Annotated in this window: 53 protein-coding genes (1 of these 53 only partly in view); 32 read left to right on the top strand and 21 right to left on the bottom strand. The window is 73.8% G+C overall.

Translation table 11 applies throughout. The features are described from left to right. The 3 genes from ACFYUZ_RS34160 to ACFYUZ_RS34150 form a co-directional block, all read right to left on the bottom strand. A protein-coding gene (locus tag ACFYUZ_RS34160; RefSeq protein ID WP_389315876.1) for a DUF692 family multinuclear iron-containing protein crosses the window boundary here: on the bottom strand, window positions 1–1,260 show its 5' portion. The gene continues 132 nt to the left of window position 1, outside the view; only the first 1,260 of its 1,392 coding nucleotides appear in the window; it begins with the start codon at window positions 1,258–1,260; the stop codon falls past the left edge of the window. Window positions 1,261–1,484: 224 nt separating this feature from the next. Beyond that, a complete protein-coding gene (locus ACFYUZ_RS34155; protein WP_389315874.1) occupies window positions 1,485–2,615 on the bottom strand; it encodes a hypothetical protein in 1,131 nt (376 codons plus the stop codon). Window positions 2,616–2,708: 93 nt separating this feature from the next. Then, complete coding sequence (locus ACFYUZ_RS34150) at window positions 2,709–3,419, bottom strand: peptidyl-tRNA hydrolase (RefSeq protein WP_389315873.1); 711 nt, start codon at window positions 3,417–3,419, stop codon at window positions 2,709–2,711. A 71-nt stretch (window positions 3,420–3,490) separates the two neighbouring features. On the opposite strand from ACFYUZ_RS34150, the gene ACFYUZ_RS34145 reads away from it, so the two are divergent. From ACFYUZ_RS34145 to ACFYUZ_RS34135, 3 genes are read left to right on the top strand one after another with little or no spacing between them, the layout of a single operon-like run. After that, window positions 3,491–4,168, top strand: coding sequence for an AIM24 family protein (locus ACFYUZ_RS34145; RefSeq protein ID WP_389315871.1), 678 nt, complete (start codon window positions 3,491–3,493; stop codon window positions 4,166–4,168). After that, complete coding sequence (locus ACFYUZ_RS34140; protein ID WP_389315869.1) at window positions 4,165–5,190, top strand: ATP-binding cassette domain-containing protein; 1,026 nt, start codon at window positions 4,165–4,167, stop codon at window positions 5,188–5,190. Before ACFYUZ_RS34145 ends, ACFYUZ_RS34140 begins: the two co-directional genes overlap by 4 nt. Then, window positions 5,187–5,837: an ABC transporter gene (locus ACFYUZ_RS34135; RefSeq protein WP_389315867.1), complete on the top strand. Its 651-nt coding sequence runs from the start codon at window positions 5,187–5,189 to the stop codon at window positions 5,835–5,837. Before ACFYUZ_RS34140 ends, ACFYUZ_RS34135 begins: the two co-directional genes overlap by 4 nt. A 9-nt stretch (window positions 5,838–5,846) precedes the next feature. Here the strand turns inward: ACFYUZ_RS34135 and ACFYUZ_RS34130 are convergent, their stop codons facing one another. The 5 genes from ACFYUZ_RS34130 to zapE form a co-directional block, all read right to left on the bottom strand. Beyond that, a complete protein-coding gene (locus ACFYUZ_RS34130) occupies window positions 5,847–6,731 on the bottom strand; it encodes a polysaccharide deacetylase family protein (RefSeq protein ID WP_389315865.1) in 885 nt (294 codons plus the stop codon). Between the two features lie 99 nt (window positions 6,732–6,830). After that, window positions 6,831–7,718, bottom strand: a complete 888-nt coding sequence (locus ACFYUZ_RS34125) for a PPK2 family polyphosphate kinase (protein WP_389315863.1) — start codon at window positions 7,716–7,718, stop codon at window positions 6,831–6,833. 68 nt (window positions 7,719–7,786) lie between these two features. Next, a complete protein-coding gene (locus tag ACFYUZ_RS34120) occupies window positions 7,787–9,151 on the bottom strand; it encodes an alkaline phosphatase PhoX (RefSeq protein ID WP_389315861.1) in 1,365 nt (454 codons plus the stop codon). Between the two features lie 139 nt (window positions 9,152–9,290). Continuing rightward, window positions 9,291–9,716 (bottom strand): OsmC family protein, encoded by a 426-nt coding sequence (locus ACFYUZ_RS34115; RefSeq protein WP_116158292.1) that lies wholly within the window; start codon window positions 9,714–9,716, stop codon window positions 9,291–9,293. A gap of 34 nt (window positions 9,717–9,750) precedes the next feature. Further along, the gene (gene zapE, locus ACFYUZ_RS34110; protein WP_389315859.1) at window positions 9,751–10,836 is read right to left on the bottom strand and encodes a cell division protein ZapE; all 1,086 of its coding nucleotides are present in this window, start codon (window positions 10,834–10,836) and stop codon (window positions 9,751–9,753) included. Window positions 10,837–10,872: 36 nt separating this feature from the next. Here zapE and ACFYUZ_RS34105 point away from each other — a divergent pair, with 36 nt between their 5' ends. From ACFYUZ_RS34105 to ACFYUZ_RS34070, 8 genes are all read left to right on the top strand, one after another. Beyond that, the gene (locus ACFYUZ_RS34105; protein ID WP_389315858.1) at window positions 10,873–11,664 is read left to right on the top strand and encodes a pyrimidine reductase family protein; all 792 of its coding nucleotides are present in this window, start codon (window positions 10,873–10,875) and stop codon (window positions 11,662–11,664) included. A gap of 105 nt (window positions 11,665–11,769) precedes the next feature. Further along, on the top strand, window positions 11,770–12,240 hold the full coding sequence (locus ACFYUZ_RS34100) for an indole-3-glycerol phosphate synthase (protein WP_389315856.1): 471 nt from the start codon (window positions 11,770–11,772) through the stop codon (window positions 12,238–12,240). A gap of 155 nt (window positions 12,241–12,395) precedes the next feature. After that, window positions 12,396–13,787, top strand: a complete 1,392-nt coding sequence (gene murC / locus ACFYUZ_RS34095) for a UDP-N-acetylmuramate--L-alanine ligase (protein WP_389315854.1) — start codon at window positions 12,396–12,398, stop codon at window positions 13,785–13,787. Between the two features lie 15 nt (window positions 13,788–13,802). Further along, window positions 13,803–14,210: a peptide-methionine (R)-S-oxide reductase MsrB gene (gene msrB / locus ACFYUZ_RS34090; RefSeq protein ID WP_123455983.1), complete on the top strand. Its 408-nt coding sequence runs from the start codon at window positions 13,803–13,805 to the stop codon at window positions 14,208–14,210. 75 nt (window positions 14,211–14,285) lie between these two features. Continuing rightward, window positions 14,286–16,070, top strand: a complete 1,785-nt coding sequence (locus ACFYUZ_RS34085) for a YwqJ-related putative deaminase (protein ID WP_389315852.1) — start codon at window positions 14,286–14,288, stop codon at window positions 16,068–16,070. Between the two features lie 9 nt (window positions 16,071–16,079). After that, window positions 16,080–16,553 (top strand): SUKH-3 domain-containing protein, encoded by a 474-nt coding sequence (locus ACFYUZ_RS34080; RefSeq protein WP_389315850.1) that lies wholly within the window; start codon window positions 16,080–16,082, stop codon window positions 16,551–16,553. After that, the gene (locus ACFYUZ_RS34075; protein WP_389315849.1) at window positions 16,546–16,941 is read left to right on the top strand and encodes a YwqJ-related putative deaminase; all 396 of its coding nucleotides are present in this window, start codon (window positions 16,546–16,548) and stop codon (window positions 16,939–16,941) included. The genes ACFYUZ_RS34080 and ACFYUZ_RS34075 overlap by 8 nt, the downstream gene beginning before the upstream one ends. Then, a complete protein-coding gene (locus tag ACFYUZ_RS34070; RefSeq protein ID WP_389315847.1) occupies window positions 16,938–17,840 on the top strand; it encodes an SUKH-3 domain-containing protein in 903 nt (300 codons plus the stop codon). The genes ACFYUZ_RS34075 and ACFYUZ_RS34070 overlap by 4 nt, the downstream gene beginning before the upstream one ends. 185 nt (window positions 17,841–18,025) lie before the next feature. On the opposite strand, the gene ACFYUZ_RS34065 is transcribed toward ACFYUZ_RS34070, so the two are convergent. Then, window positions 18,026–18,811: an SDR family NAD(P)-dependent oxidoreductase gene (locus ACFYUZ_RS34065; protein WP_389315845.1), complete on the bottom strand. Its 786-nt coding sequence runs from the start codon at window positions 18,809–18,811 to the stop codon at window positions 18,026–18,028. A gap of 146 nt (window positions 18,812–18,957) precedes the next feature. Here ACFYUZ_RS34065 and ACFYUZ_RS34060 point away from each other — a divergent pair, with 146 nt between their 5' ends. Continuing rightward, complete coding sequence (locus ACFYUZ_RS34060; protein WP_389315843.1) at window positions 18,958–20,328, top strand: hypothetical protein; 1,371 nt, start codon at window positions 18,958–18,960, stop codon at window positions 20,326–20,328. Between the two features lie 62 nt (window positions 20,329–20,390). Further along, window positions 20,391–20,861: a hypothetical protein gene (locus ACFYUZ_RS34055; RefSeq protein WP_389315841.1), complete on the top strand. Its 471-nt coding sequence runs from the start codon at window positions 20,391–20,393 to the stop codon at window positions 20,859–20,861. 184 nt (window positions 20,862–21,045) lie between these two features. Here the strand turns inward: ACFYUZ_RS34055 and fusA are convergent, their stop codons facing one another. Continuing rightward, window positions 21,046–23,055 carry an elongation factor G gene (gene fusA / locus ACFYUZ_RS34050; RefSeq protein WP_389315840.1) on the bottom strand — a complete coding sequence of 670 codons (2,010 nt, stop codon included), beginning with the start codon at window positions 23,053–23,055 and terminating at the stop codon, window positions 21,046–21,048. 272 nt (window positions 23,056–23,327) lie between these two features. Then, window positions 23,328–23,735, bottom strand: a complete 408-nt coding sequence (locus tag ACFYUZ_RS34045; protein WP_389315838.1) for a VOC family protein — start codon at window positions 23,733–23,735, stop codon at window positions 23,328–23,330. A 241-nt stretch (window positions 23,736–23,976) separates the two neighbouring features. Between ACFYUZ_RS34045 and ACFYUZ_RS34040 the strand changes: the two genes are divergently transcribed. Continuing rightward, window positions 23,977–24,612, top strand: coding sequence for a nucleoside/nucleotide kinase family protein (locus tag ACFYUZ_RS34040; RefSeq protein ID WP_389315836.1), 636 nt, complete (start codon window positions 23,977–23,979; stop codon window positions 24,610–24,612). Window positions 24,613–24,684: 72 nt separating this feature from the next. On the opposite strand, the gene ACFYUZ_RS34035 is transcribed toward ACFYUZ_RS34040, so the two are convergent. Then, window positions 24,685–25,410, bottom strand: coding sequence for a hypothetical protein (locus ACFYUZ_RS34035; RefSeq protein ID WP_389315834.1), 726 nt, complete (start codon window positions 25,408–25,410; stop codon window positions 24,685–24,687). Between the two features lie 96 nt (window positions 25,411–25,506). On the opposite strand from ACFYUZ_RS34035, the gene ACFYUZ_RS34030 reads away from it, so the two are divergent. From ACFYUZ_RS34030 to ACFYUZ_RS34015, 4 genes are all read left to right on the top strand, one after another. Next, the gene (locus ACFYUZ_RS34030; RefSeq protein ID WP_389315832.1) at window positions 25,507–26,031 is read left to right on the top strand and encodes a tetratricopeptide repeat protein; all 525 of its coding nucleotides are present in this window, start codon (window positions 25,507–25,509) and stop codon (window positions 26,029–26,031) included. 4 nt (window positions 26,032–26,035) lie between these two features. Beyond that, entirely contained in the window at window positions 26,036–26,917 is an 882-nt protein-coding gene (locus ACFYUZ_RS34025; RefSeq protein ID WP_389315830.1) for a LysR family transcriptional regulator, read from the top strand. A 49-nt stretch (window positions 26,918–26,966) separates the two neighbouring features. Beyond that, window positions 26,967–27,926 (top strand): hypothetical protein, encoded by a 960-nt coding sequence (locus ACFYUZ_RS34020; RefSeq protein WP_389315828.1) that lies wholly within the window; start codon window positions 26,967–26,969, stop codon window positions 27,924–27,926. Between the two features lie 170 nt (window positions 27,927–28,096). After that, window positions 28,097–29,176, top strand: coding sequence for an aminopeptidase P family protein (locus ACFYUZ_RS34015; RefSeq protein ID WP_389316014.1), 1,080 nt, complete (start codon window positions 28,097–28,099; stop codon window positions 29,174–29,176). On the opposite strand, the gene ACFYUZ_RS34010 is transcribed toward ACFYUZ_RS34015, so the two are convergent. The 3 genes from ACFYUZ_RS34010 to ACFYUZ_RS34000 all read right to left on the bottom strand — a co-directional run bounded on the left by ACFYUZ_RS34010 (window position 29,177) and on the right by ACFYUZ_RS34000 (window position 32,917). After that, complete coding sequence (locus ACFYUZ_RS34010; protein ID WP_389315826.1) at window positions 29,177–30,034, bottom strand: alpha/beta fold hydrolase; 858 nt, start codon at window positions 30,032–30,034, stop codon at window positions 29,177–29,179. A gap of 81 nt (window positions 30,035–30,115) precedes the next feature. Beyond that, window positions 30,116–31,867, bottom strand: a complete 1,752-nt coding sequence (gene treZ, locus ACFYUZ_RS34005; RefSeq protein WP_389315824.1) for a malto-oligosyltrehalose trehalohydrolase — start codon at window positions 31,865–31,867, stop codon at window positions 30,116–30,118. 60 nt (window positions 31,868–31,927) lie between these two features. After that, a complete protein-coding gene (locus ACFYUZ_RS34000; RefSeq protein WP_389315822.1) occupies window positions 31,928–32,917 on the bottom strand; it encodes a GNAT family N-acetyltransferase in 990 nt (329 codons plus the stop codon). A 135-nt stretch (window positions 32,918–33,052) separates the two neighbouring features. On the opposite strand from ACFYUZ_RS34000, the gene ACFYUZ_RS33995 reads away from it, so the two are divergent. The 3 genes from ACFYUZ_RS33995 (at window position 33,053) to ACFYUZ_RS33985 (ending at window position 35,514) form a co-directional block, all read left to right on the top strand. After that, window positions 33,053–33,601, top strand: a complete 549-nt coding sequence (locus ACFYUZ_RS33995) for an FHA domain-containing protein (RefSeq protein ID WP_389315821.1) — start codon at window positions 33,053–33,055, stop codon at window positions 33,599–33,601. Window positions 33,602–33,722: 121 nt separating this feature from the next. Next, window positions 33,723–34,916 (top strand): cytochrome P450, encoded by a 1,194-nt coding sequence (locus tag ACFYUZ_RS33990; protein WP_389315819.1) that lies wholly within the window; start codon window positions 33,723–33,725, stop codon window positions 34,914–34,916. 100 nt (window positions 34,917–35,016) lie between these two features. Further along, entirely contained in the window at window positions 35,017–35,514 is a 498-nt protein-coding gene (locus tag ACFYUZ_RS33985) for a hypothetical protein (RefSeq protein ID WP_389315817.1), read from the top strand. On the opposite strand, the gene ACFYUZ_RS33980 is transcribed toward ACFYUZ_RS33985, so the two are convergent. Together ACFYUZ_RS33980 and treY are read right to left on the bottom strand one after the other, a co-directional pair. Beyond that, on the bottom strand, window positions 35,515–35,808 hold the full coding sequence (locus ACFYUZ_RS33980) for a hypothetical protein (protein WP_389315815.1): 294 nt from the start codon (window positions 35,806–35,808) through the stop codon (window positions 35,515–35,517). A 116-nt stretch (window positions 35,809–35,924) separates the two neighbouring features. Then, the gene (gene treY / locus ACFYUZ_RS33975) at window positions 35,925–38,243 is read right to left on the bottom strand and encodes a malto-oligosyltrehalose synthase (RefSeq protein ID WP_389316012.1); all 2,319 of its coding nucleotides are present in this window, start codon (window positions 38,241–38,243) and stop codon (window positions 35,925–35,927) included. A 90-nt stretch (window positions 38,244–38,333) separates the two neighbouring features. Here treY and ACFYUZ_RS33970 point away from each other — a divergent pair, with 90 nt between their 5' ends. Next, entirely contained in the window at window positions 38,334–39,548 is a 1,215-nt protein-coding gene (locus ACFYUZ_RS33970) for an MFS transporter (protein ID WP_389315813.1), read from the top strand. Between the two features lie 15 nt (window positions 39,549–39,563). On the opposite strand, the gene glgX is transcribed toward ACFYUZ_RS33970, so the two are convergent. Beyond that, window positions 39,564–41,684, bottom strand: coding sequence for a glycogen debranching protein GlgX (gene glgX / locus ACFYUZ_RS33965; RefSeq protein ID WP_389315811.1), 2,121 nt, complete (start codon window positions 41,682–41,684; stop codon window positions 39,564–39,566). Between the two features lie 138 nt (window positions 41,685–41,822). Between glgX and ACFYUZ_RS33960 the strand changes: the two genes are divergently transcribed. The 4 genes from ACFYUZ_RS33960 to ACFYUZ_RS33945 all read left to right on the top strand — a co-directional run bounded on the left by ACFYUZ_RS33960 (window position 41,823) and on the right by ACFYUZ_RS33945 (window position 46,305). After that, window positions 41,823–42,680 carry a Tat pathway signal sequence domain protein gene (locus ACFYUZ_RS33960; RefSeq protein ID WP_389315809.1) on the top strand — a complete coding sequence of 286 codons (858 nt, stop codon included), beginning with the start codon at window positions 41,823–41,825 and terminating at the stop codon, window positions 42,678–42,680. 54 nt (window positions 42,681–42,734) lie between these two features. After that, on the top strand, window positions 42,735–44,069 hold the full coding sequence (locus ACFYUZ_RS33955; protein WP_389315808.1) for a copper amine oxidase: 1,335 nt from the start codon (window positions 42,735–42,737) through the stop codon (window positions 44,067–44,069). A gap of 121 nt (window positions 44,070–44,190) precedes the next feature. Further along, window positions 44,191–45,495, top strand: a complete 1,305-nt coding sequence (locus tag ACFYUZ_RS33950) for an SAV2148 family HEPN domain-containing protein (protein WP_389315806.1) — start codon at window positions 44,191–44,193, stop codon at window positions 45,493–45,495. 87 nt (window positions 45,496–45,582) lie between these two features. After that, window positions 45,583–46,305: a 3'-5' exonuclease gene (locus tag ACFYUZ_RS33945; protein WP_389315804.1), complete on the top strand. Its 723-nt coding sequence runs from the start codon at window positions 45,583–45,585 to the stop codon at window positions 46,303–46,305. A 28-nt stretch (window positions 46,306–46,333) separates the two neighbouring features. On the opposite strand, the gene ACFYUZ_RS33940 is transcribed toward ACFYUZ_RS33945, so the two are convergent. From ACFYUZ_RS33940 to ACFYUZ_RS33930, 3 genes are all read right to left on the bottom strand, one after another. Beyond that, entirely contained in the window at window positions 46,334–48,178 is a 1,845-nt protein-coding gene (locus tag ACFYUZ_RS33940; RefSeq protein WP_389315802.1) for an alpha/beta fold hydrolase, read from the bottom strand. A gap of 316 nt (window positions 48,179–48,494) precedes the next feature. Further along, entirely contained in the window at window positions 48,495–49,325 is an 831-nt protein-coding gene (locus tag ACFYUZ_RS33935) for an alpha/beta fold hydrolase (RefSeq protein ID WP_389315800.1), read from the bottom strand. A 45-nt stretch (window positions 49,326–49,370) separates the two neighbouring features. Continuing rightward, window positions 49,371–50,228: a phosphotransferase enzyme family protein gene (locus tag ACFYUZ_RS33930; protein ID WP_389315799.1), complete on the bottom strand. Its 858-nt coding sequence runs from the start codon at window positions 50,226–50,228 to the stop codon at window positions 49,371–49,373. 144 nt (window positions 50,229–50,372) lie between these two features. Between ACFYUZ_RS33930 and ACFYUZ_RS33925 the strand changes: the two genes are divergently transcribed. The 6 genes from ACFYUZ_RS33925 to ACFYUZ_RS33900 all read left to right on the top strand — a co-directional run bounded on the left by ACFYUZ_RS33925 (window position 50,373) and on the right by ACFYUZ_RS33900 (window position 55,565). Beyond that, the gene (locus ACFYUZ_RS33925; RefSeq protein ID WP_389315797.1) at window positions 50,373–51,308 is read left to right on the top strand and encodes a carbohydrate ABC transporter permease; all 936 of its coding nucleotides are present in this window, start codon (window positions 50,373–50,375) and stop codon (window positions 51,306–51,308) included. Then, window positions 51,305–52,147: a carbohydrate ABC transporter permease gene (locus ACFYUZ_RS33920; protein WP_389315795.1), complete on the top strand. Its 843-nt coding sequence runs from the start codon at window positions 51,305–51,307 to the stop codon at window positions 52,145–52,147. Before ACFYUZ_RS33925 ends, ACFYUZ_RS33920 begins: the two co-directional genes overlap by 4 nt. A 38-nt stretch (window positions 52,148–52,185) precedes the next feature. Next, a complete protein-coding gene (locus ACFYUZ_RS33915) occupies window positions 52,186–53,523 on the top strand; it encodes an ABC transporter substrate-binding protein (RefSeq protein ID WP_389315793.1) in 1,338 nt (445 codons plus the stop codon). Window positions 53,524–53,663: 140 nt separating this feature from the next. After that, window positions 53,664–54,224 (top strand): DUF1697 domain-containing protein, encoded by a 561-nt coding sequence (locus ACFYUZ_RS33910; RefSeq protein WP_389315791.1) that lies wholly within the window; start codon window positions 53,664–53,666, stop codon window positions 54,222–54,224. A 73-nt stretch (window positions 54,225–54,297) separates the two neighbouring features. After that, on the top strand, window positions 54,298–54,933 hold the full coding sequence (locus ACFYUZ_RS33905; RefSeq protein WP_389315789.1) for a DsbA family protein: 636 nt from the start codon (window positions 54,298–54,300) through the stop codon (window positions 54,931–54,933). Window positions 54,934–54,992: 59 nt separating this feature from the next. Next, complete coding sequence (locus ACFYUZ_RS33900; RefSeq protein ID WP_389315787.1) at window positions 54,993–55,565, top strand: TIGR03086 family metal-binding protein; 573 nt, start codon at window positions 54,993–54,995, stop codon at window positions 55,563–55,565. Window positions 55,566–55,656 lie beyond the last annotated feature (91 nt).

The following is a 55,656-nucleotide window of genomic DNA, read 5'->3' as shown; positions in this document are numbered from 1 at the left end:
GAGCAGCAGGTGCTCGACGAAGTCGAGCGCGTCCCGGCGGTAGCCGCCGGTCATGGGGCGGGACCGGGCGTACGCGAGGAACGCGGACCGGAAGTCCTTGCCGAGGATCTCCGGCAGCTCCGGCGCGACCTTCGCGACGACCCCGGCCCGCTTGGCCGCGAGGGCGCGGCTCTGGACCCCGATCCGACGGGTGTCGAAGCCTTCGGGGACGGGGGTTCCGGCGACGAGCGCGGAGAGGAGGGAGGCCTGGGTGACGGCGAGGCGCTGGCGCGCGGCCGTTCGCGGTGCGGGGGCCTCCGCCAGGGGTGCGCTGCCGGGCATCGGGCCCCCCGAGACCCGTGCTCCGGCGCCGATCAGGAGGGGGGCTCGCCGGGGTGCGGGTATCCACGGCCGGGCGCCGTGCTGGTGGGCCGTGCCCACCCGTTCCGCCCTTGCGGAACGCCCGCCCACCGTGGTCCGGATGACCTCCAGCTCCCGCGCCAGTTCCTCCGCCGGCGGGAAGTCGTCGTCCCGCTCCAGCAGCACCCCCGGCGGGGCCACCCGCGACGTGAGGTCCGCCAGGACGTCGAGGACGGCGGGCGGCACCGGGTGGGCGTGGGTGTCGTGCCAGACCCCGTCCCGCTCGACCCCGCCCGCCACGTGCACGTACGCGATCGCCTCGACCGGCAGCTCGGACAGGGCCCGTGCCGGGTCCTCGCCCCGGTTGACGTGGTTGGTGTGCAGGTTGGCGACGTCGACGAGGAGCCGTACCCCCGTACGCTCCACCAGCTCCGCCAGGAACTGCCCCTCCGTCATCTCCTCGCCCGGCCAGGCGATCAGGGCCGCGATGTTCTCCAGGGCGAGCGGCACGGGCAGCGCGTCCTGCGCGATCCGCACGTTCTCGCAGAGCACGTCGAGGGCGTCCCGCGTGCGGGGCACGGGCAGCAGGTGGCCCGCTTCGAGCAGCGGGGTCGCGGTGAGCGGCCCCCCGGCCCGTACGAACGCGATGTGCTCCGTGACCAGCGGCGCCCCCAGCGCCACCGCCTTCTCGCCGAGCGCCGCGAGCCGCGCCGGGTCCGGCCGGTCCGCGCCGCCGAGCCCGAGCGAGACGCCGTGCGGCACGACCGTCACGCCGCGCTCGCGCAGCCGGGTCAGGGAGTCGGGCAGATGGTCCGCGCAGATGTTCTCCGCGACGACCTCCACCCAGTCGACTCCGGGCAGCGCCTCCACCGCCTCCGCGATCTCGGGACGCCAGCCGATGCCGATGCCGAGTTCCGTCATGTCCCCCTCCTTCGGTCCTCAGTCCCTGACGTGATGGCCCGGCCGCCTCCGTCCGAACCGCGAGAGGCCCAGGTTCAGAGCTTCATTTGAGCTTCGGGCGCCGCGCCGCGCCGCTCCCGGCGTCGCCGCGGGGGCCGCTCGCCTCGGTGCCGGCCCCGGGCGAGCGGCCCATGGCCTTCACCGGCCCGCACGGACAGTCGCCGGACCCGTTCCCGTCCCGTGAGTCACTTCCCCGGGGCGTCCACCACCCAGACGTGCACGGCGTCGCCGGACTCGGACGCGGTCGCCCAGGCACCGTGCCCGAGCGCGGTCGGCTGCCCGGAAGGCCGACCGGGGTAGCCGATGGGCCGGAGGCCGTGCGTTCCCGTGGTGTCGAGCAGCCAGTGCCGGACCCCGCCCCACTCCTCGTCGCTCTCGGCGGTGGAGACGACGAGGGTCGTCTCGTCCACGAAGCCCCCCGCCCAGTCCCAGTAGACGGGGGCCTCGTCCTCGTCGTCCTCCTCGCCCGACGGGGCGTCCGGGTGCGGGGGCAGCACCGACTCGGCGTCCCATTCCAGGCCGTCCACCGGACGGCCGTCGAAGTCGCGGACGGAGAGCTCGTCCTGGTCGTGGGAGACCGTCATGAGCCGCTCGCCCGAGGGGCTCACGTCCAGCAGGCAGAGGTCGCCCTCCGCGTACGTGACGTCCAGCCGCTCTCCGTCCCAGTGGCCCAGGCGCAGGGGCGCGCCGTCCTGGCCCTCGCCGATGCTGAGGCCCATCCGGCGGGGATCGGTCGGAGGGGAGACGTGGTCGCTGCCGGCCGCCGCGGCCCGGGCGTCCGCCCGCGCGAGCACACGGCCGTCGCCGGCGTCGATCACCAGCCATTCGTCGACGGCGTCCGGACCCAGCTCGCCCTCGGGCAACGGGCCGCGCACATGGGCCCAGACGAGCTTCCCGTCCGCCGAGAAGCCGACCGAACCCCCGTCCGGGTAGCGGTGGTCCCGCTCCTCCGCGTACTCCTCGTACGACTCGTGCATCTCCCGGCACGCGCCGTACCAGCATCCGTGCCGGACCTCCCAGCGCGTCGCACCCGACGGCTCCACGGCGCGCACCGCGTGCACCCCGGCGAAGACGGCCAGGCCCGTGTCCGGCGCCACCTCCCACGTCCCGCGGCGGCGCGGCCACGGAGCGGGGAAGCGGACCTCCGCCCCCGGGACCGCGGCGAAGGCGTCGTCCAGGGGCCGCGCCACGACCTCCTCGTCGCTCCCCTGGACGAGGAGCCTGCGCCCCGGCACCCCCGCGATCTGCGGCGGACCGGCCTCGGGCGAGGACAGGGGGGCGGGGACGGCGGCTCGGAGCCGGGCGTGAACGGACATGCGGATCTCCTCGAAGTGCACGACCCGCCGCACGCTACGGCACGGGTCCGACACCCGGCCGCCCGGTCACCGGCCCGCCGGGGCGGCCGTCGGTCAGGCCCGGGGGAGCCGCAGCTGCGGGGCGAAACGCGTCCCGCCCTCGGACACCACCGTGCACGAACCCGGGGCGATCTCCGTGAAGCCCGCGTCCCGCACCACCGGGAGGCCGCTCGCCGTCAGCTCCGGCCAGTCCTCGGCCGTCGCGGTCCGCACCGCGAGCGGGAAGCCCGCCTCGCGCCAGGCCTTCCGGCCGGCGTCCGGCATCGCCCACCACAGCAGCTGCGCCCCGTGTCCGGCCTGGGCCATCGCCTTGCCGGCCGACATGTCGAGCTCCGGGTTGAGCCACAGCACCACCGCGCCCTCCGGTACGGGACCGGGGTCGGCCGGGTCGTCGAGGTCGGTGCCCGACACCTGGAGCTTCGCGAGGTCCTTGGGCCAGCCGTCGAGCGGGACCGGCGGGAAGACCCGTACCTCCGCCTCCGCGCCGCCGACGGTGATCCCGGGGAGGGCGCCCGCCCGGCGCCACTCCGCGCCGCGGGCCCGGCGCACCACCTTGCGGATCCGGGCGTCCTGCCAGTCGGCGATCGCCTGCGCCCACTCGCCCTCGCCGAGGGAGCGGTCGTCGCTGAGGATCTCCAGGACGGCCCGCGCCGCGGTCTCCAGGGCGTCGGTGCGGCTCGGGGGCGCGTCGCGCTCGATCCGGACGACCAGGGGGAGGACGAACTGGGGCTTCTCGTCGCGGAGATCGGTCTCGTTGCTGCTCACCCGGCAAGTCTGCCATCGAGGTCGGGAGCGATTCTTGTGGGAATCATCGCTTCCGGGCCAGGATGCCCCTCATGAAGAGCGATCTTTTTGCCGGTGAACACCTCGCCGAGGCGGCCACCTTCCCGGGGATGACCCTGCAGAACGCCAAGTCGGTCAAGTACACCGTGAACGGCGAGATGCACGCCCGCCAGGGTTCGATGATCGCCTTCCGCGGCGACCTCCAGTTCGAGCGCAAGGGCCAGGGCATCGGCGGCCTGCTCAAGCGGGCCGTCACCGGCGAGGGCCTGCCGCTGATGGCCGTACGCGGCCAGGGCGAGGCCTGGTTCGCGCACGAGGCGCAGAACTGCTTCATCGTCGAGATCGAGCAGGGCGAGGCCTTCACCGTCAACGGCCGCAACGTGCTCTGCTTCGACTCCACGCTCCACTACGACATCAGGACCGTGAAGGGCGCCGGCATGACCGGCGGCGGCCTCTTCAACTCCGTCTTCTCCGGACACGGCAAGATCGCCCTGATGTGCGAGGGCAATCCGATCGTCATCCCGGTCACCCCGCAGGCCCCGGTGTACGTCGACACCGACGCCGTCGTCGGCTGGAGCGAGCAGCTCCACACCTCCCTGCACCGCTCGCAGTCGCTCGGCTCGATGATCCGCGGCGGTTCGGGCGAGGCGGTGCAGCTCAAGCTGGAGGGGCAGGGCTTCGTCGTCGTCCGGCCGAGCGAGCTCACCCCGCAGAAGAACTCCTCGAATTGAGGCTGGAGCACGTCGGGCGGCGGCACGGCCCGCGCGGGCCGTGGGTGCTGCGGGCGGTCTCGCTCGACCTGCCCGCCGCCGCCCTCGTCCGGGTGGTCGGCACCAACGGCACCGGCAAGTCCACGCTGCTCCGGCTGCTCGCCGGCGTCGACGCGCCCACCGAGGGGCGCGTCACCGGCCGTCCGGCCCGCACCGCGTACGTCCCCGAGCGCTTCCCCGTCGCCCTGCCGTTCACGGCCGTCGACTACCTGGTCCACCTCGGACGCGTCCAGGGCCTCGGCCGGGCGGCGGCGCGGGCCCGGGCGGGGGAGTGGCTGGAGCGCTTCGGGGCCGGCGCGCACGCCGGAACCGGGCTCGCGGAGCTCTCCAAGGGCACCGGCCAGAAGGTCGCCGTCGCCCAGGCCCTCCTGGCCGACCCGGCCCTGCTCGTCCTCGACGAGGCCTGGACCGGACTCGACACCGGCGCCCGTGCCGAACTGGACACCGCCGTCCGCGAGCGTCTCGCGGCGGGCGCGACGGTCGTCTTCGTCGACCACGACCCACGCCGGCTGGAGGGCGAGGCGGCGGTGGTGTACGGAGTGGAGGCGGGCCGGGTGCGGGAGCTGACGGCCACGCTCGCGGGCCCGGCGGCCGGCCGTCCGGCCGCCGGCGGCGGACCCCGGTCGACGGTGCCGGGGTCCGCGTCGGCCGGGCCCGGGCCCGTGGCGGCGGGCGTCGGGCTCCGGGAGGCCCGGCCCGGGCCGACGGCGGGCGGTCCTTCGAGGGGCAGGTCCGGGCCCGCTCCCGCCGTGCCCCCGTCGGTCTCCGCTCCCGCCGCCCCGCGGGCCTCCGTCCGTATCGTCGCCTCCGGCGGACCGCCGCTCCCCGGACGACTGCCCGGTGATCCGGCGGTCGCTCCCGGCGCCGACGGCGACACCACCGTCCTCACCGTCGACGCGGCGCACTCCGACGCGCTCCTGGGCGCGCTGCTCGCCGCGTCCTGGCACATCCACCACCTCGGCACCGAAGGCGTACGGGTATGACGGCGCTCCTGCGCTACCAGTCGGGTCTGCTGCTCCGGTCCCAGCGCTGGCCGGCACCGCTGCTCCTCTACGCGGCCCTCGTCGGCGTCGGCGTCCAGGCCGGCGAGCCGGTGCTCGGGGCGCTCGGGTTCACCGCGGCCGCCCTGCTCCCGGTGGCCGCCTGGACCGTGCGGATCTGCCTCACGCAGGAGCCGCCCGCCGCCCGGAGCGTGGTCGCGGCGGCCGCCGGCCGGGGGCGCGCGCACCTCGCGGCGCTGCTCACCGGGGCCGCCTGGCCGGTGCTCGTCGGCGCGGTCGCCGTGCTCGGGGTGACGGCGGTCGGCGACCGGCGCGGGGTCACCCCGCTCGCCGCCGTCCTCACGGGGCTGCCGGCGGTCCTGGCCTGCGCCCTGACGGGTGCCGCCGTCGGCGCGCTGGCCTCCCGTCCCTTCCTCCGGGCCCCGGGCTGGTCCCTCGCGGCCCTCGTCCTCGGCTCCCTCCTGGCGCTCGTGACCACGGGGTCCCCGGCGAAGCTCGCGATGACCGTCCTGGTCGCCGGGGCCCGCACGACGACCGCCGAGCCGCCCTGGCTCGCCTGCGGCGGCGCGCTGCTCCTGGCGGCGGCGACGGCGGCGCTCGCGTGCCGGGCGACGGCGCGTCTGGAGTGAGGCGCCGGGTCAGCGGCTCATGAGCTCCGAGACCTTGACGAAGCGGTAGCCGCGGGCGCGGAGCTCCGGGACGATCCGCCGGATCGCCCGTTCCGTCACGGGGGCGGCGCTGCGCGTGCAGTGCATGACGACGAGCGAGCCGGGCTTCACGCCGTCGAGGACCTGTTCGGCGACGGCGTCCGCGTCCGTCGCGAAGGCGTCGCCGCTGACGACGTCCCACTGGACGGCGGTGACCCCGGCGGGGGCGAGGGCGCGCAGGGCCGCGTCGTCGTAGCAGCCGCCGGGGAAGCGGAAGTACGGGACGACGTTGACGGCCCCGGCGTCCCGGAAGGCGTCGAAGGCGCGCTGCACGTCGGACGCCATGTCGGGCCGGGGGACGGTGGGCAGGCCGTAGCAGGGGGACGAGAAGGAGTAGTGGCTGTAGGAGTGGTTGGCGATCTCGAAGCGCGGATCGCCGCCGATGGACCTGGCCTGGTCCGGGTACTCCTCCGCCCAGCGGCCGGTCATGAAGACGGTCGCGTCCACCTCGAGCCGGCGCAGGGTGGCGATGAGCTCGGGGTTGTCGAAGTGCTCGCCGCGCGCGGCGCGGGGTCCCTGATCGGCCGTCATGTCGGCGTCGAACGTGAGCGCGACGACCTTCTCGCGGCTCTTCGCGCGGTGCGTGTAGACGGGGGTGAGGCCGCCGGGGCCGGGCGCCATGGTGGGCGGGGCGGCGGGGACGCGGGCGGGCCTGGGGCCGGGGGCGGCCGCGCTGGGCCGGGGCGAGGGGCTGTCGACGACGGCCGCCTTCGCCTTCTCCTTCGGTGCCGGGGTGTCGGCCGTGCCGGTGCCGCAGCCGGCGAGGGCGGCGCCCAGAAGACCGAGCGCCGCCAATTTTCGTGCAGAAGTGTTCACGGTCGGAAGTTAACCGATCAAAGTGATTATCGGGTGGCGGCTCGACCGCCGCCCGCCGGATCGGCTCATCCGCCGGATCGGATCACGCGGCGGATCGGCTCACGTGGCGAGCAGCCGCGCCCGGCACTCCTCCACGTCGAAGTCTCCCGGCGGGTACTGCGGGTCCAGCTCCTCCAGGTGTTCCAGCAGCAGCCTGCTGATCGCCCAGTTGCGGTACCACTTGCGGTCCGCCGGGACCAGGTACCAGGGAGCCTCGTCCGTCGTGCAGCGTTCGAGGACGAGCTCGTACGCCTGCTGGTACGCCGGCCACAGCAACCGCTCCTCGATGTCGCCCGGATCGAACTTCCAGTGCTTGTCGGGGTCGTCCAGGCGCGTGAGGAGCCGGGCGCGCTGCTCCTCGTACGACAGGTGGAGGAAGACCTTGACGACGGTCACCCCGTCGTCGGCGAGGGACTTCTCGAAGCGGTTGATCTGGCCGTAGCGGCGGCCGAGCAGACGGCGGGGGACCAGCTCCCGGACCCTGGCGACGAGGACGTCCTCGTAGTGCGAGCGGTCGAAGATGCCGATCTCGCCCGGCTGGGGGAGCGCCCGCGCGACCCGCCAGAGGAAGGGGTGGTTCCGCTCCTCCCGCGTGGGTGCCTTGAAGGCGTGGATGCGGCAGCCGGAGGGGTTGAAGAGGCCGATGACGTGCTTGACCGTGCCGCCCTTGCCGCTGGTGTCCATGCCCTGGAGGACGAGGAGCAGCCGCCGCCGGTCGCCGGCGGTGCTCGCCGCGTACAGCCGCTCCTGGAGGCCGGCGAGGCGCGGCCCGAGACCGGCGGTGGCGGCCAGCCCCGCCGTCTTGTCGGCGGGGCCGGCCGGGGTCGCCCCCGCGTCGTACGCGGCGAGGTCGATCCGCTCGCCCTCGGGGACGCGCAGGAGGTCGCGCAGCACGGGCTCGGGAGCCGTAGTCTTCCGCTTCTTCCTCCCGCCGTCCTTCTTCGACATCCCTCGCCCCTTCCGCCGCGCCGGTCGTCCCCCTCCGATCGTGCGACGGATCCCGGGCGCCCGCTAGCTCAGCACCACGGGCCCGTCACCGCGAACGTCGTGCCGGGCGTGTAGCAGTTGACGTACATGGTCGAGCCGTCCGGGGAGAAGGTGACGCCCGCGAACTCGCCCCACTCCGGTGCCTCCGGGGTCCCGATGTTCTGGGCGCCCCGGGCGACCGCGTACACCTCGCCCCTCTCGCTCACCCCGAAGACGTGCTGCGCCCCGTCGCCGTCCTCGCAGACCATCAGGCCCCCGGTCGGCGCCAGACAGATGTTGTCCGGGGACTCGCCGGGCAGCCGGACGTCGGTGCCGGGGCCGAAGACCACGACGAGGGTGAGCCGCCGCCTGTGCGGTTCGTACTTCCACACCTGGCCGAAGTGCGTGGCCGCCGAGCCGTCCTTGGCCCGCGCGAAGGAGGACACGAAGTAGACGGCCCGGCCGCCCCAGTAGCAGCCCTCCAGCTTCTGGGCGTGCGTGATGCCCCGGGGGCCGAAGTCCTGGTGCCGGATGGGGGTCCCCGTGGCCAGGGGGTCCGGTACGGGGACCCACTCGATGCCCTCGAAACGGGCTCCGGTCTCCTGGACGAGGGAGAGGTCGGGCACGCCGGGCACCCGCATGGCCTCCAGGGCGCCGCCGGCGCGCAGCGAGCCGGTGCCGCCGAGCGGCTTCTCCGGCAGGAAGCGGTAGAAGAGCCCGAAGGGCCGTTCGAAGGCGTCCTCCGTCTCGTACACGATGCCGCTCGTGGGGTCCACGGCGACGGCCTCGTGCTGGAAGCGGCCCATCGCGGTGAGCGGGACGGCCCCGGTGCGGTGCGGGTCGGCTCCGTCGACCTCGAAGATGAAGCCGTGGTCCTTGGTGTAGCCGTTGGTGCCGGCCCGGTCCTCGGTCTCCTCGCAGGTCAGCCAGGTGTTCCACGGGGTGGGGCCGCCGGCGCAGTTGACGGCGGTCCCGGCGATGGCGACCCGCTCGCCGAGGACGTCGCCCCGGCCGTCGAGTTCGAGGACCGTGCAGCCGCCCTTGCCGGCCGGGTCGTAGGTGAGGCCCGGGACGGTGGGGACGGCGATCTTCCCGGTGACCCGGTTCTCGTGGTTGCGGACGAGGTGCACCCGGCCGCGGCGGCCGGCGAAGGCGCCCATGCCGTCGTGGTTGCTGGGGACCGGGCCCTCGCCGGAACGGAGCGGGTCGCCCTGCCGGGAGAGCACCTTGTAGCGGAAGCCGGCCGGGAGGTCGAGGAGACCGTCCGGGTCCGGTACGAGGGGGCCGTAACCTCCCCGGCGGCCGTTCGCGGCCGTCGCGCTTCCGGCGAAGAGCTCGGAGAGGGCGCCGGTGAAGGCGATTCCGGCGACGGCGGCGCCGGTGCGGGAGAGGATCTGACGTCGTGTTGCGGACATGAGGCGGCAACCCACTTTCTGCTGGCGGACAGACAGGTGGTGTGTGACGTGTGACCCGCATGTGTGTATCACGCACGGTGGTGACAGGAGAACCATGCGGGCCGCAACGGCCTCATGTGGCGGGGTTTCTGACCAGGGGTCAGGCCAGTTCGGCGGTGAGGGTGATCGTCGTGCCCGTGAGCGCCTGGCTGACCGGGCAGTTCTTCTTCGCGTCCTCGGCGAGCGCCTGGAACTCGTCCGCGTCCAGGCCGGAGACCGTGCCGCGCACGGTCAGGTGGATGCCGGTGATGCCCTCGCCCGGCTGGAACGTGACGTCGGCCTTCGTCTCCAGGCGCTCGGGGGCGTGGCCCGCCTTGGCCAGACCGTTGGAGAAGGCCATCGAGAAGCAGGAGGAGTGCGCGGCGGCGATGAGCTCCTCGGGGCTGGTCTTGCCGTTGGGCTCCTCCGACCGGGCCGGCCAGGAGACGTCGTACGAGCCGAGACCGGAGGAGTCGAGGGTGACGACGCCGGAGCCCTTGAGGAGGTCGCCCTGCCAGATGGTGTGGGCGTGACGCACGGTGGCCATGGTGGATCCCTTTCGATCGGGTACGGCCCCCAAGCTACTGCGCGACGAGCCCCTTCGCGTCGCGGGCGAGCGCGGTGAGCCGCGAGATCGCCCGGAAGTACTTCTTGCGGTAGCCGCCGTTCAGCATCTCCTCGCTGAACAGCTTGTCGAAGGGGAGACCGGAGGCGAGCACGGGTATCTCGCGGTCGTAGAGCCGGTCGGCGAGGACGACGAGCCGCAGCGCCGTGGACTGGTCCGGGACCGGCTGGACGTCGGTGAGGCAGACGGCGCTGAGCTCGTCCGTGAGGGCGCCGTACCGGCTCGGGTGAACCCTGGACAGGTGTTCGAGCAGATGCGGGAAGTCGTCGAGGGAGGCGCCCGGCGTCGCGTACGCGGTCTGGGTGACGACCTGGTCGGAGTACGGGGACGGGGCCTCGGGCAGGCCGCGGTGGCGGTAGTCCTCGCCGTCGATCCGCAGCGGCCGGAAGTGGGCGGAGAGGCCCTGGATCTCGCGGAGGAAGTCGGCGGCGGCGAAGCGGCCCTCGCCGAGCTTGCCCGGGAGCGTGTTCGAGGTGGCGGCGAGGGCCACGCCCGACTCGACGAGCTTGGCGAGGAGGCTGGAGACGAGGACGGTGTCGCCCGGGTCGTCGAGCTCGAACTCGTCGATGCAGAGGAGACGGTGTCCGCCGAGCGTCTTCACGGTCTGCTGGAAGCCGAGCGCGCCGACCAGGTTGGTCAGCTCGACGAAGGTGCCGAATGCTTTCAGCGCGGGCTCCGCGGGGGTCGCGTGCCACAGCGAGGCGAGCAGATGGGTCTTGCCGACCCCGTACCCGCCGTCCAGGTAGACCCCGCGGGGGCCGCTCGGGGCGGCCGGCCTCCTCGCGAACCAGCGGCGCTTGCCGGCACCGGAGGCGTGCGCTCCGCCGAGGCCCTCGGCGAAGGCGCTCAGGGCCTTGACGGCGTCCGTCTGGCTCGGCTGGTTCGGGTCGGGCAGGTACGTGTCGAAGCGGACGGAGTCGAAGCGCGGCGGCGGCACCATCTCCGCGACGAGGCGGTCGGCGGGGACGTGGGGCTCTCGGGAGCAGAGCGAGAGCGGGGCCGCTTCGGTGGAAGCCGCTTCGGTGAAGGCACGGGTCGACACAGTTCCCCACTGTAAGCGCCGTGCCAGACTGCGAGGATGCGACAGCTCTTCCCTGTGACGGACATGACAGCCCCGGCCGCCTCCGACCAGGGGTGGTCGCCCGCCTCCGATCGCGAGTGGTCGCTCGACGCCCTCGCCGACGCCTACGCGTATCCGGAGGGCGGCGGCACCTGGCTGCGGGCCAACATGGTCTCCTCGCTCGACGGCGCCGGTCAGCACGACGGGCGCTCCCGGCCGCTCTCCTCCGAGACCGACATGCGGATCTTCGGCATCCTGCGCGGGCTCGCCGACGTGGTCGTGGTGGGCGCCGAGACGGTCCGTCTGGAGGGCTACCGCCCGGCCCGGGCGCGGGAGGCCTTCGCGGACCGCCGGGCCGCCGCGGGACAGGGCCCGGCGCCCGTGATCGCCGTGGTCAGCGCCTCCCTCGACCTGGACTTCTCGCTGCCGCTCTTCACCGAGCCGCTGGTGCCGACCGTGGTCCTCACCGGCTCCGGCGCGCCCGCCGACCGGATCCGGGCCGCCCGCGAGGCGGGCGCCGAGGTGCTCTTCGCGGGCGACGGGGCCCGGGTGGTGCCGGCCCGTGCGGTGGCGGTGCTCGCGGAGCGCGGGCTGCGCCGCCAGCTGACCGAGGGCGGGCCCCGGCTGCTCGGCCAGTTCGTGGGGGCGGACGTCCTGGACGAGCTGTGCCTGACGATCTCGCCGACGATGACGGCGGGCGACGCCCAACGGATCGCCGGCGGTCCCTCGGTGGCCGTTCCGACACGCTTCCAGGTGGCTTCCGTGCTGGAGCAGGACGGCTTCCTCTTCACCCGCTACCGTCGGATCTGACAATCGGCGGAATTTGTCGTTCCGCTTAGCGTCGGCTGGGCACACTTACCTCGCAGACCCCGTGCGGGCACGGGGAAGGATGGTTTCCGCAGAAGGGCTCCGGAGTTGTTCACAAGCGTTCTGATGATCGAGAAGCCCCTCACGTCCGTCGACGTGGAATTCGTCACCACCCTGCACGGCGACGAGGGCATGTCCTTCATCGTTCTCATGCAGCCGCGTGGTGACCAGGCCGATGTACTGCTGCGTGCCATCGACGACGTCGCCATGGGCGAGCTCAAGGACGCCGCCCGCGAGGGCGACGAACCGGAGGGCAGAGAGGCCAGGGGCCCCGCCGAGCAGGCCCTGGAGGTCTCGCTCCAGGCCCTGAGGAAGGCCGGCTGCGAAGCGGTCGGCCAGGTCGTCGAGGACCACCCGCTCGACAAGATGAAGGCGGTGGTCGACGAGTCGGGGGCGGACGAGGTGATCGTCCTCACCGCCCCGCACTACGTGGAGGAGTTCTTCCACCGGGACTGGGCCTCCCGGGCCCGCCACAAGGTCGGCGTCCCCGTCCTGAAGCTCTTCGCCCACAGCGAGTAGCGGACGTCCCGTGTCCGCGCCCCGTGCAGGGGGCGCGGACACGGACCCGCCGACCGCCGGAGCCCCGGACGGGAGCCACTAGGCTGGGAGCTTCCAGACGCCCGTCCGTCGCGTGCGCGACGGACGGCCACGAACCACCCCGGGGAGAGATCCGCATGGCACCCGCCATTCCCGCCGCCATGGAACGGCCGCACTTCATCGGCATCGGCGGTGCCGGAATGTCTGGCATCGCGAAGATCCTCGCCCAGCGCGGCGCCAAGGTCGCCGGCAGCGACGCCAAGGAGTCCGCGACCGCCGAGTCGCTGCGCGCCCTCGGTGCCACCGTGCACATCGGCCACGCCGCCGAGCACCTCGCCGACGACGCCTCCGCCGTCGTCGTCTCCAGCGCCATCCGCGCCGACAACCCCGAGCTGGCCCGCGCCGCCGAGCTCGGCATCCCCGTCGTGCACCGCTCCGACGCGCTCGCCTCCCTCATGGACGGCCTGAGCGCGATCGCCGTCGCCGGCACGCACGGCAAGACGACCACCACCTCCATGCTGGCCGTCGCGCTCACCGAGCTCGGCCTCGACCCCTCGTACGCCATCGGCGGCGACCTCGCGGGCCCCGGCACGAACGCCCGGCACGGCTCCGGCGAGGTCTTCGTCGCCGAGGCCGACGAGAGCGACCGCAGCTTCCAGAAGTACGCCCCCGAGGTCGCGATCGTCCTCAACGTCGAGCTGGACCACCACGCGAACTACGCCTCCATGGACGAGATCTACGAGTCCTTCGAGGCCTTCACCGCCAAGATCCGCCCCGGCGGCACCCTGGTCGTCGGCGAGCACGCGGGCGCCCGCGAGCTCGCCCGCCGCGTCGCGGACCGCGAGGGCCTGGACGTCGTCACGGTCGGCGAGTCCGAGGACTCCGACGCCCGCATCCTGAAGATCGTCCCGAACGGGATGAAGAGCGAGGTGACGGTCCTCCTCGACGGCGTCGAGCACACCTTCACCGTCTCCGTCCCCGGCCGCCACTACGCCCACAACGCCGCCGCGGCCCTCGCCGCCGGCGCGCGCGTCGGCATCGACCCCGCCGAGCTGGCCCAGGCCCTCACCGCCTACACCGGCGTCGGCCGCCGCCTCCAGCTCAAGGGCGAGGCCAAGGGCGTCCAGGTCATCGACTCGTACGCGCACCACCCCACCGAGATGACCGCCGACCTGGAGGCCATGCGCGGCGCCGCCGGGTCCTCCCGCCTCCTCGTCGTCTTCCAGCCGCACCTCTTCTCCCGCACCCAGGAGCTGGGCAGGGAGATGGGCGACGCGCTGGCCCTCGCCGACGCCTCCGTCGTCCTCGACGTCTACCCGGCCCGCGAGGACCCGATCCCGGGCGTCACCAGCGAGCTGATCGTCACGGCGGCCCGCGCCGCCGGCGCCGACGTGACCCCGGTCCACGACAAGGACGCGGTCCCCGAGGTCGTCGCGGGAATGGCCGGCCCCGGCGATCTCGTTCTCACGATGGGCGCGGGCGACGTCACGGACCTGGGACCGCTGATCCTCGCCCGCCTGTCGAACTGAGGGAGTGGACGAACGATGGCGTACGAGGTCGAGAAGCCGGACGAGGAGTGGCAGGCGCAGCTGACCCCGGCGGAGTACCAGGTGCTCCGACTGGCCGGCACGGAGCCCGCCTTCCGCGGTGAGTACACCGACACGAAGACGAAGGGCGTCTACTCCTGCCGCGCCTGCGGGGCGGAGCTCTTCACGTCGAACGAGAAGTTCGAGTCGCACTGCGGCTGGCCGTCCTTCTACGACCCGAAGGACAGCGAGGCCGTCGAGCTCGTCGCGGACACCTCCCACGGCATGATCCGCACCGAGGTCCGCTGCGCCCGCTGCGGCTCCCACCTGGGCCACGTCTTCGAGGGCGAGGGCTACCCGACCCCGACGGACCAGCGGTACTGCATCAACTCGATCTCGCTGCGACTGGAGCCCGAGGAGGGCTGACCCCCGGACGCTTCGTCAGCCGCCCCCGTGGTAGGACTGTTACGCATCGCAAACAGCCGACACGGGGGCACGAACATGGCTGTCACGGTTCCGGACTGGGCCGACACCCTTCTCGATCTGATCGGTGTGGCCTGGCCGAACGTCGACGAGGACGCGTACCGGGAGATGGCGGACGCGCTCAGGGAGTTCGCGGACGACCTGGAGGACGACGGTCAGCTCGCGAACAACCACTTCGAGCGCTTGCTGTCCTCGGGCCAGGGCGAGGCGATCGACGCACTCGACGAGCACTGGCAGAAGGTCAAGGGCAAGCACTTCAAGGACATCGCCGGCGCGGCCCGCACGATCGCGGGCGGTCTCGACCTCGCGGCCGGCGCCGTCGAGGGGATGAAGCTCGCGGCGCTCGTACAGCTCGGCTACCTCGCCTCGGAGGCGGGGATCGCGCTCTCGCTGATCCCGGTGACCGGTGGTCTGTCGGCGCTGATCGGCGCGGGGGCGATGCGGGCCACGCAGGAGGTCGTCAAGCGGCTGATCAAGGAGTGCGTGGAGGAGGCCGTCGGGTACGTCGTCTCCGCGCTGACCGAGCCGGCGGTGGCGGCCCTGGAGGGCATGGCGGCGGACCTGGTCGTGCAGCTGGGCGCGATGGCGATCGGCCTGCAGGACGGCGTGGATCTCGACCAGGCCGAGAAGGCCGGGACGGACGGCTTCAAGGACGGCGTGCAGTCGAGCAAGGACGCCCTGCACCTGGCCTCGGCCGGAGGCGGCAGGGGCGGCGGTTCGAAGGGCAGCGGGCTGAAGAACCTGCACATCGAGCACGCCGAGCACGACCACGCCTCCACCCAGCTGAACACCGTGAGCGTGCGCATCCACGGGAAGACGGCGGGCAAACTCACGAAGGCGAAGACCGCGCACGGCCGCACCCGGGGGCGCGACTCGATCGCCGACGCGATCGACCCGGTCGCCGACAAGGCGATGGAGGCCCTGACCAAGGCGGCGAAGTCGATGGGCGACCACGTCGGCCAGACGCTGCCCAAGGTCGTCAAGCAGATCTCCGCCGACCACAAGAACACCGACGACGACCTCCGCGACCGCTTCGCCCGCCAGCGCAAGGGCGACCACGACGACAGCGGCAAGGGCGGCTCGGGCGGCGGTGGCGGCGGTGGCGGCAATCCCCCCGGCGGAAACGGCAACGGCGGCTCCGGGAACAACCCCGGCGGCAACCGCATCACCCCGGCCCCGCCGTGGCACGGCAGCTCCGCCGGCAACATGCGCCACCACCGCACCGACCCGCTCGACGTCAGCCACCTGACTCCCGAGCAGCAGCGCGAGGCCCTGGTCCAGGAGGCCCGGGATCTCGCTGACAAGGCGCGGAGGGCCAACCCGGACGACCCGAACGATCCCAAGCACAAGATCGACCTGGCCAAGACCCACTTCCCGCCCGGCACGAACCTCCTCGACGGCTCGTGCGCCGGGAGCCTGCTGCACGACGGCGTCGTCACCAGTCACTCCAGCGCCACCAAGGGCGCCGGTCAGAAGACCCCCGACCTGCATCCGGCGATGCAGTCGATCTACGACCAGGTCGAGCAGCGGATCCTGGCGGAGGACAGATACCCTGGCGCGGGTCATGGAAAATGCGCCGAGGCGAATCTCGTCTCGGACCGGCTTCGGCACCTGGATCCCGACGGCACCGGAATCACCTCGGTCGACCAGGTCCGCGACGCCATGAAGGGGTCGCAGGTCTACAGCGTGCAGATCGGCGAACAGATCAAGCCCCATCCCCTCGGCCACGGCGAGTACAAGCCGCCGTGCCGGTCCTGCGAGCTCGCCATGGAGATGGCCGGCGTCACGGCGTACACCGGATAAGGAACAGACATGCCGAAGATGAACACCCCGGAAGACGTCGACGCCTGGTTCCGGGAACACGGTTGGTTCCCGGGACGGGACGTCGCCGACACCGTCCCGGCGATGGTCGACGAGATCACGGGGCAGTACCGGGAGACGGGCTTTCCCGTGGAACCCCTCGACGCCGCGACCGCCTTCCTCGCCGAGCACGGCGGACTGCGCCTCACCATCGACGCCGCACGGGAGGACCACCTCTACTTCACCCCGTACCTCGGCTACGGGTCCGCTCCGGCCGACGTCGCCGAGCTGAGCCGCGGTCTCGGCGTGCGGCTCTTCCCGGTCGGGCTCGACGGTTCGGAGGGCTCACCCGTGCTGATGGACGAACGGGGCCGGTTCTTCTACCTGCACCACACCGGCGCCTACTACATGGGTGCCGACAAGTACGAGGCCATGATCGCGCTCGCCCACGCCCCCATGCAGGACGCGGAGGACTACTTTGTCTGACCTGATCCCCGGTACGGCGGCCTCGCTGCTCATCCACGGCACCATCACCAGCCACACCAATCTCACCGGCGACGGAGAGCCGGAACTCCACCCGGCCGTGCGGGAGTTCTTCGAAGGGCTGCCGCCCGCCCTGCGCGAGCCCTTCATCGGCTACTGCGCCGAGTCCGCCCTCGTCTCCGACGAGCTCTTCGGCTTCGACCGGCAGCGCGGCGACGGGCGCACCACCACCCTCGACGAGGCCGTCCCGCACTTCGCGGGCGCGGCGATCGTCGCCCGCAAGATCCGCCCGCACGGCGACCCCGAGCACGGCACCGAGGCCGAGGTGTGCCGCTCGTGCTCGGCGCTCCTCGACCGGCTGGGGATCGCGATCATCCACGACCAGGCATGAGCGACGTACTGACGGAAGCGGGCCGGCGGCCGGCCCGGGACGCGGGGGACCCCGCCATGCTGGCGGTCCTCGTCGTGGCGACCGTCGGCGCGGAACTCTTCCCCGCCGCCGAACGCGCCGTGCGCGAGTTCCACGGCCTGCACGTCCACCCCGCCGCCGACGGCGGTCGGGAGGTCGCCGCCCTCGGCGCCGTCATAGACCCCCGCGAGGCCCGCTACGACGTCCCGGCCCTGAACCGGCTCGCACGTTCCCTCGGCGCCCGCCTCTTCCCCTTCGGCCGTACGGACACGGACGCGCCGCTCGCGGTCGACGAGCACGGCCGGCTCCTCATGCTCGGCCCCGGCGGCCCCTGGCTCCTCGGCGAGACGGTCCACACCGGTCTGGCGGCACTGACCTCCGGGATCGCGCCGGTACGGCTCCGGCCGCCCCGGTGGCGCCTCCCGCTGCCCGGTCACGGGCACGACCTCGGGGCGGCGGTACGGGCCGCGCTCGTCGCCGTCTACGTCCTGCACAGCACGGGCCTGTTCGGCGCCCGCGCGCTGCACCTGAGGGCGACCACCCTGCGGGGGATCGGCGTCGTGGCCGTGGACGAGGTATTCCCGCTGCGCCCGGGTGCGCTGGAGGACAACGCGGAACCGCTCGCCGCCGCGATGGCGGACCGGTGCGCGGCGGAGGGCGTGCGCCCCGGGGCCTGCGAGCTGACCCTCACCGTGTCCGCGCCGCCCGGCACGGAGGGCCCGGTGGCGACGGTCTCCTGCGCCGTGACGGTGGGCGGCGAGACCGAGGGCCCCGGCCTGATCCTGTCGGCCGCCCTGTCCGCCGCGTCCGGCCCCACGGCGAAGGCCCTGGAGGCCTGTGCCCGGGCCCTCGCCGACTGGGCGGGCAGCCCGGCGTCCTGACCGACGCCCCCGCCCACGCCGCCGAGGAGCCCCTGTGCCCCGTCTCGAAGTTCCCGCGGATGTCGACGCCTGGTTCGGCGAGCACGGCTGGTTTCCCGGTCGGAGCGTCGCCGAGCGGGCCTCCGCGTTCGCGGCGGAGGCCGTCGAGGAGAGCCGGAAGTCCGGGTCCGCCCCGGGCGGCGTCCTCAGTGGACGGAGAAGCCGCCGTCCACGAAGAGCGACTGGCCCGTGACGTAGGCGGAGGAGGCGCTCGCCAGGAAGACGGCCGCGCCCGCGAAGTCCTCCGCCAGGCCGTTGCGTCCGACCATCGTGCGCGCGGCCAGGGCGGCGACCCTCTCCGGGTCGGAGGAGAGCCGCTCGTTGAGCGGGGTCATCACGAAGCCGGGGACCAGGGTGTTGGCGGTGACCCCGTACGGCGACCAGGCCTCGGCCTGCGAGCGGGCCAGCGACTCCAGGGCGCCCTTGGACACCCCGTACGCCCCGCTCTGGACGAACGCGCGGTGCGCCTGCTGCGAGGTGACGTGGATGATCCGGCCGAAGCCCCGCTCCGCCATCCCGGGCCCGAAGCGCCGGCCGAGGAGGAACGGCGCCTCCAGGTTCACGGTCATCGTCGTGTCCCACACCTCCTCGCCCACCTCGTCGAAGGGCGGCCGGAGGTTGATGCCGGCCGAGTTCACCAGGACGTCCGGCTCCCCGAAGACGGCCGCGGCCGCCTCCGCCCCGGCCTTGATGCCGTCCCGGGTGCTCAGGTCGGCGCTCACCCAGGCCGCCCGGCAGCCGTCGGCCGTCAGCTCGTCGACGGTCGCGACGAGCTCGGCCTCCTTGCGCGCCAGGACCACCACGCTCGCCCCCGCACGGGCCAGTGCCCCGGCGACGGCCCTGCCGATGCCGGAACTCCCGCCGGTGACGAGGGCGGTGCGCCCTTCGAGGGAGAAGAGCCCGGAGAGGTATCCGCCGGGGGTGGTGCTCATGCTGACGCTCCTCGGGTCGTGCGGTCCCCGCACGGCCGGTGCGGTGAAGGGCGGGTACAGGCATCCTGGCACACGGCCGGACGGCGTTCTGTGTGATGATCTGCTCTTCGTGAGGGGATCCGTCAGGGATCCCGGGGGAGAGAACCATGGGAAAGACAGACGCCAACGGCGTCGACCTGTCCGGCGTCACCGGCAGGCTCATCCAGACCGTCGACCTGGTCAAGGGCCCGGCGCCGCAGGCGATCGCGACCGACACCCGCAACGGGTACGTCTTCGTGCTCCAGATGGAGAGCGGCGGCCAGGAGGACATCGAGCAGGGCAACATGCGGCTCAACCGCATCGACCGCCTGACCGGCAGGGTCATCGACTCGATGCAGCTGAAGGGCTTCGGGCACGGCATCTCGATGGGCGTGGAGCCGCAGGGCACCGAGACCTACATATGGACCGAGGTCGGTCCCCTGTCCCTCAGCAAGAGGGCCGACGGCACCGTCAAGGCCGCCTTCGGCAAGGCCGTCACGCGGTTCCTCTACGAGGAGAACACGATCCTCGACGGGAACTCCCCGACGCTGCGGAAGTTCACGCCGCCCGGCAGCACCGCGGGCACCGGGCCCTCGATCGACCCGGTGAACAACCTCCTGTGCGTCATGTACCACAAGAGTGGCAAGCGCACGTTCACCCGTTACGACCTCGCCGCGGCCGCCGCCGGCGACTGGGTCCCGGTGGGCACCACCTTCGTCATGCGGGACTGCGACGGCCTCCCCTCGACGTGCGTGGACGAGGAGACGACCCCCGCCGTGCCGTCGCCCTACCCCCTGGAGGCCAAGCTCACCTCCCAGGGCTACACCGTCCTCGGAGACGTCCTCTACTGGTACCAGTGGGCGCCGTACGTCTACGACGACGACCCGACGACGCTCCCCGTCGACGGCTTCCCGGGCGTCACCTTCCTCACCTCGTACTCGTGGACCACCGGCGAGCGGTTCGACCGGCAGGTCGTCACCAGCGCCGGCGGCCTCACCCGGCGCGAGCCCGAGGGCGTCGCCATCGAGGTCGACCCCGCGACCGGGGAGAACCGCCTGCTGCTCGGCTTCAGCAACACCGTCCCGGGGACGACCGGTTCGCGTGACGTCACCATCAGCTGGTACCCGACGAAGCCCGCCGTCGACGGCGTCAAGGTCCTCGCGGACTGGGAGGACCTCGCCCTCGAACCCGGCGTCACGCCCGGCACCCAGCCCCCGCGCGGACGCCTGATCGCCCTCGCCGGCACCACCTACCTCCAGTTGCGCGGCACCCTCACCTGCTCGCCCGGCCTCACCGCGGACAGCAAGATCGCGACCCTGCCGCACCGGCTGCGCCCCACCCGCGTGACGCGCGCGAACGTGCCCCGCAACAACAACACCGGACGCTGCGTGTGCCGCGTCGAGGCGAACATCACCGGTGCGCTCTGGGCCTACGGCCCCACCAGCGACAACGCCGTCACCTGGATCGACCTCGACGGCTTCTCCGTCGCCTGGGGATGAGCCCCCGCCCGACCGCAGCCGCGCACCAGTCCGCCCGCCCCACCCGATCCGGAGGATCGCCCATGACCCAGCGCACGACCAGCCGTCGCTCCCTTCTCGCCGCGGCCCTGGCCGCCCCCACCGTCGCCGTCGGCGCCCCGCTGCTCGCCGCCGCTCCCGCCGCCGCCGTCGACCCGGTGGACGGCTGCCAGACCGTCGTCGACTGGACGCCGATCACCCTGGCGACGGGCGTGCAGAACGACCCCCTCTCCCCGGCCGAGGCGCGCGTGATCCGCCTCGCGGGCACGGAGTTCCTCCAGCTGCGCGGCCTGGTCACCTGCTCGTTCACCGCCGACGGCCCGCTCGGCACGCTGGACCCCTCGATCCGCCCGCCCAAGCTGACCCGCGGCGTCTGCCCCCGCAACAACAGCCAGGGCGTCAACGCCCTGCGCATCGAGGCCAACACGGCCGGCACCGTCAACGTCCTCGGCCCCCAGTCGACCAACAAGGTCACCTGGATCCAGCTCGACAGCTTCTCGTCCGTCATGCGCTGACGCGTCCCGGCCCCCGACCCGCGCCACCGGCCGCGGGCCGGGGCACGGACGCCGTCGGCCCGGCCGGCCGGGGAACCCCTCGGCGAGGGCGGGCGGGGCCCGCTCCTCGTCGAGGCGCTCGCCTCACGGCGGACGGCGCTCGGCCGCGTACCGGTCGGCAGGACCGCACGGGCCGAGCCCGGCCTCAGCCCCGAAGGGCCTCGTAACCCGCCGGCCGGGTGGTGAAGGTGCCCCGGCCCTGGGTGCGGCCCCGGAGGCGGGACGCGTAGCCGAAGAGTTCGGCCAGCGGGACCGTCGCCGAGACCACCGCCGTACCGGAACGGGTCGTGGAGTCCGTGACCCGGCCCCGGCGGGCCGCGAGGTCGCCGAGGACCGAGCCGACCGACTCGGCGGGGACGGTGACCGTCACCTCGGCCACCGGTTCGAGCAGGGTCGTCACGCTCGCGCGGAGCGCCTCGCGCAGGGCGAAGCGGCCCGCCGTGCGGAACGCCGTCTCCGAGGAGTCCTTCGGATGCGTGGCGCCGTCCGTGAGCGTGACCCGGACACCCGTCACCGGGTGGCCGCCGAGGGGACCCTCGACGAGGGCGTCCCGGCAGCCGGCCTCGACCGCGCGGACGTACTCCTGCGGGACGCGGCCGCCCGTGACCGTCGACCGGAACGCGAACTCCTCTCCGTCCTCCGCCGGTTCGACGTCGATGACGACGTGGGCGAACTGGCCCGCCCCGCCGTCCTGTTTGACGTGGCGGTACAGCAGACCGGTGACGCCCTTCGTCACCGTCTCCCGGTACGCGACCTGCGGCCGGCCGACCGTGACCTCGATACCCCGGTCGCGCCGCAGCTTCTCCACCGCGACCTCCAGGTGCAGCTCGCCGAGGCCCGACAGGACCGTCTGGCCCGTCTCCGGGTCGGACCGCACCACGAGCGACGGGTCCTCCTCCGTCATCCGGGCGAGGGCCGTCGCGAGCCGGCCCGTGTCCGTGCCGCGGCGGGCCTCCACGGCGACCGAGACCACCGGGTCGGCGGTCGTCGGCGGTTCGAGGACGACCGGCGCGTCCGGGGCGCACAGCGTCGCCCCGGCGCGGACGGACTTCGGCCCGACGACGGCGACGATGTCACCGGCGCGCGCCGTGTCCACCTCCGTCGCCCGGTCGGCCTGGACGCGCAGGACGCGGGCGATCCGTTCCGTACGCCCGGCGGTGGCGTCGAGCACGGTGTCCCCCTTCCCGATCGTGCCCGCGTAGACGCGGAGGTAGGTCAGGCGGCCGGTGGCCGTCGCGTTCACCTTGAACGCCAGCGCGGTGAACGGCGCCTCCGGGTCCGCCGGAACCTCGCCGCGCACCGGCGGCACGTCCGACGGGGCCGGGAGGTACGCGACGACGGCGTCGAGCAGCGGCTCGATGCCCCGGTTGCGGTACGCCGAGCCGCACAGCACGACCACGGCCTCCCCGGAGAGGGTCAGATCGCGCAGGGCGCCCGTGAGGACGTCCTCGGAGAGCGCGTTCCGCTCGCAGAACTCCTCCAGGGCGCGCGGGTGCAGCTCCGCGACCGTCTCCTCCAGCCGCCGCCTGCGGCGTCGTGCCTCGTCCCGGAGCTCGTCGGGGACCGGCAGGTCGGCGTACGCGTCGGCGCCGTCGGCCCACACGTACGCCCGCATCCGGACCAGGTCCACGACGCCCGTGAAGCCGTCCTCGCGCCCGACGGGCAGCTGGACGGGGAGCGGGACGGTGCCCAGGCGGCTGCGGATCGACTCGACCGCGCCGTCGAGCTCCGCGCCCGCGCGGTCCAGCTTGTTGACGAACGCGAGGCGCGGGACGCCGTGCCGGTCGGCCTGGCGCCACACCGTCTCGCTCTGCGGCTCGACGCCCGCGACGGCGTCGAAGACGGCGACGGCGCCGTCGAGGACGCGCAGCGAGCGCTCGACCTCGTCGGAGAAGTCGACGTGACCCGGTGTGTCGATCAGATTGATCCGGTGGCCCGCCCAGTCGCAGCTGACGGCCGCGGCGAAGATCGTGATGCCCCGGTCCCGCTCCTGCGGGTCGAAGTCGGTGACGGTCGTGCCGTCGTGGACCTCGCCGCGCTTGTGGGTGGCGCCGGTCAGGAAGAGGAACCGCTCGGTGACGGTGGTCTTGCCCGCGTCGACGTGCGCGAGGATGCCGAGGTTGCGGACGCTTCGGGTGGTGGTGTCGGTACGCACGGTGTCGTGCCCTTCGCTGCTGCGTGGAGAAAGGGGCAGCGCGATTCCCGTGGCGGGTACGTCGTCAGTACGTCGGTCGGTACGTCGCGTACGGCACGGGTCGGCGGTGGCGGGCGCGCAGCCGCCACCGGCCGGAGCGAGAGGCGAGGATCACGTCGAAGCGGTGCGTGCGCACGGTCGGCTCTCCTCGGTGGACCCTCGCGGAACGGCACACCGGTCGGTGCGCCGTTCCGCGAGTGTAGGGAGCGCCGCCGCGCGGGCGACACCGGTTTTCACCCGGCGGGCTGGAGGAGGTCCCAGCGGTTGCCGTAGAGGTCCTCGAAGACGGCGACCGAGCCGTACGGCTCGTGGCGGGGCTCCTCCAGGAACTTCACCCCGGCGGCCGACATGCGCTCGTGGTCGCCGGCGAAGTCCTCCGTGTGGAGGAAGAAGCCGACCCGGCCGCCCGTCTGGTTGCCGACCGAGGCCTCCTGCTCCTCGTTCTTCGCGCGGGCGAGCAGCAGCCCGGTGTTGCCGAGGCCGCCGACGCCGGCCGCGCCACGCGGACGGACGACGACCCAGCGGCTCCCGTCGCCGCGGTCGGTGTCCTCGACCAGCTCGAAGCCGAGGGCGTCGGTGTAGAAGGCGATGGCCTCGTCGTATTCACGGACGACGAGGGTGACGAGTGCGATGGACGGCATTTCCCCAACGTAATACGCGGAAGGGTAGGAACCCACCCGCGTCGACCCGCGTCGTGGTGGGGGACGACCCTTGCGGGATCGAGGGTCGGAACGAGGGTCCGGGGAGGGTCGCCCCGAGGGTCCCGCCCCCTGTGCTCCGCACCCGCACCCCGCTGCCCGCCGCCGCTGCCGGTGCGGGCCCGGGCCGGGGGACGGGGAGGCGCCGCCGGGGGCGCCGTCCGGCCGGGCGCGTGGTGCGAGAATGCGACGCATGGACGCGGAGGAGTTCGATCGGCTCGTCGCACGCGCGCGGGCGCTCGCCGTGCCCGGGAGGCGGCGGATCCTCGGGCTCGCCGGGCCGCCCGGCGCCGGGAAGTCCACGCTCGCCGCCCGGCTGGTCGCCCGGCTCGACGGGCTCGCCGTGCTCGTCCCGATGGACGGCTTCCATCTGGCCCGGGCCGAGCTGGAGCGGCTCGGGCGGGCCGGCCGGAAGGGCGCGCCGGACACCTTCGACGCCGCCGGGTACACCGCGCTCCTCACCCGGCTCCGCACCCCCGCCCCCGGCACCACCGTCTACGCGCCCGCGTTCGACCGCTCGCTGGAGGAGCCGGTCGCCGGGGCGATCCCCGTCGAGCCCGGGGTCCCGCTCGTCGTCACGGAGGGGAACTACCTGCTGCACGACGAGGGCGCCTGGGCCGGCGTCCTGCCGCTCCTGGACGAGGCCTGGTACCTCGACCTGGACGACCGCAGCCGCGTCCCCCGGCTCGTCGAGCGGCACGTCCGCTTCGGCAAGGACCGGGCACACGCCGAGCGCTGGGTCCACGAATCCGACGAGGCCAACGCCCGCCTGGTGGCCCGCGGCCGGGACCGCGCCCATCTCGTCGTGAGGACGGCCTAGCCGGGCCTCGCGCTCCCGCCCTCGCCGTCCTCCGCGCCGCGGCGGTCCCGAGGGTGCCCCGCCCCCGGGCGCCTAGAGGGCCGACGCGTGCTCCGTCGCCGCCACCGCCAGTGCCCGGACCAGCGGGTGCGGCACGGTGCCGTCGCCCGCCAGTTCCGGCTGGAAGAGGGTCGCCAGGAAGAAGGGGTGCGAGGGGAGCTCGGCGATGCGGATGCCGCCCTCCTCGTCCGCGCCCGTGAAGCGCAGGCCGTGCGCCCGCAGGGTGTCCAGGTGGCGGCTGTCCGGGCCGTAGTCGCAGTGGTAGCGCTCCGTCGTCCGCTCCGCGCCGAGCGCCTTCTCGGCGAGCGAGCCGGGGGTGACCCGTACGGCGCCCTCGTGGCCCACGAGCGAGCAGGCGAGCGGTGCGATCAGCAGGTCGCCGGGATCGGCCGCCGGGTCGTTCTCGGCGTGCGCCGCCCGCTCCAGGCCGCAGACGTCCCGCGCGTACTCGATCAGGGCGTGCTGGAAGCCGGCGCAGGTGCCGAGGAACGGGATGCCGTCCTCGCGGGCCGTACGGATCGCCGCGAGCGCCCCCGCCTCGCTGGCGTACGGGCTGCCCGGCAGCACCCACACCGCGTCGAAGCCCTTCACCGCGCCCGGGGCCTCCGCGTCGACCGTCGGGATCCAGTACGCGTCGAGCGCGAGCCCGTCCCGCTCGGCGAGGGCGTCCAGGAGGACCGGGACGCGGACGTGCGAGCGGACGTGCGGGGAGCGGTCGCCGACCAGGGCGATCCGGGGGGTGTGCGTGTTCGTGTTCATGGCCACCATGCTGGGCGGACCCCCTCGTTCACGTCCAACGATGATTCCTGCACCTGTCATCACGAACGCTTATGACCCTCCGGTTAGGGTGGCCGCATGACGAACGATCAGGACTGGGAGACCCGCGTCGCCGCGCTCTGGGAGCGCCTCGACGACCACGAGCCCGCCGACTTCCGCGCCCGCGTCGCCGAACTCGCCGCCGAACGGCCCGCCGACGACCCGGCCGCCGTCTTCGAGCAGGGCGCCGCCCACGACTCCACCGGCATGCCCGAGGAAGCCGTCGCCCACTACGAGCGGGCCCTCGGCCTCGGCCTCACCGGACTGCGCCGCCGACGGGCCGTCATCCAGCTCGCCAGCAGCCTGCGCAACCTCGGCCGCCCCGACCGCAGCGTCGAACTCCTCACCGCCGAGCGCGCCCTCCCCGCCGACCGGCTCGACGCCGACGAGCGGGCCCTCTCCGGCGCCGTCGACGCCTTCCTCGCCCTCGCCCTCGCCGACACCGGCCGCGACCGCGAGGCCGCCTCCCTCGCCCTCGGCGCCCTCGCGCCCCTGCTGCCCCGCTACAACCGCTCCCTCGCGCACTACGCCAAGGACCTGCTCAAGACCCCCTTCGGGTCCTGAGCCCATGGACCCGCACCTCCTCCGCACGTACGTCACCGTCGCCCGCCGCGCCTCCTTCTCCGAGGCGGCGCGCGACCTCGGCTACACCCAGTCCGCCGTCTCCCAGCACATCGCCGCCCTGGAGGCCGACCTCGGGCTGCCCCTGCTCACCCGGCGGCCCGTCGCCCCCACCCCGGCCGGGGAGCGGCTCCTCGAACACGCCGGGGCGCTGCTGCTCCGCCTCGACGCGGCCCGCGCCGACCTCGACCGGTTCACCGCCGCGCCCCGCGCGACCCTGGACGTCGCGGCCTCCCCGCTCGCCCTCACCGCCCGCGTCCTCGCCGCCCTGCCCGCCACCGGGGTCACCCTGCGCGCCCTGTCCCGCGAGCGGGTGCCCGTCGCCGTCGCCACCGGCGAGGCCGACGCCGGGCTCGTCGACGGCGTCGCCGCCCCCAGCGACCCGCTGCGGCTGCCCGACGTCGCCCCGCTCGCCGCGACCGGCGTCGCCGAGGAACCGGTCGCCGTCGTCCTGCCCGGCCGGCACCCCCTCGCCGGACGCACCGGACTCCGCCTCGACGACCTCGTCGACGCCCGCTGGCTGGACGCCCCCGCCGCCGGCATCCCCCTCGACCGGCTGCGGGCCGTCCACGGCGGCCCCGCCGGGCGCGGCTTCCGCACCGCCCTGCGCTACGAGGGCACCGACACCCGCGTCCTCACCGCCCTGGCCGCCGCCGGGCACGGGCTCGCCCTGCTGCCGCTGTCCGCGACGGAGGGCGCCTCCGGCGCGGCCGCCGTCCCCCTGGTCGCGCCCCGGCTCGTCCACCGCGTCGAACTCCTCCTGCCGGCGGGCGCCCACGGCGAACCGTCCGGGCCCGTGGCCGAGTTCAGGGGACGGCTGAAGAGCTGACACCCGCAGTCGCTACGCTGGACGCAACGGCGACGGAAGGCGGACGGGCGTGGGGTGGCTGCGACGAGTACCCAGGCGGGACGGCGACGACGCACCGAGGGATCCCGAGTTCGCGTACTTCTCCCAGCGCGAGGCCGCCCTCTTCCGCGGCCGGGTCCGCCAGACCTTCGCCGAGCTCGGTCTGGAGGTCATCGTCTACGCCGACCACGTCGTCGACGACAAGGGCCGCCGTTTCGGCCTCGGCAACCTCGCCGCCGTCTGCCACCAGGACCGGCGCGGCCCCCGCGTCTGGCCCGACATGATCGACCGTCACATCGGGCTCGTCGTCCGCGCCATGGACGGCCCCTCCGCGCTCGACACCCTGCCGCCCGAGCAGATCCGCGCCCAGCTCTACCCCCGGATCGTCAGCGGGGACGGCATCGACGCCGGTGCCTTCGGCTACGCCAGGACCGTCGCCCCCGGCCTCTACGAGGTCCTCGCCCTCGACCTGCCCGAGAGCGTCATGATGCTCACCGACGAGGCGCTCGAACGGCTCGGGGACCACGCGCAGCTGCGCGACCGGGCCCTGCGCAACCTGCGCGGACTGCCCGTCGAGGAGCACGAGACCGTCCGCGACGCCGACGGCATGTGCTTCGAGATCATCCTCGGCGACTCCTTCTACACGGCGAGCCGCGTCCTCGACCTCGACGGCGTCGTCCAGCGGGTCACCGGCCTCCCGCTCGGCGAGCACGGCGCCCTCGTCGCCCTGCCCTTCCGGCACCAGCTCGCCTTCCACCCCATCCGGGACACCTCGATCATCCCGGCCCTCGGCGCGATGGCCTCCTTCGCCGCCTCCGGGTACGAGGACGTGCCGGGCGCCATCAGTCCGTACGTCTTCTGGTGGCGGGGCGGCACGCTCACCCAGCTCAGCGAGCACGACGAGGAGCGGGGCGACCTGCGGATCGTCGTCGGCGACGACTTCCACGAGCTCCTGGAACGGCTCATCGCCCAGGGCCCCGACCGCCGCTGATCCGGTCGCGGCCCGCGCCCCCGCCCGGCAGGATGCTGTACGAGCCATCGGACGAGGACGTCGAGGAGAAGCCCACCATGCCGAGCACCCACGCCACCGAAGGGGCCGCAGCCGGACGGACCGCGCCCGAAGAGGTCGTGCCCTTCACCGCGGACGACTACCGGGCCCGGATGGCCCGTGCCGTCGAGTCCGCCGCCGACGCCGGACTCGCGGGCGTGCTCGTCGCCCCCGGGCCCGACCTGGTGTACCTCACCGGCTACCAGCCCACCGCGATCACCGAGCGGCTCACCGTCCTCGTCCTCGCCGTCGGCCAGGAACCGGTCCTCGTCGTCCCGACCCTGGAGGCCCCCGACGCCGAGAAGGCCGCCGGGGCCGCCGCGCTCACCCTGCGCGACTGGACCGACGGCAAGGACCCGTACGCCGTCACCGCCCCGCTCCTCGACGTCGACGGCCGCTTCGGCGTCAGCGACAACGCCTGGGCCATGCACCTCCTAGGCCTCCAGCAGGCCCTGCCCGGCACCTCGTACGTCTCCCTCACCGAGGCCCTGCCGATGCTCCGGGGCGTCAAGGACGCCCACGAGCTGGCCCGGATCGCGGCCGCCGGGGCCGCCGCCGACCAGGCGTACGGCGAGATCCTCAAGGTCCGGTTCGCGGGCCGCAAGGAGACCGACGTCGCCGCCGACCTCGCCCGGCTCCTCATGGAGTCCGGCCACTCGCAGGTCGACTTCACCGTCGTCGGCTCCGGCCCCAACGGCGCCAACCCGCACCACGAGGCCGGTGACCGGGTCATCGAGCGCGGCGACATGGTCGTCCTCGACTTCGGCGGCCTCAAGCACGGCTACGGCTCGGACACCACCCGCACCGTCCACGTCGGCGAGCCCACCGACGAGGAGCGCCGCGTCCACGACCTCGTCCGCGAGGCCCAGCAGGCCGGCTTCGAGGCGGTACGCCCCGGGGTCGCCTGCCAGGAGGTCGACCGGGCGGCCCGCAAGGTCATCACGGACGCCGGCTACGGCGAGTACTTCATCCACCGCACCGGCCACGGCATCGGCGTCACCACCCACGAGCCGCCGTACATGATCGAGGGCGAGGAGCTGCCCATCGTCCCCGGCATGTGCTTCTCCGTCGAACCGGGCGTCTACCTCCCGGGCCGCTTCGGCGTCCGCATCGAGGACATCGTCACGGCGACGGAGGACGGCGGGGGCCGCCGCTTCAACAACACCCCGCACGAGATGGCCATCGTCGACTGACTAGCGCCCCCGGGACACCAGCGCGGCGATCCGCTCCGGGAACTCCTCCACCACCAGGTGACCCGCGTCCGGTACGACCCCGAGCTCCGCGCCCTCGCCCAGGCGGGCGCGGACCGCGGGCCGAAGCCGCTCCGGCGGAAGGAACACGTCGTGCTCCCCGGTCACGGCCGTGACCGGCACCTTCCGGGCGCCCGGCTCCGCGAGCCCGGGCGCCCCGCTGGACCGGGCGTGCCGGGCCACGAGCGTCATCCACTCCACCAGCTCCGCCCGGGGCTCATGACCGGGCGCCAGCATCGTGCGCAGCAGCCGGGCGCTGCGGGCGGGCGCGGGCCGCAGGAACCAGGCGGCCGAGGCGGCGAGCAGCGCGGGCGGAAGGCGCAGTGAGGACAGGCCGCCGGGGGAGACCAGGACCAGGCGCTCGACGGGCGCCGAGGAGGCGGACAGGGCGATCGCCGCGCCGAACGAGTGCCCGAGGACGGTGACGGGCCGCCGCCCGCAGGTCTCCGCCACGGCCTCGTCCAGCCAGGCCCCGTACCAGCCCAACCTGCCCTTGGCGAGGCCGCGTTCGCCGGAACTCAGGCCCGGCTGGCCGGGCACGTCGAGCAGGACGACCCGGTGGCCGGCCGCCAGCAGGGCGTCGGCCAGGGGCAGGGACGCGGCGGCGTTGAAGTTCGTGCCGGGGACGAGGACGACCGTCGTCCCGGACGGGCCGGCGGTGCCCGCGGTCACCGCGTGCGTCGCGGCGCCTCCCGCGCTGAAGACGTCCCGCTCGTGCGGCACCCGCCAGGCGTCGAGCCGGCCGAGGCACCAGCCCCATATCTGCTCCCGGCCCGCCTGGGTGCGGTAGATGGTGGTCACGGGCAGAGTATCCACCCACCGGGGACGGGCGGATCAGCCGTCGGTCAGGACGATCGAGCCGGCCACCGGAAGGCGGAGGGATCAGCCGTCGGTCAGGACGATCGCAGACTCGCCGGGGAGGCTGAGGAGCCCGTCCGCCGCCGGCGGCTCGACCGGGTCCCAGGAGGCCAGGACCCGGTCGCGGCCGTTGGAGCCGAGGGGGATCACCGTCGGCTCCTTGCCCAGGTTCACGGCCACCCGCAGGTCCCCGCGCCGGAAGACCAGCCAGCGGGCCTCCTCGTCGAAGGCCACCTTCACCCCCGCCAGATCCGGGTCCGTCAGGTCGGGCAGGGTGCGGCGCAGCGCGATGAGCTGCCGGTGCCAGGCGAGGAGCCGCTTGTGCGGGTCCCGCTCGCGTTCGCCGCGGTCGAGGACCGAGCGGTCGCGGGTGGCCGGCTCCTGGGGGTCGGGAACCTCGTCCTCGGACCAGCCGTGCGCGGCGAACTCCCGCTTCCGGCCCCGCCGTACGGCCTCCGCGAGCTCCGGGTCGGTGTGGTCGGTGAAGTACATCCAGGGCGTGCCCGCCCCCCATTCCTCGCCCATGAACAGCATCGGCACCGAGGGGCCGGTGAGGACGAGCGTCGCCGCGCAGGCGAGCAGTCCGGGGGAGAGCGAGGCCGAGAGGCGGTCGCCGAGTGCCCGGTTGCCGATCTGGTCGTGCGTCTGCGCGTACCCCAGGAAGCGGTGGGCGGGGGTGCGCTCCCGGTCCACCGGGCGCCCGTGGTGCCGGCCGCGGAAGGCGGAGTACGTGCCGTCGTGGAAGAAGACGCGGGTGAGGGTCTTGGCGAGCGCCGCCATCGGGGCGCGCGCGAAGTCGGCGTAGTAGCCCTGGGACTCGCCGGTCAGGGCGGTGTGCAGGGCGTGGTGGAAGTCGTCGTTCCACTGGGCGTGCACACCGAGGCCGCCGAGCGCGCGGGGAGTGGTCGTGCGCGGATCGGCGAGGTCGGACTCGGCGATCAGGAAGTGCTGCCGGCCCTGCTCCTTCGCCAACTCGTCCACGGCCGCCGACAGTTCCTCCAGGAAGGTCAGCGCCCGCGTGTCGGCGAGGGCGTGCACCGCGTCGAGCCGCAGCCCGTCGATCCGGTAGTCCCGCAGCCAGGCGAGCGCGCTCCCCAGGAAGTACGCCCTGACCTCGTCCGAGCCCGGCGCGTCCAGGTTCACCGCCGCGCCCCACGGCGTGTGGTGGGTGTCCGTGAAGTACGGCCCGAAGGAGCACAGATGGTTCCCCGACGGGCCCAGGTGGTTGTGCACCACGTCGAGGACCACGCCCATGCCGAGGCCGTGCGCCGCGTCCGTGAACCGCTTCAGCGCCTCCGGGCCGCCGTACGGCTCGTGGACCGCCCAGGGGGCCACCCCGTCGTAGCCCCAGCCCCGCACCCCGGGGAACGGGCACAGCGGCATCAGCTCCACATGGGTGATGCCGAGGCCCGCGAGCTCCCCGAGCCGCGCGGCCGCCGCGTCGAGCGTGCCCTCCGGGGTGAAGGTGCCGACGTGCAGCTCGTACAGGACGGCGCCGCGCAGCCGCAGCCGCGGGGAGGCGTGGCGCCAGGTGTACGCCGAGTGGTCGACGACCGCGCTCAGGCCGTCGGGCCCGTCGGGCAGCCGGCGCGAGCGCGGGTCGGGCAGCACGGGCCCGCCGTCGAGCGAGAAGCCGTACCGGTCGCCGTCCCCGGCGGGCACCACGCCCGTCCACCAGCCGTCCCGTTCGGCGTCCCGGTCCAGGGGGTGGACGGAGCCGTTCAGCTCCAGCGTCACCCGGTCACGGGCGCTCGGCGCCCACACCTCGAAGAGCACGGGAATCCCCTCGTCGACGGTCCAGTCACTCCACCACGGCTACCGCGACCATCCTGGCAGTCAGGACCCCGACTCGCCCGGAGCGTCCCACACGTAGTTGATCGCGCGCTCGAACGTCACGTAGCCCGCCCGGGCGAAGGACGCCGCCATCGGCACGTTCCCCAGGTCCGTCGCCGCGCGGATCCGGGGCACGTCGGTGGCGGCCAGGATCCGGGTCCCCTCCGCCAGGATGTCGTCGATGTACCCGTGCCCACGGTGGGCGGGCAGCACACCGACGTACGCGATGATGTGGTGGTAGTTGTTCCGCGCGGGCACGACGAAGCCGACCGGCTCGCCGCTCCCCGGCAGTTCGGCGACGCGCCACCACTCGCGCGGCGAGGAGTAGCGCGCGAGCTCCTCGTCGTAGTGCAGCTCCGCGGCCTCCCGCGCCGACAGGCCGGAGGCCAGATCGGCCCGGCCGTGCGCGTCGAGCGTGCCCTCCATCACCGGCGTCATCAGCGCGAGCAGGTCCTCGCGGTCCTCGACGGGACGGAACTCCAGACGGCCCGTCGGCTCCGGTACGGGGGTGCCGGGGCGCCACTCCAGGCGCAGCCGCTCGACCAGCGGGCGGGCGCCGGTGCGCTCCAGGACGGAGAACAGGGACTCCAGGTGGGACCGGGTCTCCGGGACCTCGCGCCAGTCGGCGGGGAGGAACCGTATGTACTCGGGGCGCGGCGCGGCGGCCGGGAGCACCGCGGCCGTCGCCGTCGACAGGAGCCGCAGGCCCACCTCGGCGCGCTCCTCGGCGGACAGCTCCGGGGCGAGGTCGAAGACGTCCAGCATCTGCGGTTCGGCGCCCGCCGTGTTCGTCCACCAGGAGGCCCGGCCGAGGAGACGGTCGCCGTCGAGCGCCACCCACATCCACGAGGGCAGGCGACGGCCGGTGGCGAGGTCGTCGGCGAGCTCGTGGTCGAGCGAGTACGTGAGGCGGAGGAAGAGGCCGAGCTCCTGCGGCCCGGCGAGCGGGCGGACGACGAGGCCGGTGGCGGACGGTGCGGAAGACGTGGTCACGTCGTGGTTCCCCCGGAGGATCTGTGGTGGACGAGCCCGCAGACCGTAACAGCGGGCCCCCGGAGGCCGGTACGGAATTTCCAGGTCAGGGGCGCTTCTGGACACGTCGGGTCCGACGGACGGACAATCACTGACGTGACGACCCCTTTCGAGCTTCCGGCGAACGCCCCTCGGCTGACCGACGCCGAGCGGGACCGCGCGCTGGTGCTGCTCCGTGAGGGTGCCGCCCAGGGCCGCCTCTCCCACGACACCTTCCTCTTCCGGATGGAGCGCGCGCTCCAGGCCCGCCGTCCGGACGAACTCGCCCTGCTCACCGCCGACCTGCGGACCGAGGGCACCTGGACCCGGCGGGTGGTCGGCGCGGTGGAGCGGATGTCCGCTTTCACGGCGCGGATCGGGCGGGCCTGGAGCGCGGAGCGGCTCCCGAAGCTGCTGCTGCCCCACCCCGGCCCGTATCCGCTGCGGATCGGGCGCGACCCGGTCAACGGGCTGCGGCTCAGCCACGAGACGGCCTCCCGGCTGCACGCCGAACTCTCGCTGCAGGGCGGGCTGTGGGTGCTGCGCGACCTCGGCTCGACCAACGGCACCACCGTCAACGGACGGCGGGTCACCGGCGCCGTGGTCGTGCGGGCGGGGGACGTGGTCGGCTTCGGCCAGATGTCCTTCCGGCTGTCGCACGACTGACCCACGCGTTCACCCGTTCGGCGGTACGTGGCGGGCGGTGCGGGCCGCGCGGTGATGGGCTGGGCAGACGCGCGCCACGATCTCCGGCCGCGGCACCCACCGCCGAGCGACAGGGGGCGAGATGAGCGACGCGCCGAACCACGAGCCGGACCGGGACATACGGGGCGAGCGGCCGGAGGAGTCCGGGGACCCCTGGACACGACTGCCGTCGATGACTCCGGCGACCCCCTCGGCCGCGGCCCCCACGAAGCCGGCCCGGGCCGGCGGGCCCCCGCCCGGCGCCCCTGCCGCGTCCGGGGCCGGCATCCCCGCCCGTGCCCCCGGCGCCGGCCGGCCGGCCGTCCCCGGACGCGTGCGGACCCTGGCCGACCCGGCCGCCGCCGGACCCTTCCCGCCCGGTGGGCGGACCGTCGCCCCGAGCCCCCTCGACCCCGGCGCCTCGCTGGACCCGCACCGGATCCACCGGACCCTGCGCGAGGACTTCCCGCTCACGTACGACCCGCTGCTGCGGGCCTGGGTCCTCAGCCGGTACGCGGACGTGGCCGCCGCGCTCACCGACGAGCGCTTCACGCACGGGCACCGGCCCGGCGACCCGCCGTGCGCGCGGGCCCATGTCGACGTCGACGTCGAGGCCCTGCGCGCGGTCACCGAACGCACCGCCTACGTCCTGGCCCACCGGATCGCCGAACGGTCCCGGGCGGACCTGGTCGCCGACTTCTGCCACTGGCTGCCGGCCGGCACCGTCGCCGCGGCCGTCGGCGTGCCCTACCGCGACATGATGCGGCTCGTCCGCGGCCGGGCGGCGGGCGCGCTGGCGGGGGAGTGCGGCGGCCAGATCGCCGTACGGGAGAAGGCGCTCGCCTCCTTCCTCGGCAACGTCCTCGCCGACCCCGACCAGGTCGCCGCCCTCCGCGACGCACCCGCCGGCCTCGTCGCCCGCGCCTGGACGGAGTCGCTGCGCCGGGACCCGCCCGTGCAGATCGCGGTGCGCCGCACCAGCGCCGAGGTGCCGGTGAGCGGCGGCGTCGTCCCGGCGGGCGCGTCCGTCGCCCTGCTCGTCGGCTCGGCGGGCCGCGATCCCGAACGCTTCCGCGAGCCCGACCGCTTCGATCCGTTCCGCGACGACCCGGGCCAGCTCACCTACGGAGCGGGCTTCTGTCCGGCGGTCCTCCTCGCCGAGCTCGAAGCGGAGTACGCCCTGCGCGCCCTCTTCACGGCCATGCCCCGGCTGCGTCTCGCCGACGGCTTCCGCCCCGCCTTCACGGGCCTCATCACGCGCGCGCCGCGCAGCCTGATCGTCCGCCCGGGCGGCTGAGCGGCCTCCCGGGCGGCTGAGCGGCCTCCCGGGCGCTGTTAGGGTGACGTGCGCCCGTCAACGGGCGCACGTTCCACCACTTTCCACGGGGATTCGAAAAATGAAGATGCGTCATGTCCGCGCGATCGCCGTCTTCGGCATCGCGGTCGTCGCCCTGACGGGCGCCCGCGGCTCGCACGGCGGCAGCTGCGGCGGCGGCAGCAGCAGCTCCGGCAGCCACAGCAGCGGCAGCAACCACAGCGACGACGACGGCACCACGGGCGGCAGCTCCGGCGGTTCCGTGTCCGGCGGCACCGGCAGCTCGAACAAGGCCTCGCGCGACGTCACCATCGACGAGTGCAAGTTCGACCCGGCGACGAAGAACCTCGTCGCCCGGATCACCATCAAGAACGACGGTCTGATGGACTACGACTACGACGTCGCGATCAAGTTCACCGGCGACCCCGGCGGCACCGTCGCCCCGGCCACCTCCAAGGCGACCGCCATCGCCGTCACGGCGGGCGCCTCCCAGAGCACCGAACTGACCAGCCCGTACACGGGGTCCGGCGACGGCTCCGAGTACACCAAGTGCGAGGTCACCCGCGTCTCCCGCTCCTGATCACCCCCGGCTGCCGGACAGGACCCGGTCCGCGGACGCGGCCGGGTCCGGGCGGCCGGAGCGCCGGACGGAGGCGAGCAGGAGGACGCCGGGGAGGATTCCGGCGGTCACCCCGACGGCGGTGCCGGGGGCGTCGATCGCCGCGAGCACCACCACGCCCAGGGGCGCGGCGATCGCGAGGAGACGCGGCGGCGTCGCGACCGCCGTGGGCAGGGCGCCCGCGTCGGCCTGGACGAACACGAGCCCGAAGGCGGCGCCGATGAGCCGACCGGTGTGATCCTTCGTCGTGATCATCGGCTTGTCACGGGCGGAGGCGGCGGCTCACCCCCCCCGGTCACCCCCCCGGTCACCCCCCCCGGTCACCCCCCCCGGTCACCCCCCCGGTCACTCCACCCGGTCACTCCCCCCGGTCACTCCAGCCGGGCGAGCAGCGCCACCGGCCGCTCCGCGAACAGCTCCGCCAGCTTCACCTCCGTCGCCGGGCCGCCCGTGAACTCCCGCACCCCGTCGAGCGCGTCGACCCACCGCCCCTCGGGCAGCACCAGCTCCGTGTCCTGCCAGCCCCCCGCCTGGGCGAGCCGCAGCGAGAGCCGGGTCACGGCCGTGACCACCCGGCCGGAGCGGGCGAAGGCCAGACAGTGCGCGGCCGCCGGGCCCTCCGCCGTCAGCGGGACGTACGTCCCGCCCGCCCCGAAGGCCTCCGGGTCCGCGCGCCGCAGCCGCAGCGCCGCCCGGACCAGGGCGGTCCGCTCGTCCTCGGGGCCGACCGCGAACGGCGCCCGGTTGTCCGGGTCGACGAGCGCCCGGTACTCCCGCTCCGTGTTCTGGTACAGCTCCGGCACCCCCGGCATCGTCAGCTGGGCGAGCGCGGCCCCGAGCGCGTGCGCCCGGACGTGCGGCTCCAGGGCGAAGGCCGCCTCCGAGGCCGTCCGCAGCGGGATCCGGCCGGGCCCGGCCGCCGCGAACTCGGACACCGCCCGCTCGTACTCCTCGTCCGGCTCCGTCCAGCTGGTCCGGAGCCCCGCCTCCCGCACGGACTTGAGGATGGCGGGGACCAGCCGGTCCGGATCCGGGGCGCCGAGGCCGAAGGCCGTCTGCCAGGCCGTCCACGCCACGTGCGGATCGGGCGCGGGCACCCCGGCGACCTCCGCGAGGAGCTCCGCCCACACCTCGGGGCACTGGGAGAGCACCGCGATCGCGGCCCGGACGTCCGCGCTGCGCTTGGTGTCGTGCGTGGAGAGCACGGTGCCGGTGTCGGGCCAGTCCCGGGCGATCCGCAGGCAGTACGCGTGGAATTCCTCCACCGGCACCGCCGGCCGTCCCGCGTCGCCGCCGACCTCGTTCGCGGAGAGCAGCGGGGTGTACCGGTAGAAGGCGGTGTCCTCCACGGACTTGGCCCGCAGCGCGGACGAGGTCTGCGCGAACCGCGCGCGGAACGCCCGGTGTTCCGGCCCGTCACCGCGCTTCCCGAGCGCCAGGTCCCGTACGGCGTCGACCGCCGTCGCCTCCTCCGGCACCGCGAACGCGGCCTTCGCGCCGCGCGCCGCCTCCGGGGTCAGCACCTCCTCGCCGCCGGTCCGGTAGGGGCGGTAGACGGGGACCCGGACGAGGAGCTCCCGGATCGCGGTGCGCAGCGCCCAGGGGGCGTGGTCCCGGAGCCCGGGGTCGGCGGCGCAGATCCGGCCGGCGATCCGGGTCAGCGCGGCCGTCTCGGCGGCCAGGTCGTGGCCGACCACCTCGTACGCGGCGCGGTGCGCGGTCGCCTCCCAGCGGCCGCCCCGGTCCCCGGCCCTGCCGACGAACTCACGGTAGAGGTCGGCGAGTTCGTCGGCGCCCACCGGGTCGGTGAAGACGCCGTCGAGCTGCCGCAGCGCGTCGTACCCGGTGGTGCCCGCGACCGGCCAGGCGGCGGGCAGCGTCTCGGACCCCGTGAGGATCTTCTCGACGACCGTCCAGCACCGCCCGCCGGTCGCCGCCGCCAGGTCCTCCAAGTAGCCCTGCGGGTCGGCGAGCCCGTCCGGGTGGTCGATGCGCAGCCCCTCGATCACCCCGTCCGCGACCAGCTCCACGATCTTCGCGTGGCTCGCCGTGAACACCTCGGGGTCCTCCACCCGCACCCCGATCAGGTCCGAGATGGTGAAGAAGCGCCGGTAGCCGAGCTCGGTGCGGGCGAGCCGCCACCAGCCGAGCCGGTACCACTGGGCGTCGAGCAGCTCGTCGAGCGGCAGCCCCTCGGTGCCCGCGCGGAGCGGGAACTCCTGGCCGTCCAGGTGCAGGGAGCCGCCGGAGACCCGGAACCGGTCCCGCACCTCCGGGAGCCGCGCGGGCAGCACGGGCAGCAGCACCCGGCCGTCCCCGGCGCGCCAGTCGATGTCGAACCAGCGGGCGTACGGCGAGTCGGGGCCCTCGCGGAGCACGGCGCGCAGCGCGTGGTTGTGGCGCGGGGAGGCCGCCATGTGGTTGGGCACCAGGTCCACGACGAGCCCGAGGCCGTGCGCCCGCGCGGTCGCCGCCAGGGCCCGCAGCCCCTCCTCGCCGCCCAGTTCGGCCCGTACCGAGCGGTGGTCGGTGACGTCGTAGCCGTGGGTCGAGCCGGGCACCGCCTCCAGGACGGGGGAGAGGTGCAGATGCGAGACCCCGAGGCCGACCAGGTGCGGCACGGCGCGCTCGGCGGCCGAGAACGGAAACTCCGGCTGGAGCTGCAGCCGGTAGGTCGAGGTGGGTGGAATGGGCGTCATGCGAACGTACGTACCCCGTCGGGAGGCTTCTGTGTCATCGCCCCATGCACCCGTCCGAGTGCACCGCGTTACGTTCGCGTGATGCTTCGGACGTATCGCGACACGCTGTCCCTGCTCGGCCCGGCCCTTCCCGTCGTCTCCTTCCTCGGCCGGCTGCCCACCGCCATGTGCCAGCTCGGCAGTCTGCTCCTGGTCGCCGAGACCAGCGGCTCGCTCGCCACCGCGGGCCTCACGGGCGGCGCGCTCGCCGCGGGACAGACCGTCGCCGGGCCCGTCATCGGCCGGCTCGCCGACCGGCACGGCCAGCGCGGGATCGTCCTCGCGGCCTCCCTCGCCAACGCGGTCGCCGTCACCGCCCTGGTCCTCGCCGCCCTCGCCGAGGCCGCCACCGGCCCGCTCATGGCGCTCGGCGCCCTCGCCGGGGCCACCGTCCCGCAGGTCGGACCGCTCGCCCGGACCCGCTCCGTGGCCCTCGCCCGCCGCTCCGGCGCGGACGACCGGCTCGTCGGCGCGGTGCTCTCCTTCGAGGGCACCCTCGACGAGGTCTCCTTCGTCCTCGGCCCGGCCCTCGTCGGACTCGCCGCCGCCCTCGCCCACCCCGCCGCCGCGCTCCTCCTGGCGGCCCTGCTGCTCGCCGGCTGCGGGACGGCCTTCGCCCTGCACCCGACGGCCCGGGCGATCGCGCCCGCAGCGTCCACCCGTACGGGTGCCGCCGAACGGACGCGGCTGCCCGGATCCGCGTACGCCCTGCGCGGCACGATGGTCCTCCAGGGCGCCATGTTCGGCGCCTCGCAGGCCGGGATCACCGCCCTCACCGAGGAGCTGGGCGCGCCGGCCCAGGCCGGGCTCGTCTACGCGGCCATGGGCGTCATGAGCGCCGCCGTCGGCCTCTCCATGGCCGCCGTGCCCGCCCGGATCGGACTCACGACGCGCTGGCGCGCCGCCACCGCCGGCCTCGTCGTCCTCTCCGCGCCGCTGCTCCTGGTGGACTCCCTGGCCGCGCTGTACGCGGTCGTCGTCGTCCTCGGCGCGGCCTACGCCCCGCACCTGATCACCGTCTTCGGGCTCACCGAGCGGACCGTGCCGGCCGCCCGGCTGGCCGAGTCGATGGCCTTCCTCACCAGCGGGATCGTGGGCGGCCAGGCCCTGGCCCTCGCCCTCTCCGGCCGGCTCGCCGAAGGCCACGGCGCCCCCGCCGCCTTCGCGGTGGCGGTGGGGGCGGCCGTGGCCTGCGCGGCGCTGTCCTGGACGGTCCGGAGCACCGCTCCCGTACGGGAGGTCGGTCCGGCCGCCTGAGCCCCGTACGGGAACTCAGGCCGGCCGGCGCAGCACGGTCAGGCTGAGCGGTGCCAGCGTCACCCGTTCGCCGCCCGCGAGCTCCGGGCCCTCTCGCGGCGGCATGCCCTCAGGGTCAGAGGTGTCCACCACCATGCGCCAGCAGCGCCCGTGGCTGTCCGGCACCGCGAACTCCAGCTCCTTCGACGAGGCGTTGAACATCAGCAGGAAGGAGTCGTCGGCGATCCGCTCGCCCTGCGGGCCCGGCTCCGAGATGGCGTTGCCGTTGAGGAAGACGGTCAGCGCCTGGGCGTGCGCCGCCTGCCAGTCGCGGGAGGTCATCTCCTCGCCCTCGGGCGTGAACCAGGCGATGTCGGTCAGCTCGTCGTGGGTGCCCTCCACCGGCCTCCCGTGGAAGAAGCGGCGTCGCCGGAAGACCGGATGGTCCCGGCGCAGCCGGACCATCGCCTGGGTGAACCGCAGGAGCGTGGACTCCGCCTCGACGTTCTCCTTGGGCCACTGCACCCAGGAGACCTCGTTGTCCTGGCAGTACGCGTTGTTGTTGCCGCCCTGCGTCCGCCCGAACTCGTCGCCGTGGCTGAGCATCGGCACGCCCTGCGAGAGCATCAGGGTGGCGAGGAAGTTGCGCATCTGACGGGCGCGCAGCTCGGCGATCCCGACGTCCTCGGTCTCGCCCTCCGCCCCGCAGTTCCAGGAGCGGTTGTGGCTCTCGCCGTCCCGGTTGCCCTCGCCGTTCGCCTCGTTGTGCTTGTCGTTGTACGAGACGAGGTCCCGCAGGGTGAAGCCGTCGTGGCAGGTGACGAAGTTGACCGAGGCGAGCGGGCGCCGCCCGTCGTCCTGGTACAGGTCGGAGGAGCCGGTCAGCCGGGAGGCGAACTCGGCGAGGGTGCGCGGCTCGCCGCGCCACAGGTCCCGCACGCAGTCCCGGTACTTGCCGTTCCACTCGGTCCACAGCGGCGGGAAGTTGCCCACCTGGTAGCCGCCCTCGCCCACGTCCCACGGCTCGGCGATCAGCTTCACCTGGCTGACCACCGGGTCCTGCTGCACCAGGTCGAAGAAGGAGGACAGCCGGTCCACCTCGTGGAACTGGCGGGCCAGGGTGGCCGCCAGGTCGAAGCGGAAACCGTCCACGTGCATCTCGGTCACCCAGTACCGCAGGCTGTCCATGATCAGCTGGAGCACGTGCGGGGAGCGCATGAGCAGCGAGTTCCCGGTGCCCGTGGTGTCCATGTGGTACCGGCGGTCGTTCGCGAGCCGGTAGTACGAGGGGTTGTCCAGGCCCCGGAAGGAGAGCGTCGGGCCCAGGTGGTTGCCCTCGGCGGTGTGGTTGTAGACCACGTCGAGGATGACCTCGATGCCCGCCTGGTGCAGCGCCCGGACCGCCGACTTGAACTCCAGGACCTGCTGGCCCCGGTCACCCCAGGACGCGTAGGCGTTGTGGGGGGCGAAGAAGCCGATCGTGTTGTAGCCCCAGTAGTTGGAGAGCCCCGCGTCCACGAGCCGGTGGTCGTTCACGAACTGGTGAACGGGCATCAGTTCGAGCGCGGTCACGCCCAGCTCCTTCAGATGGCCGATGACCGACGGGTGCGCGAGCCCCGCGTACGTCCCGCGCAGCTCCTCCGGAAGGTCCGGGTGGAGCATCGTGAGGCCCTTCACATGGGCCTCGTAGATCACCGTGTGGTGGTACTCGGTGCGCGGGCGACGGTCGTCGCCCCAGTCGAAGTAGGGGTTGACCACGACCGAGGTCATGGTGTGCGGGCCCGAGTCGAGGTCGTTGCGCGCGTCGGGCCGCCCGAACGGGTAGCCGTAGACCGCCTCGCCCCATTCGATCCGCCCCGACACCGCGCGGGCGTACGGGTCGAGCAGCAGCTTCGCCGCGTTGCAGCGCAGCCCGCGCTCCGGCGCGTACGGGCCGTGCACGCGGAACCCGTACCGCTGACCGGGCATCACGCCCGGCAGATAGGCGTGTCGTACGAACGCGTCGGTCTCGCGCAGTTCCACCGCCGTCTCCGAGCCGTCGTCGTGCAGCAGACACAGCTCGATCCTGTGGGCGGCCTCCGAGAAGACCGCGAAGTTGGTTCCCGCTCCGTCATAGGTGGCGCCCAAGGGGTACGCCTGTCCCGGCCAGACCTGCATGGATACGACTCTTCCTCTTCTGTCCGGGTTTTGTAGGTGTTCTTCGGCCAGATCCTGCCCGAAAGAGTGGCAACCTCCTAGGACTTCGCCCCGTCCTACCGGGTGACCGCAGACCAAGAGGGGGATAGAGGGGGAAGTGTGTACGAAATAGCGCGCCGCCACCTGGGGAAGGTGGTGGCCGGAGCGGCCATGGCGGTGACGGGGACCGCCGTCGCGGTCGCCATCGGCCTGCCGGGGGTTTCGGTGGGGCAGACCGCCCCCGGCACGGTGGGTGGTACCGCGGCCGGCGGTGCGACCGGTGGGGGCGGAGGAAGCGGGGAAGCCGACGGCACGGGCGCGGCGGCGTCCGGCGCCGGTACGCAGGGGCAGGCCGCCGCGCCGCAGCCGGCCACCGTGGTCCCGCCCGCGGCCGAGGGGGAGAAGGGCGTCGGGGGCGACCCGCTCACGGACGACGAGCTCGCCCGGGCCGAGGCGCTGGCGCTGGCCCCGTCCGCCGCCACCGCCCAGCAGGACGTCACGGGCGGCCGGGGGCCCCAGCGCCTCGGCACCCGGCTCGCCGACCCGATCCCGGGCGACGCCTCGCGCCGCGCCGAGGTCCGCCTCTACGACTACGGGCGGGACGAGCTCGTCACCAGGACCGTCAACCTCGACACCGGCAAGGTCGAGAGCTCCGGGGCGCAGCGCGGGGTCCAGCCCTCCGCCCACCCCGAGGAGCTGCGCGAGGCCCTGGAGCTGATCCTCGCGAGCCCGCTCGGCAAGGGCGTGAAGGAGGACTACAAGGACGCCACCGGCAAGGAGCTGACCTCCGGCGAGCAGCTGTGGTTCAACGGCGACGTCTACCGCACCTACCGCGAGTCCCACGTGCCCGCGGCGCTCGCCCGCTGCGGGGAGCACCGGTGCGTCCGGCTCGTCACCAAGGTCCTCAACGGGGCCTGGATCGACACCCGGAACCTGATCGTCGACCTCTCCGCGAGGACCGTCACCCGCGTCGGCTGACCACCGGCCCGGCCCTTCCACAGCCTCACGACACGTACGAGGGAGCACCTCCCCATGTCCATCCAGCGAATCCGGAACGGACGCGCCCGCAAGCGGGGCGCCGTCCTGACCGCCGCCGCCCTGCTCGGCACCGCCACGGCCGCCGCCGGCCCCGCGACCGGCGCCGTCGCCGTCCCCAACCCGCCGGCCCCGACGCGCGCGGAGCGCGCCGCGACGACGCCCGACTGCTCGGCCGCGTACCGCATCACGCAGAAGCTCGACGGCGGCACCACCTGGCGCATGTGCTGGCGGTACGACACCGACGCCGGGCTCACGCTCGACCGGGTCACCTACCAGCCGCCCGGGGCCGCCGCGCCCATCCCCGTCCTCAACAGCGCCCGCCTCGGCCAGATCCACGTGCCGTACGACGACGGCGGCGCCGAGTACGACGACCTCACCGGCGCCGGCTTCGGCTGGGGCCTGCAGAACCTCAAGCCCGCCGAGTGCCCCGGCGGCACCCTCACCACCGTCAAGGTGGCCGACGTCGGTGACGTCAAGGGCCTGTGCACCACCACGCGGGCGCGCGGGCACGCGTACCGCATGGCCAGCGACAACGGCTCCAAGGTCTGGCAGGCCCAGGCCAAGGACCTGCTCGTCTACACCGTCAACAAGGTCGGCTGGTACGAGTACATCACCGAGTGGCGCTTCACCGCCGACGGCACCATCGGCGCCAACGTCGGTGCCACCGGCAGCCTCTCGCCCGTCGACTACAACGCCACCGACGGCCGCGGCTGGCCCCTCGGCAAGGGCGCCAAGGGCTACGCCACCAGCCACGCCCACAACGTCTTCTGGAAGCTCGACTTCGGCCTGGACGGCTCCACCAAGGACCGGATCGAGCAGTTCGACTCCGCCGTCACCGCCCCCACCGGCGGCGGCGGACCCACCGTGAAGACCACGCGCACCGTCGTCACCAAGGAACTCGCCGGTGACGCGAAGAACATGCGCTGGTGGCGGGTGGTCAGCGGCACCGGCAAGAACGCCGACGGCCACGCCCGCTCGTACGAGATCGTGCCCGGCCACACCGACACCCACGCGGGACGCGGCTTCACCAAGCACGACGTGTACTTCACCCAGTCCCGCGCCTGCGAGAAGTTCGCGAGCAACAACATCGGCGGCTGCGCGGCCGGCGCCGGTGACAGCGTGGACAAATGGGTCAACGGTGAGACTCTGACCAAACCGTCCGTGTGGGTCAACATCGGGTTCCACCACATCGCCCGGGACGAGGACCAGCAGCCGATGCCGGTCCACTGGCAGGGCTTCCAGCTCGTGCCCAGGGACGTAACCGCTATGAATCCGCTCACTCCGGCCGATCTCGCCTCCCAGAACGGGCAGCCCGATCTGGGGAGTTGAGGAAGCAGCCTGACGATCCTGCTGCACCGCCTCCCGCTCGCGGAGTACCCTTCCTTGATCGTTGTCACATGGTCATCCTGTCCGCCGGAACGGGTGTCCGGGAGCAGAAGGCGGTGCGCGGGTGAGCTCGGGAGGTCTGGAGCTGCCCCCAGGTGACGCGGGTCACGAGGGGGGTCCGGCCGACCCCGCAGAGGCAGCGCCGGGCGCGGCCGTGCCGCCGGGTGTCGTCCTGCCGCCGGGCGCGGCCGTGCCGCCCGGCACGGTCACCGTCGGGCGGCCGGTGGAGATAGGGGCGGAGCTCGACTGGGGCCCCGAGGCCTGGAGCGAGGTCCGCACCCGGGCCCAGCGCGCCGGCCGCGCCTACATCTGGCTGAACCTCGTCGAACAGCGGCTGAGGGCCGTGGTCGCCGCCGTCCTGCGGCCCGTGTACGAACCGGTGCACGGCGAGGAGTGGGTGGTGGCCGCGGCCGGACCCGCCGGCCAGGAATGGGTCCAGCGGGCCGTCGCCGTCCGCGAGGTCTCCCGGCGCAAGGGCTACCTCCTGGACCCGGCCGACGACAACGTGCTGAGCTTCCTCACGCTGCCGCAGCTGCGCGAGCTGATGGTGCAGCACTGGCCCTGCTTCGAGCCCTACTTCGACGACCGGCGCGAGGTCGAGCTCGCCCTCGACGAGCTGGAGGTCACGCGGAACGTGGTCTCCCGCAACCGGGCCCTCTCGCTGACCGTCCTCGCCCAGTCCGAGCGGGCCTCCGCCCGCATCCTGGAGATCCTCGGCGGCGGCGCCGGGGTGCCGTCCGCCGACCGGCTGCCCGTGGACGCGGTCGAGGACCTCGTCGGCGACCGGTACGCGGACGTCGTCTCCGTCCACCCCGACCGGGTCCGGCTGCAACGGCAGCTGCCCGCCGAGGACCTCTTCGGCGGCGCCCGCCGCCTCGACGCCACCGGCATAGGCCTCAACCTGCTGGTGCAGAACTTCTCCGGCCGGCGCATGGTCCGGCTCGCCGAGTCCGGCTGCCGGACCCGGCTCCTCTTCCTCAACCCCGCCAGCAGCGCCGTCAAGCGCCGCGAGCGCGAACTCGGCCTGAAGAAGGGCGAGCTGAGCCGCTCGGTCGAGATGAACATCCTGCACATGCGCCGGGTCCGCTCGAAGCTGCGCGATCCGGGCGCCTTCCAGATCCACGTCTTCGACGAGACCCCGCGCTTCACCGCCTACCTGGTGGACGGCGACGGGCCGGACGGGGTGGGGGTCGTCCAGTCGTACCTGCGCCGGGCCCGGGGCATGGAGGCGCCGGTCCTCGTGCTGCGCGGCGGCGGACGGAACGTCGTCCGGCACGGGCAGCCCACCCGTGACGGAGATCACGGACTTTTCGAGACGTACCGGGAGGAGTTCGAGTCGGTCTGGCTCGACTCCCGGCCCGTCTCCTGACCCGTCCCCGGGGGCGGCCGGGGGTGTTGTCAGTGGTGCGTGCGAGGGTGGTCAGCACCACGGGGGAGATCACGTAAGGAGGACCCGATGGCTTGGCACGGCTCGACCCTTGTCGGCTTCGACCTGGAGACGACCGGCACCGAACCGCTGGAGGCCCGGATCGTCACGGCCTCGATCGTCGAGGTCGACGGAGACGGGCAGGTCAGGCGGCGACGGGACTGGCTCGCCGACCCGGGCATCCGCATCCCGGAGCAGGCCTCCGCGATCCACGGCATCAGCACCGAGCGCGCGGCGGCCGAGGGCCGGCCGGTCCGCGAGGTCGCCGACGAGATCGCGAGGACCCTCGCCGCGTACTGGGAGGACGGCGTCCCGGTCGTCGCGTACAACGCCTCCTTCGACCTCACGCTCCTCGCCGCCGAGCTGCGCCGCCACGGGCTGCCGTCGCTGGAGGAGCGGCTCGGCGGGACGGCCATCGGCCCGGTCGTCGATCCGTACACCATCGACCGGGCCGTCGACCGCTACCGGCGGGGCAAGCGCACCCTGGAGGCGGTCTGCGGGGAGTACGGCGTGGTGCTCGAAGCCGCCCACCAGGCCGCCGCCGACGCGCTCGCCGCCGTCCGGGTCGCCGTCGCGATAGCCGAGCGGCACCCGCAGGTGGCCGGTCTGGACCCCGCCGAGCTGCACGAGCGCCAGATCGGCTGGTACCGCGTCTGGGCCGAGGGCCTCCAGGCCTTCCTGCGCGGCAAGGGCGACGCGGAGGCGGTCGTCGACCCCACGTGGCCCCTGCGCGAGAAGGTCGCGGCGGCCTGATCGACAAGCCCCGGGACCGCCTTTCGGATCAGCCCAGCGGCAGCGTCAGGTGCGCGGCCCCGCCGTCGGGGGAGACGATCGTGGTGGTGCTGCTGTCGGCGCCGGCGTCGGTGAGGGCGTCGGAGTAGAGCTGGTCCTTGCTGTTGACCACGAGCATGAGGCGGTGGCCCGCGGCCACGTCGTAGCCCGCGCCCTGGAGCCTCCAGGTGGCGGTGCGGTCCTGCCCGGGGGTCAGGTCCTCCAGGGTGAGCGGCTCGTGGGTGATGATGCGGGCCGTGTCGTCGGGGCCGACGTCGAAGAGGTAGGCCACGAGCGTCGTCGACTCGGCGGTGCTGCGGACCGTGAGGGTGAGCTCGGGGACGCCCCGGACGCGGCGGCCCGTGCCGTTCGCGCCGGCCTGGAGGGGGGCGCTCGTCCAGACGGCGAGGTGCTGCCGGTCGAACTTGCCCGTGGGGTAGGTCTTCGGGTCGCCCCTCCACTCGGCCTGGCCGGTGGTGACGAGGGCGTCGACGGCGGTGGCGTCCGTGATCCGGCCCGCGGTGAACTCCCGCTTCCAGCCGGTCTCCTCCTCCGCGGCGAGGCCGCCGTCACGGCTGTCGGAGCCGACGGAGGTCAGGTACCAGCGCTCGGTGGAGGTGGTGACCTCCGCCCAGGAGCCGTGGGGCTCGCGGACGGCGGGCTCGGTGATGACGGTCTTCCCGGTCTCCGGGTCGGTCCGGGTCTCGTACGTGAACATGATCTGGCTGTTGACCACGGGCCACTCGGGCACGCCGTTGGAGGCACCGAGCACATGGTGGTCGAGCCAGGCGAAGGCCTCCTCGACGGGCTGGTTCGGCCCGCTGAAGGGGACGGTCAGACCGGCGCCCTCGGGGGCGGCGTGGTCGCCGATCCACAGGTTCAGGTGCTTGGGCACGGTCAGCCGCTCGAAGTGGTCGACGACCTGGTTGACCGGGAACAGCGTCTCGTGCCAGGCGTTGGAGAAGAAGGTGGGGACGCCGCGGGCGTTGGTCTGGTCGGCGTACGAGGCCGGCGCGCGATCCGAGCCCCAGCGGACCACGTCGTCGAGGTTCTGCCCGGCCCTGAAGTCCGCCAGGAGCTGCCGGGTGGCGGGGTCGAACTTCCGCTCCTCGGGGCCGCCGGTGAGGGCGACCAGGGCCTCCACGGCCTTCAGGTGCCGGGTGCCGTTGTCGTAGAGGCTGGTGGCGAGGTCGCCCCAGGTGCTCAGGGCGACGACCGCGTCGACGCGGGCGGCCGGGTCGTGCGCCGCGACCAGCTGGCTGATGCCGGAGCCGTACGACTCGCCGAGGAAGGCGATCCTGCTCGGGGCGAGGTGCTGCTGCGCGTAGTCGATGACCGCGGAGCCGTCGGCCCAGTCCAGCGGTCCGGCGACGTCGATCGTGCCGCCGGAGGTGAAGAACGCGTCGTGGTAGCCGCCGGGCAGCCGGAACGTCTGGCCGATGCCGCGCGGGGTGTACGCGAGGACGTGGTAGCCGCGCCGCGCCAGCTGGAGGTACGCGTACGCGAAGATGGTCCAGCCGAGTGGCGTCCAGCCCGCCGGCACGATCACCACCGGCCGGGGTTCGTCGCCGTGGAGCCTGATCGTGAACGCGGACAGGCTGACATCGCCGTCCACCGCGATCCTCGGGAGGTCGATCTCCGCCCTGGCCCGCACCTGATCCGTCAGCTGCTGGAGCTCGGGCGTGAGCAGGGGCCGCTCGGCCCTGCCCCTCAGCGTGGCGACCAGCGCCTGGGCCAGGTTGACGGCGGCGGGGTCGAGTTCGGTGGGGGAGGCGTAGATGCCGTGGTCGGCGATCCTCGTCACCTGGGCCGCGGTGACCGCGCTGATCTCGTTGTCGTCCTGAGGGGTGCTCACTGAGCCGTCCTCTCGCTGGGGCCGGCCGGCCCGCGGGTGCGCGGGCCGGTCCGTACCGGATGCCGGGGCGTCCCCGTCGGTTCCCCGGCCTTGCGGCGCGCGGGGGAGCGGGGACGGCGGCATCGTTCCAGCTCAGGCGCCATGGCAGTGCGGAAAGTGGACACCGCCCCCGCTCCGCGCGACGGAGCCGGAGTCACTCTCCAGGAGCGTTTGAAATCGCCCCTGTCGGCACCGCCGCTGGAAACGATCACCCTTCGCCGGTCGTCCGACGGAAGCGGTCACCCGGGATCAGCGACGATCGACCGGAACCGGTCCGTCAGGAGTTCTCCTTGAGGAAGGACAGCAGCAGCTCGGAGACCTGCTGCGGCTGGTCCAGCTGCAGCCAGTGCCCCGCGTCCTCGACCCGCTCGTAGCGCCAGCTCCCCGACACGTACGCGCCCGTCCCGGACATCGAGCGCTCGGTGAGGAAACGGTCGCCGGTCGACCACACGCCCATCACCGGCACCGACTCCGGCAGCGGAACCGCCGGGGCCTCGGCGCCGAACTGGACCTCCGCCGGGATGCCCGCCCGGTAGATGTCCAACGCGGTGGTCAGCGCGCCCGGCGCCCGCAGCGGCTCGATCACGGCCTCCGCGTCGGGGTGCTCGCCCAGCATCTCCCGCAGGTTGGCGAAGTCGTCGCGCGCCAGCCAGTCCTCGGCGAGCCCGGCCAGCTGGAACAGCAGCATGTACCAGGAGCGCTGCTTCTGCTCCCAGCCCGCGGCCCGGATCGACGCCAGGTGCCCCACGGAAAGGATGCTCAGGCTCTGCACCCGGTCCGGGAAGAACTGGGTCAGCCCCTGGGCGATGCCCGAACCCCAGTCGTGGCCGACCAGATGGACCCGGTCGAGCCCGAGCTCGGCGAGCAGCTCGACCAGGTCGCCGACGTGCTTGCCCGGGTGCTGCGCCGCCGGGCCGCCCTCGGGACGGCCGGAGGCGCCGAAGCCCCGCAGGGTGGGGGCGACGGTCCGGAAACCGGCCGCGTTCAGCGCCGCGACCTGGTGCCGCCACAGACGGTGGCTGTCGGGGAAGCCGTGCACGAGCAGCACGGCCGGTCCCTCCCCGCTCACCTCGACGTCGAGGGTCACCTCGGACAGTTCGACACGCATCTCGACACCCCGCTCATCAGGCCCGGTTCGGCACCGGTCATGATGTCAGAACGGGTACCAGCGCACCTCGGGGTCGCCCGCCCGCAGGGAGGCCACCCGGCGTTCGAACTCGGCCAGGGCCTTCGGGTTCGTCGGCGCGTGCTGGGCCACCCACGCGCAGCTCGCGGTCTCCCGCGCCCCGCGCAGGACCGCGCACCCCTCCCACTCCCGGACGTCCCAGCCGTACGCCTCGGTGAAGGCCTCGTACGCCGCCGGGTCCAGGCCGTACCGGTCCCGGGAGAGGGCGAGGACCACCAGGTCGTGCTCGCGCAGGTCCGAGGAGAAGGTCTCCAGGTCCACCAGGACCGGGCCGTCGGGGCCCACGTGCGCGTTCCGGGGGAGGGCGTCCCCGTGGACGGGCCCCGGGGGCAGGTGCGGGGTGAGCGCCGCCGCCGCCGGGGCGAAGGAGTCGCGCCGCTCCCGCAGGAAGGCCGCGTCCGCCGGGTCGATCGCGTCCCCCGCGAGCCGCAGCCACCGCTCGACCCCGCCGAGCAGCTCACGGCGGGGGAGCGTGAAACCCGCCGGCTCCGGCAGCGCGTGGACGGCCCGCAGCAGCGGGGCCAGGTCACGGGGCTCCGTCGGCCGCACCGCCTCCGGCAGCCGGTGCCAGAGCGTGACCGGATGGCCGTCCACGAGCCGGGGCTTCTCCTCGGCGGCCCGGACGGCCGGGACCCCCGCCGTTTCCAGCCAGGAGGCCAGCGCGAGCTCCCGCTCGGCCCGCGCGAACAGCTCCGCGTCCCGGCCGACCTTCACCACCAGATCGCCCACCGCGAAGACCGCGTTCTCCCCGAGGGCGAGCAGCCCCGCCTCCGCGACCGGCAGCCCCGCCCCGGCCAGGATCTCCCGTGCCCGCGCCTCGTCCATCGACCTCTCCCTCACCCGTGTGTTTGCGCCAAAGTCTCCCATCCGCGCAGCTCACCGCGCTCGTCGCCTTGACGGGCCGACGGAGCGTCAGCACCATGGCGGGATTCCGGACGGCAGCAGGTGGACGGGGGGATCGTGAGCTCGGTGACCACGGTCAAGCGGCCCGGCCGAGCGCGCGCCCCGCGCGCCGCCCCCGGGACACGGCCGCGCGGCCCCGACCTCGGCGCCTGGTTCCTGGTGCTCCCGGCACTCCTGCCGATCCTGGTCCTCAGCGTCGGCCCGCTCCTCTACGGCATCGCGCTCGCCTTCACCGACGCCCAGTCCGGCCGCACCCAGGCCACCCGCTGGGTCGGCACCCTCAACTTCCAGGACCTGCTGCACGACACGCTCTTCTGGGAGTCCTTCCGCATCGGCGCGGTCTGGGCCGTCGGGGTCACGGTCCCGCAGTTCCTGCTCGCCCTCGGCCTGGCCCTGCTGCTCGACCAGAGGCTCCGCCTCCGCCGGCTGGCCCGGGCCCTCGCCATCATCCCCTGGGCGATGCCGGAGGTCGTCGTCGGCATCATGTGGCGGCTCGTCTACAACCCCGACGCCGGCATCCTCAACGAGACCCTCCGTAACCTGGGCCTCGGCGAGGGCCACGACTGGCTCTCCGGCCTCGCCACCGCCCTCCCCGCCGTCATCGTCGTCGGCGTCTGGGCCGGCATGCCGCAGACCACCGTCGCCCTGCTCGCCGGACTCCAGAACACCCCGCGCGAACTCCACGAGGCCGCCGCCCTCGACGGCGCCGGCGCCTGGCGCCGCTTCCGCGCCGTCACCTGGCCCGCGCTGCGACCGGTGGCCCTCGCCGTCACGGCCCTCAACCTCATCTGGAACTTCAACTCCTTCGCCCTGGTCTACGTCCTGACCAGCGGCGGACCGGGCGGCCGGACCCGGCTCCCCATGCTCTTCGCCTACGAGGAGGCCTTCCGCTACGGGCAGTTCGGCTACGCCGCCGCCATGGGATGCGTGATGGTCGCCGCCGTCTCGGTGCTCATCGCCCTCTCCCTCGTACGCCGTCTGAAAGGGGACCAGGACCGGTGAGCGCCCTGCGGCCGAGCGGGCCCGCGCGAGCAGGCCAGTACCTGGCCCTCCTCGCGTACCTGGCCTTCCTCGCCCTCCCCTTCCTCTGGCTGGTCTCCACCGCCTTCAAGCCCGCACCCGAGCTGGCCTCGCTCCACCCCACCTGGATCCCGAAGGACCCCACCCTCGACAACTTCCGGCAGGCCTTCGACGAGCAGCCGCTGCTCCGGGCCGCCGCGAACAGCCTGCTCGCCGCGGTCTGCGCCGCCCTGATCGCGGTCGCCGTCGCGACCCCGCTCGCCTATGTGACGGCCCGCCACCGGGGCCGGCTCGCCGCCGCCGCCACCGGCTGGGTGGTGATCAGCCAGGCCTTCCCCTTCGTCCTCGTGATCATCCCGCTCTTCCTCGTCCTCAAGAACCTGCACCTGGTCGACAGCGTCGTCGGCCTCGTCCTGGTCTACGTGGTCTGGTCGCTGCCCTTCGCCCTCTGGATGCTCATGGGGTACGTCAGGGCCGTCCCGGCCGAGCTGGAGGAGGCGGCCGCCGTCGACGGCGCCGGCCGGATCCGTACCCTCGTCTCGGTCACCGCCCCGCTGCTCGCCCCGGGCGTCGTCGCCACCGCGCTCTTCGCCTTCGTCACCGCCTGGAACGAGTTCTTCTTCGCGCTCGTCCTGCTCAAGTCCCCGGAGAAACAGACCCTCCCGGTCGTCCTCACCCACTTCCTCGGCGCCGAGGGCGTCGCCGACCTCGGTCCGCTGGCGGCCGCGGCCTTCCTCGCGACCCTGCCCTCCCTCGTCGTCTTCGGCGTCCTCCAGAGGCGGATCGCGGGCGGGACGCTCGCCGGGGCGGTGAAGTCATGAGAGGGAGAGGGGACCTCACGCGACGTGCCCGTGAAGTCATGAGCGGGGCGGAGGACTTCGGGCGCCGGGGCCGTGGTGCCCCGGGACGGGCCCTCCTGGCCCTCGCCGCCGTGCTCGGCCTGCTCCTCACCGGCTGCACCGCGGGCGACGACGGCCCCGACGACGGTGTCGTACGGCTCCGGTTCCAGTCCCTCGCCTGGCAGGAGGAGTCCGTCGAGGCCAACCGGCTGCTGGTGGACGAGTGGAACGCCGGCCACCCCGACATCCAGGTCGAGTACGTCCAGGGCAGCTGGGACTCCGTGCACGACCAGCTCCTCACCTCCTTCGAGGGCGGCGAGGCGCCCGACATCATCCACGACGCCTCCGACGACCTGGCCGACTTCGCCTACGGCGGCCGGCTCGCCGACCTCCGTCCGCTGCTGTCCGAGCGGCTGCGCGCCGACATCCCCGCCACCGGCTGGGAGACCACCACCTTCGGCGAGGGCGTGTACGGCGTGCCCTTCCTCCAGGAACCCCGCGTCATCATCGCCAACCGGAAGATCCTGGAGTCCTCCGGCGTCCGCGTCCCCACTCCCGGGAGGCCCTGGAGCTGGACCGAGTTCCGGCAGATCGCCCGGGACCTCACCCGGGCCATGGGACCCGGCCGCCACGCGGTCGCCTGGCCACTCAGGGAACCCGTCTCCGTCAGCCTCAACCTCGGCGTCTCGGCCGGCGGCCGGCTCTTCCACCGGGGCCCGGACGGCCGGGTCGCCCTCGACTTCACCGAGGCCGACGGCATCGTCCCCGGCACCGTCCGGGACCAGGTCGTCACCGACCGGACCGCCCCGCGCACCACGCTCGGCAGCGGCGGCTCCGACACCCTCCCCGGCTTCTTCGCCGGCAAGTACGCCATGGTGCCCCTGGGCTTCGCCTACCGGCAGCAGATCGCGCAGCAGGCGCCCGAGGGCTTCGAATGGACCGTGCTGCCCGCGCCCGCCGGCGACGAGGGACTCGCCCAGGGCGTCTCCCCGCAGACCCTGTCGATCGCCGAGGAGAGCCCCCACAAGAAGGAGGCGGCCCGCTTCCTCGACTTCTTCCTGCGCCCGGCGAACATGGTGCGGCTCGCGCGCGGCGACTGGATGCTCCCGACCGGCACGGCCGCCCTCGCCGACCCCTCCCTGCACACCGCGCGGGACGGCTGGGCGACCGGGGCCGCGGTGGCGCGTTGGCTGCGGCCCGCGCCCGCGCAGTCCGTACGCGGCTATCCCGAGTGGAAGGACAAGGTGGCGACCCCGGCCTTCCAGGAGTACTACAGCGGCGCCATCGACGGCGCGGAGCTGCGCAGACGCCTGGTCGAGGACGGCAATCGGGTCCTCGCCCGCTATCAGCGCAGATGACGGATTCGTGATTACGAAACCTTGTTGAAAAAGTCACAGATGGGTGAAGGGTCTTCTCCACGCCCCCACCATCGGACAGTGTTCGAACCGGCCATCGTGCCGCCCCCCACGAGGCGCGGTGGCCGCCTACATTTGCCCCCATGACGAAGACGAAGACCTACGCGGCCCTGCTCCGCGGCATCAACGTGAGCGGGCACCGGAAGGTCCCCATGGCGGAGCTCCGGAGTCTCCTCGAAGGTCTCGGGCACACGGACGTCCGCACCTACCTCCAGAGCGGCAACGCCGTCTTCACCACCGACTCCGGCGCCGGCGAGGACGAGCTCCGGGCCGCGCTGGAGGGCGCCATCGAGGAACGCTTCGGCTTCCGCGTCGACTGTCTCGTCCGCGACGGCGACTACCTCGCCGCCGTCGCCGACGCCTGCCCCTTCCCGGCCGCCGAACTCCAGGGCAAGCAGCTCCACGCCTTCTACTACTCGGGGCCCGCCGGCCCCGAGCGCTTCGCCTCGATCGACCGCGAGGCCTTCCTGCCCGAGGACTTCGCCCTCGGCGACCGCGTGCTCTACCTCTACACCCCCGAAGGCCTCGGCAAGTCCAAGCTGGGCGAGGCGGTCTCCCGGCCGTCCGTCGTGAAGGGCCTCGTCGCCACCGGCCGGAACTGGAACACCGTGCTCAGGCTCGTCGAGATGACCCGGGAGGACTGACCGCGATTGGCCCGGTGGAACGGCCGTCGAATGGCCCGTGGCAGCGGGCCATCTCCTGGCTAGATTCGACGTCATGACGAGCACCGAGACCACGCCCACCACCCACCGCCCCGTCGTCGACTTCTACTTCGACCCCGCCTGCCCCTTCGCCTGGATCACCTCCCGCTGGATCCTGGAGGTCGAGCGCCACCGGGACATCGACCTCCGCTTCAAGGTCATGAGCCTGTACTTCCACAACGAGGGCAACACCCTGCCCGACTGGTACCGCGAGCTCGTCGACGCCTCCATCGGCCCCGTCCGGGTGGCGGCGGCCGCCGCCGAACAGCACGGCGAGGAGGTCCTGCGCCCGCTCTACACCGCGTACGGCACCCGCATCCACGAGAAGAAGCAGAAGGACTTCGACGCCGTCGTCGCCGAATCGCTCACCGAGGTCGGTCTCCCGCCCGAACTCGCCGCCGCCGCCCACGATCCGGCCCACGACGAGGCCGTCCGCCGCAGCCACGACGCGGGCAAGGACCCCGAGGCGGACGCGTACGTCGGCACGCCCACGATCCACGTCGACGGGACGGTGTGGTTCGGACCGGTGCTGCGGGCGGTCCCGCGCGGCGAGCGTGCCGCCGAACTCTTCGACAGCTTCCGCGTCCTCGCCTCCCACCCCGACCTCTTCGAACTCAAGCGCACCCGCACCGGCGGTCTCGACTTCAGCTAGCCGGCCGCCTGTCGCGAAAGTTCAAGACCGGGGACGCGGTGCCTCGTAGCGTCGGACGCATGAACGAGATCCACACCCACCTCACCGTCTGCGCCGCCGAGGCGAGCCGCGTCGCCCGTGCCGTCACCGCCGACCAGCTGGGCGCCCCCTCCGTCTGCGCCGACTGGACGGTCCGCGAACTCGCCAACCATCTGGTCCTCTACTCCGCGCACGGCCTCGAGCACCGCGCCCTGCGCACCCAGCTCCCCGAGGAGACCGTCCGGCGGGACTTCGCCGGCGAGGACGGCTGGGCCGAGGCGTACGCCGCCCAGCTCGACCGGGCCCTGGCCGCCTGGGAGAAGCCGGAGGCCTGGGAGGGCGAGGTCGACATGGCCGGCAGCGCCATGCCGGCCACCGAGATCGCCGCCATGCTCGCGGAGGAGCTCGCCCTGCACGGCTGGGACCTGGCCCGCTCCACGGGGCAGGAGTTCACCCTGCCCGAGGCCACGGCGGTGTTCCTGCTCGACGTGGTCGAGCGGTACGCGGAGATGTACCGCCAGTACGAGGGCTTCGCCGCCGTCGTCGACGTACCCGCCGACGCCCCGGCGCTCGACCGCGCCCTCGCCGCCAGCGGACGGAACCCGAAGGGCTAGGTGTTCTGTCCCGGGAGGTTGTGGACGGGTGATGCAGGTCTCGGCTGAGGGATCTTGAACGGGTGAGGGCCTTCCCGGTTCGGTGTGGATT

Origin of the sequence: Streptomyces sp. NPDC004266 (assembly GCF_042874095.1) — a bacterium.
Lineage (GTDB): Bacteria > Actinomycetota > Actinomycetes > Streptomycetales > Streptomycetaceae > Streptomyces.
Note: the sequence above shows the minus strand (reverse complement) of the source record. Positions and strands in the feature narration are given on the sequence as shown.

What these genes read in the sequence shown, in the direction of transcription:
- ACFYUZ_RS34155 (WP_389315874.1), bottom strand. Translation starts at nt 2,615, where the DNA reads ATGTCCGTTCACGCCCGGCTCCGAGCCGCCGTCCCCGCCCCCCTGTCC.
- ACFYUZ_RS34145 (WP_389315871.1), top strand. Translation starts at nt 3,491, where the DNA reads ATGAAGAGCGATCTTTTTGCCGGTGAACACCTCGCCGAGGCGGCCACC.
- ACFYUZ_RS34135 (WP_389315867.1), top strand. Translation starts at nt 5,187, where the DNA reads ATGACGGCGCTCCTGCGCTACCAGTCGGGTCTGCTGCTCCGGTCCCAG.
- ACFYUZ_RS34125 (WP_389315863.1), bottom strand. Translation starts at nt 7,718, where the DNA reads ATGTCGAAGAAGGACGGCGGGAGGAAGAAGCGGAAGACTACGGCTCCC.
- ACFYUZ_RS34120 (WP_389315861.1), bottom strand. Translation starts at nt 9,151, where the DNA reads ATGTCCGCAACACGACGTCAGATCCTCTCCCGCACCGGCGCCGCCGTC.
- ACFYUZ_RS34115 (WP_116158292.1), bottom strand. Translation starts at nt 9,716, where the DNA reads ATGGCCACCGTGCGTCACGCCCACACCATCTGGCAGGGCGACCTCCTC.
- ACFYUZ_RS34105 (WP_389315858.1), top strand. Translation starts at nt 10,873, where the DNA reads ATGCGACAGCTCTTCCCTGTGACGGACATGACAGCCCCGGCCGCCTCC.
- murC (WP_389315854.1), top strand. Translation starts at nt 12,396, where the DNA reads ATGGCACCCGCCATTCCCGCCGCCATGGAACGGCCGCACTTCATCGGC.
- msrB (WP_123455983.1), top strand. Translation starts at nt 13,803, where the DNA reads ATGGCGTACGAGGTCGAGAAGCCGGACGAGGAGTGGCAGGCGCAGCTG.
- ACFYUZ_RS34085 (WP_389315852.1), top strand. Translation starts at nt 14,286, where the DNA reads ATGGCTGTCACGGTTCCGGACTGGGCCGACACCCTTCTCGATCTGATC.
- ACFYUZ_RS34080 (WP_389315850.1), top strand. Translation starts at nt 16,080, where the DNA reads ATGCCGAAGATGAACACCCCGGAAGACGTCGACGCCTGGTTCCGGGAA.
- ACFYUZ_RS34070 (WP_389315847.1), top strand. Translation starts at nt 16,938, where the DNA reads ATGAGCGACGTACTGACGGAAGCGGGCCGGCGGCCGGCCCGGGACGCG.
- ACFYUZ_RS34065 (WP_389315845.1), bottom strand. Translation starts at nt 18,811, where the DNA reads ATGAGCACCACCCCCGGCGGATACCTCTCCGGGCTCTTCTCCCTCGAA.
- ACFYUZ_RS34060 (WP_389315843.1), top strand. Translation starts at nt 18,958, where the DNA reads ATGGGAAAGACAGACGCCAACGGCGTCGACCTGTCCGGCGTCACCGGC.
- ACFYUZ_RS34055 (WP_389315841.1), top strand. Translation starts at nt 20,391, where the DNA reads ATGACCCAGCGCACGACCAGCCGTCGCTCCCTTCTCGCCGCGGCCCTG.
- ACFYUZ_RS34045 (WP_389315838.1), bottom strand. Translation starts at nt 23,735, where the DNA reads ATGCCGTCCATCGCACTCGTCACCCTCGTCGTCCGTGAATACGACGAG.
- ACFYUZ_RS34040 (WP_389315836.1), top strand. Translation starts at nt 23,977, where the DNA reads ATGCGACGCATGGACGCGGAGGAGTTCGATCGGCTCGTCGCACGCGCG.
- ACFYUZ_RS34035 (WP_389315834.1), bottom strand. Translation starts at nt 25,410, where the DNA reads ATGAACACGAACACGCACACCCCCCGGATCGCCCTGGTCGGCGACCGC.
- ACFYUZ_RS34030 (WP_389315832.1), top strand. Translation starts at nt 25,507, where the DNA reads ATGACGAACGATCAGGACTGGGAGACCCGCGTCGCCGCGCTCTGGGAG.
- ACFYUZ_RS34025 (WP_389315830.1), top strand. Translation starts at nt 26,036, where the DNA reads ATGGACCCGCACCTCCTCCGCACGTACGTCACCGTCGCCCGCCGCGCC.
- ACFYUZ_RS34015 (WP_389316014.1), top strand. Translation starts at nt 28,097, where the DNA reads ATGGCCCGTGCCGTCGAGTCCGCCGCCGACGCCGGACTCGCGGGCGTG.
- ACFYUZ_RS33990 (WP_389315819.1), top strand. Translation starts at nt 33,723, where the DNA reads ATGAGCGACGCGCCGAACCACGAGCCGGACCGGGACATACGGGGCGAG.
- ACFYUZ_RS33985 (WP_389315817.1), top strand. Translation starts at nt 35,017, where the DNA reads ATGAAGATGCGTCATGTCCGCGCGATCGCCGTCTTCGGCATCGCGGTC.
- ACFYUZ_RS33980 (WP_389315815.1), bottom strand. Translation starts at nt 35,808, where the DNA reads ATGATCACGACGAAGGATCACACCGGTCGGCTCATCGGCGCCGCCTTC.
- ACFYUZ_RS33970 (WP_389315813.1), top strand. Translation starts at nt 38,334, where the DNA reads ATGCTTCGGACGTATCGCGACACGCTGTCCCTGCTCGGCCCGGCCCTT.
- glgX (WP_389315811.1), bottom strand. Translation starts at nt 41,684, where the DNA reads ATGCAGGTCTGGCCGGGACAGGCGTACCCCTTGGGCGCCACCTATGAC.
- ACFYUZ_RS33955 (WP_389315808.1), top strand. Translation starts at nt 42,735, where the DNA reads ATGTCCATCCAGCGAATCCGGAACGGACGCGCCCGCAAGCGGGGCGCC.
- ACFYUZ_RS33945 (WP_389315804.1), top strand. Translation starts at nt 45,583, where the DNA reads ATGGCTTGGCACGGCTCGACCCTTGTCGGCTTCGACCTGGAGACGACC.
- ACFYUZ_RS33935 (WP_389315800.1), bottom strand. Translation starts at nt 49,325, where the DNA reads ATGCGTGTCGAACTGTCCGAGGTGACCCTCGACGTCGAGGTGAGCGGG.
- ACFYUZ_RS33930 (WP_389315799.1), bottom strand. Translation starts at nt 50,228, where the DNA reads ATGGACGAGGCGCGGGCACGGGAGATCCTGGCCGGGGCGGGGCTGCCG.
- ACFYUZ_RS33915 (WP_389315793.1), top strand. Translation starts at nt 52,186, where the DNA reads ATGAGCGGGGCGGAGGACTTCGGGCGCCGGGGCCGTGGTGCCCCGGGA.
- ACFYUZ_RS33910 (WP_389315791.1), top strand. Translation starts at nt 53,664, where the DNA reads ATGACGAAGACGAAGACCTACGCGGCCCTGCTCCGCGGCATCAACGTG.
- ACFYUZ_RS33905 (WP_389315789.1), top strand. Translation starts at nt 54,298, where the DNA reads ATGACGAGCACCGAGACCACGCCCACCACCCACCGCCCCGTCGTCGAC.
- ACFYUZ_RS33900 (WP_389315787.1), top strand. Translation starts at nt 54,993, where the DNA reads ATGAACGAGATCCACACCCACCTCACCGTCTGCGCCGCCGAGGCGAGC.